38 protein-coding genes and 1 other RNA gene are annotated in these 49,231 nt (G+C 59.2%); 33 read left to right on the plus strand and 6 right to left on the minus strand.

Annotation, left to right across the window (positions count from 1 at the left end; translation table 11 throughout):
- Nucleotides 1–178: 178 nt before the first annotated feature.
- The 6 genes from aspS to dnaK all read left to right on the plus strand — a co-directional run bounded on the left by aspS (nucleotide 179) and on the right by dnaK (nucleotide 7,818).
- Entirely contained in the window at nucleotides 179–1,966 is a 1,788-nt protein-coding gene (aspS, locus tag Q0G85_RS03950) for an aspartate--tRNA ligase (RefSeq protein ID WP_297154930.1), read from the plus strand.
- Between the two features lie 353 nt (nucleotides 1,967–2,319).
- A complete protein-coding gene (locus tag Q0G85_RS03955) occupies nucleotides 2,320–3,612 on the plus strand; it encodes a class I SAM-dependent rRNA methyltransferase (protein WP_297154931.1) in 1,293 nt (430 codons plus the stop codon).
- 208 nt (nucleotides 3,613–3,820) lie between these two features.
- Nucleotides 3,821–4,237, plus strand: a complete 417-nt coding sequence (locus tag Q0G85_RS03960; RefSeq protein WP_297154933.1) for a hypothetical protein — start codon at nucleotides 3,821–3,823, stop codon at nucleotides 4,235–4,237.
- Between the two features lie 5 nt (nucleotides 4,238–4,242).
- Complete coding sequence (locus tag Q0G85_RS03965) at nucleotides 4,243–5,112, plus strand: DUF5685 family protein (protein WP_297154935.1); 870 nt, start codon at nucleotides 4,243–4,245, stop codon at nucleotides 5,110–5,112.
- A 14-nt stretch (nucleotides 5,113–5,126) separates the two neighbouring features.
- A complete protein-coding gene (locus Q0G85_RS03970) occupies nucleotides 5,127–5,981 on the plus strand; it encodes a DnaJ domain-containing protein (RefSeq protein WP_297154937.1) in 855 nt (284 codons plus the stop codon).
- Between the two features lie 79 nt (nucleotides 5,982–6,060).
- The gene (dnaK, locus tag Q0G85_RS03975; protein ID WP_297154939.1) at nucleotides 6,061–7,818 is read left to right on the plus strand and encodes a molecular chaperone DnaK; all 1,758 of its coding nucleotides are present in this window, start codon (nucleotides 6,061–6,063) and stop codon (nucleotides 7,816–7,818) included.
- A 255-nt stretch (nucleotides 7,819–8,073) separates the two neighbouring features.
- Here the strand turns inward: dnaK and Q0G85_RS03980 are convergent, their stop codons facing one another.
- Entirely contained in the window at nucleotides 8,074–9,573 is a 1,500-nt protein-coding gene (locus Q0G85_RS03980) for a radical SAM protein (protein ID WP_297154941.1), read from the minus strand.
- Between the two features lie 159 nt (nucleotides 9,574–9,732).
- Here Q0G85_RS03980 and Q0G85_RS03985 point away from each other — a divergent pair, with 159 nt between their 5' ends.
- From Q0G85_RS03985 to dxr, 17 genes are all read left to right on the plus strand, one after another.
- Entirely contained in the window at nucleotides 9,733–10,419 is a 687-nt protein-coding gene (locus tag Q0G85_RS03985) for a TetR/AcrR family transcriptional regulator (RefSeq protein ID WP_297154943.1), read from the plus strand.
- Nucleotides 10,420–10,547: 128 nt separating this feature from the next.
- An RNA gene (ffs, locus tag Q0G85_RS03990) (signal recognition particle sRNA small type) lies at nucleotides 10,548–10,643 on the plus strand.
- A 66-nt stretch (nucleotides 10,644–10,709) separates the two neighbouring features.
- Nucleotides 10,710–11,393: a VTT domain-containing protein gene (locus Q0G85_RS03995; RefSeq protein WP_297154945.1), complete on the plus strand. Its 684-nt coding sequence runs from the start codon at nucleotides 10,710–10,712 to the stop codon at nucleotides 11,391–11,393.
- Nucleotides 11,394–11,565: 172 nt separating this feature from the next.
- The gene (dnaX, locus tag Q0G85_RS04000; RefSeq protein WP_297154947.1) at nucleotides 11,566–14,112 is read left to right on the plus strand and encodes a DNA polymerase III subunit gamma/tau; all 2,547 of its coding nucleotides are present in this window, start codon (nucleotides 11,566–11,568) and stop codon (nucleotides 14,110–14,112) included.
- Nucleotides 14,113–14,194: 82 nt separating this feature from the next.
- On the plus strand, nucleotides 14,195–14,539 hold the full coding sequence (locus tag Q0G85_RS04005) for a YbaB/EbfC family nucleoid-associated protein (RefSeq protein WP_297154949.1): 345 nt from the start codon (nucleotides 14,195–14,197) through the stop codon (nucleotides 14,537–14,539).
- 9 nt (nucleotides 14,540–14,548) lie between these two features.
- A complete protein-coding gene (gene recR / locus Q0G85_RS04010) occupies nucleotides 14,549–15,145 on the plus strand; it encodes a recombination mediator RecR (protein ID WP_297154951.1) in 597 nt (198 codons plus the stop codon).
- A 1,233-nt stretch (nucleotides 15,146–16,378) separates the two neighbouring features.
- The gene (gene mobB / locus Q0G85_RS04015) at nucleotides 16,379–17,761 is read left to right on the plus strand and encodes a molybdopterin-guanine dinucleotide biosynthesis protein B (protein WP_297154953.1); all 1,383 of its coding nucleotides are present in this window, start codon (nucleotides 16,379–16,381) and stop codon (nucleotides 17,759–17,761) included.
- A 66-nt stretch (nucleotides 17,762–17,827) separates the two neighbouring features.
- Nucleotides 17,828–19,000: a 4Fe-4S binding protein gene (locus tag Q0G85_RS04020; RefSeq protein WP_297154955.1), complete on the plus strand. Its 1,173-nt coding sequence runs from the start codon at nucleotides 17,828–17,830 to the stop codon at nucleotides 18,998–19,000.
- Between the two features lie 315 nt (nucleotides 19,001–19,315).
- Nucleotides 19,316–20,158 carry an amino acid ABC transporter substrate-binding protein gene (locus tag Q0G85_RS04025; RefSeq protein WP_297154957.1) on the plus strand — a complete coding sequence of 281 codons (843 nt, stop codon included), beginning with the start codon at nucleotides 19,316–19,318 and terminating at the stop codon, nucleotides 20,156–20,158.
- Nucleotides 20,159–20,265: 107 nt separating this feature from the next.
- Nucleotides 20,266–20,919 (plus strand): amino acid ABC transporter permease, encoded by a 654-nt coding sequence (locus Q0G85_RS04030; RefSeq protein WP_296060149.1) that lies wholly within the window; start codon nucleotides 20,266–20,268, stop codon nucleotides 20,917–20,919.
- Nucleotides 20,920–20,943: 24 nt separating this feature from the next.
- Nucleotides 20,944–21,720, plus strand: a complete 777-nt coding sequence (locus Q0G85_RS04035; RefSeq protein WP_297154960.1) for an amino acid ABC transporter ATP-binding protein — start codon at nucleotides 20,944–20,946, stop codon at nucleotides 21,718–21,720.
- A 283-nt stretch (nucleotides 21,721–22,003) separates the two neighbouring features.
- Complete coding sequence (locus tag Q0G85_RS04040) at nucleotides 22,004–23,554, plus strand: S1C family serine protease (RefSeq protein WP_297154962.1); 1,551 nt, start codon at nucleotides 22,004–22,006, stop codon at nucleotides 23,552–23,554.
- 175 nt (nucleotides 23,555–23,729) lie between these two features.
- Nucleotides 23,730–24,446: a UMP kinase gene (gene pyrH / locus Q0G85_RS04045; RefSeq protein ID WP_158049653.1), complete on the plus strand. Its 717-nt coding sequence runs from the start codon at nucleotides 23,730–23,732 to the stop codon at nucleotides 24,444–24,446.
- A gap of 82 nt (nucleotides 24,447–24,528) precedes the next feature.
- Nucleotides 24,529–25,089, plus strand: coding sequence for a ribosome recycling factor (gene frr, locus Q0G85_RS04050; protein WP_297154964.1), 561 nt, complete (start codon nucleotides 24,529–24,531; stop codon nucleotides 25,087–25,089).
- 21 nt (nucleotides 25,090–25,110) lie between these two features.
- Nucleotides 25,111–25,890, plus strand: a complete 780-nt coding sequence (locus Q0G85_RS04055; RefSeq protein WP_297154966.1) for an isoprenyl transferase — start codon at nucleotides 25,111–25,113, stop codon at nucleotides 25,888–25,890.
- A gap of 73 nt (nucleotides 25,891–25,963) precedes the next feature.
- Nucleotides 25,964–26,884: a phosphatidate cytidylyltransferase gene (locus tag Q0G85_RS04060; RefSeq protein ID WP_297154991.1), complete on the plus strand. Its 921-nt coding sequence runs from the start codon at nucleotides 25,964–25,966 to the stop codon at nucleotides 26,882–26,884.
- A gap of 27 nt (nucleotides 26,885–26,911) precedes the next feature.
- The gene (dxr, locus tag Q0G85_RS04065) at nucleotides 26,912–28,135 is read left to right on the plus strand and encodes a 1-deoxy-D-xylulose-5-phosphate reductoisomerase (protein WP_297154967.1); all 1,224 of its coding nucleotides are present in this window, start codon (nucleotides 26,912–26,914) and stop codon (nucleotides 28,133–28,135) included.
- A 68-nt stretch (nucleotides 28,136–28,203) separates the two neighbouring features.
- Here the strand turns inward: dxr and Q0G85_RS04070 are convergent, their stop codons facing one another.
- Nucleotides 28,204–32,844 carry an isopeptide-forming domain-containing fimbrial protein gene (locus tag Q0G85_RS04070; protein WP_297154969.1) on the minus strand — a complete coding sequence of 1,547 codons (4,641 nt, stop codon included), beginning with the start codon at nucleotides 32,842–32,844 and terminating at the stop codon, nucleotides 28,204–28,206.
- Between the two features lie 495 nt (nucleotides 32,845–33,339).
- Between Q0G85_RS04070 and Q0G85_RS04075 the strand changes: the two genes are divergently transcribed.
- The 3 genes from Q0G85_RS04075 (at nucleotide 33,340) to Q0G85_RS04085 (ending at nucleotide 36,564) form a co-directional block, all read left to right on the plus strand.
- Nucleotides 33,340–34,452, plus strand: a complete 1,113-nt coding sequence (locus tag Q0G85_RS04075; RefSeq protein ID WP_297154971.1) for a site-2 protease family protein — start codon at nucleotides 33,340–33,342, stop codon at nucleotides 34,450–34,452.
- A 103-nt stretch (nucleotides 34,453–34,555) separates the two neighbouring features.
- On the plus strand, nucleotides 34,556–35,245 hold the full coding sequence (locus Q0G85_RS04080; RefSeq protein WP_297154973.1) for an HAD family phosphatase: 690 nt from the start codon (nucleotides 34,556–34,558) through the stop codon (nucleotides 35,243–35,245).
- A gap of 98 nt (nucleotides 35,246–35,343) precedes the next feature.
- Nucleotides 35,344–36,564, plus strand: coding sequence for a putative ABC transporter permease (locus Q0G85_RS04085; protein ID WP_297154993.1), 1,221 nt, complete (start codon nucleotides 35,344–35,346; stop codon nucleotides 36,562–36,564).
- A 147-nt stretch (nucleotides 36,565–36,711) separates the two neighbouring features.
- On the opposite strand, the gene Q0G85_RS04090 is transcribed toward Q0G85_RS04085, so the two are convergent.
- Nucleotides 36,712–36,912: a hypothetical protein gene (locus tag Q0G85_RS04090; RefSeq protein ID WP_297154975.1), complete on the minus strand. Its 201-nt coding sequence runs from the start codon at nucleotides 36,910–36,912 to the stop codon at nucleotides 36,712–36,714.
- Nucleotides 36,902–37,843, minus strand: a complete 942-nt coding sequence (metA, locus tag Q0G85_RS04095) for a homoserine O-succinyltransferase (RefSeq protein ID WP_297154977.1) — start codon at nucleotides 37,841–37,843, stop codon at nucleotides 36,902–36,904. The genes Q0G85_RS04090 and metA overlap by 11 nt, the downstream gene beginning before the upstream one ends.
- A gap of 430 nt (nucleotides 37,844–38,273) precedes the next feature.
- Here metA and rplM point away from each other — a divergent pair, with 430 nt between their 5' ends.
- Together rplM and rpsI are read left to right on the plus strand one after the other, a co-directional pair.
- Nucleotides 38,274–38,708, plus strand: a complete 435-nt coding sequence (gene rplM / locus Q0G85_RS04100; protein ID WP_158049677.1) for a 50S ribosomal protein L13 — start codon at nucleotides 38,274–38,276, stop codon at nucleotides 38,706–38,708.
- A 2-nt stretch (nucleotides 38,709–38,710) separates the two neighbouring features.
- A complete protein-coding gene (rpsI, locus tag Q0G85_RS04105; RefSeq protein ID WP_158049679.1) occupies nucleotides 38,711–39,103 on the plus strand; it encodes a 30S ribosomal protein S9 in 393 nt (130 codons plus the stop codon).
- Nucleotides 39,104–39,265: 162 nt separating this feature from the next.
- Here rpsI and Q0G85_RS04110 read toward each other — a convergent pair whose 3' ends face one another.
- A complete protein-coding gene (locus Q0G85_RS04110) occupies nucleotides 39,266–40,702 on the minus strand; it encodes a LuxR C-terminal-related transcriptional regulator (RefSeq protein ID WP_297154979.1) in 1,437 nt (478 codons plus the stop codon).
- Between the two features lie 261 nt (nucleotides 40,703–40,963).
- Between Q0G85_RS04110 and Q0G85_RS04115 the strand changes: the two genes are divergently transcribed.
- The gene (locus Q0G85_RS04115) at nucleotides 40,964–42,955 is read left to right on the plus strand and encodes an alpha/beta hydrolase (RefSeq protein ID WP_297154981.1); all 1,992 of its coding nucleotides are present in this window, start codon (nucleotides 40,964–40,966) and stop codon (nucleotides 42,953–42,955) included.
- Nucleotides 42,956–43,086: 131 nt separating this feature from the next.
- On the opposite strand, the gene Q0G85_RS04120 is transcribed toward Q0G85_RS04115, so the two are convergent.
- Nucleotides 43,087–43,752, minus strand: a complete 666-nt coding sequence (locus Q0G85_RS04120) for a TetR/AcrR family transcriptional regulator (protein ID WP_297154983.1) — start codon at nucleotides 43,750–43,752, stop codon at nucleotides 43,087–43,089.
- Nucleotides 43,753–44,261: 509 nt separating this feature from the next.
- On the opposite strand from Q0G85_RS04120, the gene Q0G85_RS04125 reads away from it, so the two are divergent.
- Genes Q0G85_RS04125 through Q0G85_RS04140 form a run of 4 tightly spaced genes read left to right on the plus strand, consistent with a single transcriptional unit; the run spans nucleotide 44,262 to nucleotide 49,086 of the window.
- Entirely contained in the window at nucleotides 44,262–45,506 is a 1,245-nt protein-coding gene (locus Q0G85_RS04125) for a CaiB/BaiF CoA-transferase family protein (RefSeq protein ID WP_297154985.1), read from the plus strand.
- Nucleotides 45,507–45,516: 10 nt separating this feature from the next.
- A complete protein-coding gene (locus Q0G85_RS04130) occupies nucleotides 45,517–46,749 on the plus strand; it encodes a 2-hydroxyacyl-CoA dehydratase subunit D (protein ID WP_297154987.1) in 1,233 nt (410 codons plus the stop codon).
- Entirely contained in the window at nucleotides 46,749–47,879 is a 1,131-nt protein-coding gene (locus Q0G85_RS04135) for a 2-hydroxyacyl-CoA dehydratase subunit D (protein ID WP_297154989.1), read from the plus strand. Before Q0G85_RS04130 ends, Q0G85_RS04135 begins: the two co-directional genes overlap by 1 nt.
- Nucleotides 47,880–47,928: 49 nt before the next feature.
- Complete coding sequence (locus Q0G85_RS04140) at nucleotides 47,929–49,086, plus strand: acyl-CoA dehydrogenase family protein (protein ID WP_297154990.1); 1,158 nt, start codon at nucleotides 47,929–47,931, stop codon at nucleotides 49,084–49,086.
- Nucleotides 49,087–49,231 lie beyond the last annotated feature (145 nt).

The following is a 49,231-nucleotide window of genomic DNA, read 5'->3' on the forward strand; positions in this document are numbered from 1 at the left end:
GCGAGGGGGCGCCCGCCCGCGCCCGGCCGCTCGCGCGCCCTTCCCGCCCGCTGTCGGGCATTTACGGTGGAGACGCCGTCTCTTTCTCTCGCTTCTTCTTTTCGTGAAGTACAATAATCCAGTTTGAGTCACATTCCCATTTTGTGGGTTTGATAGCACGTATCGAGGAGCTTTTTCAATGACGGACTTCAAGAACGAATTTTGCATGCACACCGCAACGTGCGGCGAGCTGCGCAAGGGCGACGTGGGTCGTGAGGTTGTGCTTACTGGCTGGGCCTGGCATAATCGCGATCACGGCGGACTGATTTTCTGCGACCTTCGTGACCGCGAGGGCTACACTCAGGTCGTGGTCGATCCTGACTGTGTGACCGAGGAAGAATTCCATATCGCGGAGCATCTTGGCCGCGAGTATGTCCTTAAGATCTCTGGTCGCGTGCGCGCTCGTGGCGAGGGCGCCGAGAACCCGAACATGGCTACTGGCGAAATCGAGGTTCTTGCAAATTCCGTTAAGGTCCTCAATACTTCTGTCACTCCTCCTTTTTCTATCGAAGACGGCATCGAAACAGACGAAACCACCCGTATGAAGTGGCGTTATCTCGATCTTCGCCGTCCTGAGATGTATGCGAACCTCTTGCTTCGCCATAAGGTTGCGCAGGCGATGCGCCAGGCGCTCAACGAACGTGGCTTCCTTGAGGTCGAAACCCCGATTCTTGCGAACTCTACGCCCGAGGGCGCGCGCGACTATCTCGTGCCTTCTCGTCCGAACCCGGGCAAGTTCTATGCTTTGCCGCAGTCTCCGCAGCAGTTCAAGCAGATGCTCATGGTTGGCGGCATCGAGCGTTATTACCAGATTGCCCGTTGTTTCCGCGACGAGGACTTGCGCGCCGATCGCCAGCCTGAGTTCACGCAGGTCGACATCGAGATGTCGTTTGTTGAGGAAAACGATGTGATGGATCTTATGGAGGGTGTTTTCCAGGAGGTTCTCGGTGCTGCTGGCGTCGAGCATGAGTTCCCTCTTCAGCGTATGCCCTGGAAAGAGGCGATGGACCGCTTCGGATGCGATCGCCCCGACGTCCGTTTCGGCATGGAGCTCGTCGACCTTACCGACCTCGTCAAGGGCTGTAACTTCAAGGTGTTCACCGGCGCTGCTGCCAACGGTGGTGTGGTGAAGTGCATTAATGCGAAGTCTGCTGGCAACTGGTCGCGCGGTGAGATCGAGAAGCTTGCTGATATTGCTGCGGCAAACGGTGCAAAGGGTATGGCTTGGATTGCCTATACCGATGCCGACACCGACCTTGTGGGCAAGAGCCCCATCATCAAGTTCCTCGGCGAGGAAACTCACAACGCCATCAAGGAAGCTGCGGGCGTTGAGCCGGGCGACCTGCTTTTGTTTGCGGCGGACACCTTCGACACGGCGGGTGCTGTGCTCTCCGCGCTGCGCCTGCATATGGCTGAAGCGTTGGGTATCGAGCGCAACGGTCACGCGCTTTTGTGGATCGTCGACTTTCCGATGTTCCGCTACGATGCGGAGGAGAAGAAATACGCTGCCGAGCATCATCCGTTCACGATGATTCCTGAACAGGATTGGGACAAGATTGAAACTGATCCGCTTGCGTGCTCGAGCTATAGCTATGACATCGTCATGGATGGCTTCGAGATGGGCGGCGGCTCTATCCGTATTCACAATGCTGAACTGCAGAAGCGCGTTCTTCGCCGCCTTGGTGTGGAAGACGAGCAGATGGAAGAGAAGTTCGGCCACTTGATCCACGCGCTCGAGCTTGGCGCTCCGCCCCATGGCGGCATTGCCCTCGGCCTTGATCGCCTGGTCATGCTGCTGGCTGGCAAGCAGTCCATCCGTGACGTTATCGCCTTCCCGAAGACTTCGAGTGCATCCGATCCGATGACGGGCGCGCCGAACGAGGTTACTGGACGTCAGCTCAAGGAAGTCAACCTGCGACTTCTTTAGGTTCGGATTTGCCTGACGGCAAACCCGACCTGTCGACGCTGCGGGCCCGTCGGGCGGTCCAGCTGGCGCTCCAAGGTTTCGTCGCGTACCAAAGTACGCTTCCTCAACCTTTCGCGCCATCTGAACTCGCCTGGCGGGCCCTCGCTGACTTGTGTTTCACCTGGGATTTTCATTTGCCCCTTGTGCTCGACTCGGCGCGTAACCGTTATACGCTTGGTCGAGGGGTGGGGCAATTCCGGGCACGAGAGCGGTCCTCGCTGACTTTGGCGGTTTCCCTGCATCGATATAATTGCTGATTGGCGATTTCTCCTCATCTCATCTCGATTCGCACTTTCACTCTCGAAAGGACCCTTATGAAAACTCCGAGGCCATATCCGCGTGCAACGATCACGCCGAAGGGCGAGCATGCTTTGGAGAAGGGGCATCCTTGGGTGTACGAGGCTGAGGTCGTCTCGCTTGAGCCGGCGCCAGGCAAAGCTGAGGTTCCTAACGGCTCGATCGTCGACGTTGTGAGCCGCAAAGGGTCGTACCTGGGCTCGGGCTTGCTGTCCGAGAAGAGCAAGATCCGTATTCGCCTCATCACCCGCAATGCGAACGATCGCTTCGACCGTGCGTTTTGGAAGCGGAAGGCGCAGTGGGCTTGGGATTACCGGAAAACGGTGATGGGCGCTGATGCGGGCGCGTGTCGCGTCTTGTTCTCCGAAGCTGACGGGTTCCCTGGCCTTGTTGTCGACCGCTTCGACGATGTCCTCGTTGCTGAAACGCTTTCGGTGGGGATGGAGCGTCTGAAGCCGATGATTTTCCCCGCGCTGCTTGAAGTGCTCGCGGAAGACGGCATCATGATTCGCGGCCTCTACGAGCGCAATGACGCCTCGACCCGTGCACTCGAGGGGCTTGCCCAAACTGCGGGTTGGTTTGAGGGTGCCGCAGAAGGCGAGGAGCGCTCGCTTGATCCGATCGACCCGAGCCGACCCGAGGCGGAGGCGTTCGGCCCCACGACGACGCAAATCGTGGAGAATGGCGTTCGATACGAGGTCGATTTCGAGAACGGACAGAAGACGGGCTTCTTCCTCGATCAGAAGTACAACCGGCGCGCAGTCGCGCAGCTTGCAGCGGGAAGGCGCGTTCTCGATTGTTTCACGCATACGGGCAGCTTTGCCTTGAATGCTGCCCATGGTGGGGCCGAGTACGTGAATGCGGTTGACATCTCCGAGCTCGCCGTTGGGCAAGCACGCAAGAATGCCCAGCTCAATGGGCTTGACGGAAAGATGGACTTCACGGCGGCGAACGTCTTCGACCTGCTTCCACAGCTTGAGGCGGCGCATGATCGCACCTATGACTTCATCGTGCTCGATCCGCCGGCGTTCACGAAAAGCCGCAAGACCATCGATTCGGCGGCGCGTGGCTACAAGGAAATCAATTATCGCGCGATGAAGCTGCTGCCGCGCGGCGGTTATCTTGCCACGTGCAGCTGCAGCCATTTCATGGACACGGAGCGGTTCCGCCGTGTTGTGTCCTACGCCGCGCAGGACGCTGGCGTGCAGCTGCGCCAGATCGAGGAGCGTCAGCAGGCGCCTGACCACCCGATCCTGTGGGGCGCTCCTGAAACGGACTATCTGAAGTTCTTCCTGTTCCAGGTGGTGTAGAGAGGCCGCCATCTGATGGAATGCTCGCGCATCCTTCGTGACAGTTTGTTGACAGCCTTGCGCCTTCGCGGCATCTGCACAACTCTTTCGTATCATTAAGCCTGTTCAACAAGTTCGAGGCGTTCTAACTCGCGTCCCGAGCACATGTGGAGCCCGTGCATCTCGCGCGGGCTTCGTCTATTCAGGCAAAGGTGGGTGCATATTTCAGATGAAGGGTTTTCTCGAGCGGATGCAATGGAAGCTGGCGGGCGCCATGCAGGGAAGGCGCGGCGCGGACTCACTGTCGAACACGCTGGTTGTGGCGGGTATCGTCTGCCTGGTCCTGTCGGTGCTTCCCCATATGGGCCTTTTCACCTGGCCTGCGATGGCATTTCTGGCCTATGCGCTCTTCCGTACTTACTCGAAGAACATCGCCGCGCGCGATCGTGAGAACGAGGCGTTCCTCCACGCTACCGAGAAGCCTCGTCGGGCGCTTTCGCTTGGGCGGAAGAAATGGGAGAACCGCGAGACCACGCTGTACTTCAAGTGCAAGGGCTGTGGGCAAGAGCTTTCGGTTCCGCGCGGTAAGGGTACGCTTCGCGTGGTGTGCCCGAAGTGCAAAACCGAGACGATGAAGAAATCCTAGCGCGCATGTTCGGCTACATCATGGCAGACGAGAAGCAGCTTTCGACCGAGGAGGTTGCCCGTTACCGCAGGGTGTACTGCGGCGTCTGCCATTCGCTGAAAGATCAAAACGGCCAGCTGTGCCGCCTTGCGCTCACCTACGATATGACGTTTCTGGCGCTTCTGCTGAATTCGCTGTACGAGCCACCAGAGCAGGAGGATTCGTCGCGATGCGGGGCGCATCCAACCAAGGCGCAGCCGTTTGCGACGAGCGAATGCACGGAATACGCCGCCGATATGACGGTGCTGCTCGCCTATCACAAGCTGATGGACGACTGGCACGATGATCGCAAGGTTTCCCGACGCGCGATGGCGCAGGCGCTTTCGTCGGCGTATCGCGCTGCTTCGGCAAGGCGCCCCGAGGTTGCCTGGGCCATCGAGTCGGGGATGGGGGAAATTCGCGAAATCGAGCAGCGCGGAGAGGATTCCCTTGATGCCGCAGCGAATCGATTCGGCGTGATTTTAGGGTGCGCGTTCTCGTATCGAGATGACTTTTGGGCGGATGAGCTGCGTCGGATGGGTGCATGGCTTGGCAAGTTCGTGTACCTCATGGATGCGGTCATGGATTTCGACGAGGACGAGAAGACGGGCAGCTATAATCCGCTTATTGCGGCGGGTGTGACTCCCGAAGACGTTTCGGAAGGGCTTCGCTCGATTGCCGCTCAAGTGGCGCAATCGTTCGAACGTCTGCCGCTTGAGCAGGACATTCACATCCTTCGCAACGTGATATACGCAGGAATTTGGGGGCAGTATTGCGGCAAATTCGGTGATGCTGCCCATGATAGTGAAACGACGCCATCGGCATCGAAGGCTGCCGAAGGCGATGACGGCGAATAAGGAACGCAATGGCAATGGACCCGTATAGCGTGCTCGGCGTATCGCGAGATGCCTCGCAAGACGAGGTGAAGAAGGCGTATCGCAGAAAGGCGCGCGAGAACCACCCCGACCTCAACCCCGATGACCCGAACGCCGCCGAGCGGATGAACGAGATCAACGAGGCGTATGATCGCATCATGAATCCCGAGAAGTACGCTGCGGCGGATCGTCGGGCCTCGGCGGCTTCGGGCGGGGCTGCTGGCGGCGCTTCGTCGCAAGGCGCATCGGGTTATGCGGGGTACGGGGGAGCAAACCCCTTCGGCGGTGCGTCTGGCGGCGGCTCGTATGGCGGCGGCTCGTATGGCGGTGGGCAGCAGGGGAATCCCTATACCTCCGGCGGCCCGTACGGCTGGGCGGGCGGCTTCGGTTTCGATTTCGACGACCTTTTCGGCTATGGTGCCTCTGCGGCGTCAGGGTCGATTCATCCCGAGGCGAATGCGGGCGACCCGGCGGAATTCCGCGCGGCAATCGACCTGATCAACTCAGGGGACGCGGCGCAGTGCAAGCGCGCGGCGGACATCCTGGCCACGGTTACAAGCGGCGGTCGCAACGCTCGGTGGTACTATCTCTCGGCGCTCGCGAACAACGGCGCGGGCAACACGGTGATGGCGCTTGACCAGATACGCCGCGCCGTTCGTATGGACCCGAACAATGTTGACTACCGGCGCGCATACCGCACGTTCCAAAGCGCAGGGCAGTCCTACACGCAGGAGCAACAGACGCGCGGGTTCACCATCTCCTCGATCGACCCTACGACATTGTGTTGTGGTTGCTGCATGCTCCAGCTGTGCCTGCAGCAGTTCATGCGCTTCGGGTTCATGGGATTTTAAGTTGCACTCATCGGGTCCTCGTTTTTTAACCCTGCCGTGACCTGCAACTTTCAACTGGTTCTCTCGGAAGGAGACTGATATGGCAACTATCGGGATTGACTTGGGCACGACGAACAGTTGTGCCGCGGTGGTCGAGGGCGGCAAGCCGGCCATCATCCACAACGCCGAGGGCTCTCGCACAACGCCGAGCGTCGTCGCCTTCACGAAAGATGGCGAGCGCCTCGTCGGTGCGACGGCTTGTCGACAGGCGGCTATCAACCCCGATCGCACCATTGCTTCGGTGAAGCGCCATATGGGTACCGACTGGCGTGCGAATATCGACGGCAAGCACTTCACGCCGCAGGAGATTTCCGCCATGATCCTGCGCAAACTGCGCAGCGATGCCGAGGCGTTCCTCGGTCAGGAGGTCACGCAGGCGGTCATCACCGTCCCCGCTTACTTCAACGACATGCAGCGCCAGGCAACGAAGGATGCGGGTCGCATTGCGGGGCTCGACGTGCTGCGTATTATCAACGAGCCGACGAGCGCGGCGCTCGCGTATGGCCTCGATAACGGTGAGCCGCAGAAGGTGATGGTTTACGACCTGGGCGGCGGCACTTTCGACGTGTCGATCATCGAGATCGGCGAGGGCGTGATCGAGGTGCTTGCGACCGCGGGCGATAACCATCTGGGCGGCGACGATTTCGACGAGCGCGTCGCCGATTACCTGTTCGGCGTTTTCAAGCGCGAGACGGGCGTTGACGCGGGCCGCGATTCCGCTGCGGCTCAGCGCGTGCGTGAGGCGGCGCGTCAGGCGAAAGAGGAGCTCTCTTCCATGGAGACGGCGCGCGTGAACCTGCCGTTTTTGGCGCAAGGCGCATCTGGCCCGCTTCACCTGGAGGCGCAAATCACGCGCTCGGAATTCAATCGCATGACTGCCGACTTGGTCGAGCGAACCGAAGGCCCCGTGTCCCAAGCGCTCAACGATGCGGGCATCGCCGCCTCCGAGCTGGGAAGCGTGCTGCTCGTTGGCGGTTCGACGCGCATCCCCGCCGTTCAGGAGAAAGTTCGTGCCCTTACGGGGAAGGAGCCCTCGTCCTCGATCAACCCTGATGAGTGCGTCGCTGTGGGTGCGGCCATCCAGGGAGCAACGCTTGCCGGGTCATCGACGGGGCTTGTGAAGGCGAATTCCATCCTGTTGCTCGACGTGACGCCGCTTTCCCTCTCCCTTGAAACCGTCGGCGGCGTGGCGACGCGCATCGTGGAGCGCAACACGACGCTTCCCGTGCATTACTCGCAGATCTTCACGACGGCGGCGGCATTCCAAACGAGCGTGGAAATCAACGTGCTTCAGGGCGAGCGCCCGATGGCGCGCGACAACAAGTCGATCGGCAAGTTCCGCCTGAAGGGCATCAAGCGCGCCCCTGCGGGAGTTCCCCAGATCGAGGTCACGTTCGACATCGACGCGAACGGCATCCTCACGGTTTCCGCGAAGGACAAGGGAACGGGCAAGGAGCAGTCGATCACGATCGATGAGTCAGGCCGCATGTCCGACGAGGAAATCGATCGCGCCATTCGCGATGCGGAGACCTATGCTGCGCAGGATGCGACGCGTCGCGATGCGATGGAGGTGCACGCCGAGGCGGCGCGCTTGGTCCAAGAGGTTGACGCGGCGCTCGCAAAGTCTGGCAAGCAGCTGGAAAAGGAAGAGAAGAAGCAGGTCAAGGCCGATTCGAATGCGCTTCGCAAGCTGCTTGCGAAGAAAACCGAAAAGCTGGAAGAAGCGGATATCGCGGCAATCCGCTCCGCCAAAGAGCAGCTCGAACGCTCAAGCGACCACCTAAGGTCCCTCGCGTAGACCTCGGTAGGCGCCCGCTCGGAACGTGAAGCGGGCGGGTGCGCTCGACGGTTCGCTCGAGGGGTGGCGTCAAGTGCGCCTGGCGGCTTGCCTGGGGAGCAGCGTCGAGCGCGTATTCCGCAACGATGGGGCAAGGGGTTGCGGAACGCCTCACGCGCAGCGCGGCGTTTTGCATGCCGCGCTGCGCGTGAGCACTTGCCGGGGCGGCTTTCAAGGGGAATTGGAAAGCCGCCCTACGCGCGGACCCTCGCGGTATTAAGCGACATTTGCCGTGCCTTCGTTCTGCTTGCGATATTCCCGGCGCTCCCGCTTCGTCATGAGTGATTCGGGCAGCTCGCGGCGGCCTTGCTCTGCGAGCTTACGCATGTCGGTGTCGGCCATGCCCTGCGTGGGGTCGTTTTTGCGTTTGTCGTAGAGCGGGTCGCCCTCGTCGTTCCAAAGGCGATCGGCGACAGGCGTCCACTCCGCGATGGAGTCGTGGCATTTCGCGCAGAGGCTCTCCGCGCTTTCCTTCTCCTGAAGGTCGGTGGAATGCGCGTCGGCGCGTTTGACCATGTCGGCGAGCAATCCCTCGTTTTCCAAAATCGGGCAGGGTTTGAGCAGGTTGTCATTGAAGGGCTGGCCCTCGTAATACTGCATGAACAAGGGGGAGCGCAGTGCTTCGAGCAGGCTCGTTTCCCTGATATTGACGTTGGCGTAGTGGGCGAACACGCACGGTTCCACGTCGCCCGCGGCATTGATGTGCAAGTAGCGCCGCCCGCCTGCGATGCATCCGCCGACGAATTCGCCGTCATTCTGGAAGTCAAGCGTGAACAGGGGCTTCTTGTTGCGCATCTCGCGAACGAAGTGGTAGAGGTGCTCGCGCTGGTCGGCATGAACCATAAGCGAGGTGGGCGATCCGACGCCGACGGGCATGTACGTGAAGATCCACGCGAAAAGCGCCCCCTTCTCGATGAGCCAGTCGAAGAACTCCTCGCTGGCGATGGAGCTTGCATTGGCGCTTGTGTAGCAGCACGACACGCCGAAGGGCAGGCCGTTTTGGCGCAAAAGCTCCATGGCATGGGACACCTTGGCGTACGTTCCTTCGCCGCGGCGGGCGTCGGTTGCCTCCTCGAAGCCCTCCACGCTGATAGCGGGCACGAAATTCGCCACGCGGATCATGTCGGCCACAAACTCCTCGTCGATGAGCGTCGCGTTGGTGAACGACAGGAACGCGCAGTCGGGATGGGCCTCGCACAGGTTGATGAGGTCGTGCTTGCGTACGAGTGGTTCGCCGCCGGTGTAGATGAAAACGTGGGTGCCCAGCTTGACGCCCTGGTTGATGATGGAATCGATTTCCTCGTAGGTGAGGTTCTGCTTATGGCCGTATTCCGCCGCCCAGCATCCGGTGCAGCGCAGATTGCAGGCGCTCGTCGGATCGAGCAGGATGGCCCAGGGGATGTTGCAGTGGTACTGCTCGCGCATTGCCTCTTGCTTTGGCCAGGCAAGCATGTTCGCATCCACGATAAATGTTTTCAGAAGGCGATCTCTGACCTGGGGATTCGTGTCGATGAGAATCTTCATGATGAGCTGATACCAGTTCGATTCGTCATCGATGGCGCCATGGAAGGCCGCGCGCTGGGTGGGGAACACGTCGTCGGGTGCGACTTTGTCGATCATGTCCATGATCTTCTCGACGTTTCGTGCGGGGTCCTCGAGCAGATAATCGATGGTTTTGTTGAGGGCGGCTCGTTTGATTTGGTCGGTTGCTTTCATGATTTCATACCTCCCGTAAAATTATTCAACAAGTGTGGAATAACTCTATTAGGGCGATTATAATGCGGTAAAGACGAAATACAAGTGACAAATATGCAACGTTTGTGGTAAAAACTGCAGAAGTGAAACAGATGTCCAGTTGTATGAGGGGGATTCGCCATGGGTAACGCGGGGAAGAAGAAGGCGAGCGACATTCAGGCTGCTGAAGAGGGCGGATCTTGCCAAGAGCCCACCGAGGGTGAGGGACGCACGACGCCCGATCGCCGCGTTGTTCGCACGCGAAAGGCGATTCGCACGGCGTTTTTGCACCTTATGCAGGAGACGGAATACCGCAAGATCACGATTACCGCGATCGCGCGCGAGGCGGACATCGATCGCAAGACGTTCTATCTGCACTACCAATCGGTCGAGGACTTGATCGACGAGATCGTGCAGGAGGAGGCCGACCGCATTGTGCGCACGTGCCTGGATTCTCTCGAGAACAGCGATGATGGCGAGAACGTGGTCGCATTGTTCGAGCAGCTTTCGCTGGGATTGGCGCCCGACCTGAAAAGCGCGAAACGCGTGGCTTCGCATGCACCCTACGATTTGGTTTTGAAGAAGCTGGATTCGTCGCTTACCGCGTCGCTCATCGAGCAGGACACGCTCGGTTTGAAGAAGATGGGCCCCTACCTGGATTTCTGCGTGTCGTACTTCGCCGCGGGGCTTGTGGCGGTGATTCGCCGCTGGATTATGGATGATTCCGAGATTCCCCTTGAGGATATTGCTCAGATAACCCACTCGCTCGTCCACAGCGGTCTGGATGGTGTCGTGCGGGCCGTGGCGCAGGAGGGTTCGAAGGAGTAGGCGTTTTCGGGCCTTTCGATTCGCGCGCTTTTGCCGCGCCCATCGCCAGTCGTATGTGCATTTAGTTTATGGCCTGCTCGTGATGGGCAAACTCGCGTATACTGTGGAACAATTTAAGCTGAGCATTCTGAATGGGGCGGGGCGGCGACATGTTCCGAACCTGGTCAGGTCCGGGAGGAAGCAGCCATAAGGGGCCTCTGACGAGCGCCCTGTCCTATTCAGAATGCTCTATCTTGCAGGCGGCCGTGAGCCGCTTGCTTGCTGCATGGGCCTCTTCGCGTAAGGACGCTATGGATATCATCAACTTCTTCGTCAGCCTGCTCTCGGATCCACGCTCGGCGATTGCGGGGTGGATCGTGACGCTGGGTGCTGCATGGGTGTACACGCCGTTGTTCCTGATTGTGTTCGTGGAGACGGGTCTCGTGTTCTTCCCGTTTTTGCCGGGCGACTCGCTTCTGTTTGCGGCAGGCGTCTTCTCGGCAGACGGGGGCGGCTTGCACCTGTGGGCGACGCTTATCGTGTTCTACGTTGCCGCCATCTTGGGAAACACATCCAACTACTGGATCGCCCGCTTCTTCGGCAAGCGCATCATCGATTCGGGGAAGATCAAAGCGCTCACGCCCGAGCGCATGGCGAAGCTCGATCACTTCTTTGCTCGTTACGGCGGGCTGACCATCGTGATCACGCGTTTCATGCCGTTCTTCCGCACGTTCGCGCCGTTCATTGCCGGCACTGGCCACATGAATTTCGGCAAGTTCACCTTGTTCAACGCGGTCGGCGGCATCTCGTGGGTGAGTTTGTTCGTGCTTGTGGGATACTTCTTCGGCGGCATCCCGCTTGTTCAAGATCACTTCGAGGTCATCGTTTTGGGCATTGTTGCGGTGTCGGTGGCCCCCGCGGTCATCGGCGCGGTCAAGGCGGCGGTGAGCTCGAAGAAGGGCAACAAGGAGAAGAGCGCCCGGCACGCGAAGTAGTGTCGCTCGGCTATCCGCGCAATGTCGGCTCGATGAAAAGCTAGCGAGCGAGCTTCTATCAATACGGCGAACTCTTTCAGAAGCGTCCGGCAACCCCGGGCGCTTCTTCTATAATAGGGCGGAATGCACAAGGCGCCGCGAGCGCCGCACACGAATGCGAAGGACCTACGCGATGTCGGAAGCCTTATACCGCAAATACCGCCCGCAAACGTTTGAAGACGTGGTGGGCCAAGAGCATATCGAGCGCACCATCAAAAACGCCATTGAGCAGGACAAAGTCAGTCATGCATACCTGTTTTGCGGTCCGCGCGGCACGGGTAAGACAACGACTGCCCGCCTGCTCGCGAAGGCGCTTTTATGCGAGAAGGGCCCGACGGCCGATCCCGATGGTACCTGCGAGGACTGTGAGCTCATCGCGGCGGGCGAGCATCCTGATGTCTACGAGCTCGACGCGGCAAGCCGCACTGGCGTTGACAACGTTCGCGAGGAGATCATCAATCGCGTGCAGTTCGCGCCGACGCGTGGGCGCTACAAGGTCTACATCATCGACGAGGTCCATATGCTTTCGGTGGCGGCGTTTAATGCGTTGCTGAAGACGCTCGAGGAACCGCCGAGCCACGTCGTGTTCATCCTGGCGACGACCGACCCTCAGAAGGTTCCCGAGACCATTCATTCCCGCTGCCAGCGGTTCGATTTCCGCCGCATCTCCGCGGAGGCTATGGTCGCTCGCCTGGGCGCCGTGTGCGTGTCCGAAGGGGTCGAGTTCGAGGGCGAGGCGCTGGATCTGATCGCGCATCGTGCGGAGGGCGGGCTTCGCAACGCGCTCACCTCGCTGGAGCAGATTATCGCGTTCGGCGAGGGGAAGGTGACGCTCGCGGGCGCTGAATCGATGCTCGGGTCGCTCGACTCGAGCGAGATGTCAGAGATTATGCACGCGGTTGGCACTCGCGATGCCGCTGCGTGCTTCAATTGGACGGCGCAATATGTCGAAACGGGCGCTGATCTGGCTCGATTTGTTTCCGACATGGCTGAGCACGTACGCAACCTGTACGTGCTTTCGCTTGCGGGGGCCGATGTGGCACTCGAAGTGTCGGAATCCGAGCGGCGCGAGCTCACGGGTGAGCTGCCGCTTTTCGGCCCCGACCGCCTGGCTCGTCTGCTCGGAGTGCTGGGCGATTTGTCCGCCGAGTTGAAGACGTCCACCAACCCTCGCCTTTCGTTTGAGATTGCGCTTACGCGTATGGTGCGGCCCGACAGCGACTTGACGCTTGAGGCGCTCGCCGAGCGCATCGAAGCGCTCGATTCGGGATATTCTGCCTGTTCGCATGTGGTTGGCGCTCCGTCTGCTTCCGCTGCATCCGCCGCGCCGTCGAATGGGACGATGCGCGCGTCGGGCGTTGGCGAGCGCGAGGGTGCTGCTGCCCGCGGGGGGATGATCGCTCACGAGGGCGCGGCTGCTCGTGAGAATGTATCTGCTCGCGAGGGCGCTGCCGCTCGCGGAGGCGCGGCCGGCGTCTCGCCCGATTTCGGTAACGCACGAGGTCAGGCGGCTGAAACGCCGGCTTCGAGCGAGATGGCTTCTGCGCGTCGGGATGCTCGATCGTCGGCCGATCGCGCGTCATCGGGTAGTTCCTCCCTGCCGACAACCGGGTCGCAGCCTCGAGGAGATGTCGACTCGGCGACGATTGCAACTTCCGATGCGGCCGCCGTGGGCAATGCGGCTTTCGGCGGGGCTGCAACGGGCGGCGCGCTTTCCGGGAATCTCGTGGACACGCTTCGCAACGAGGCGGCGCTGCAGCGCATCTGGAGTTCCGCCATCGCGTCACTCAAGAAGAGCAAGGCGGCTTACGGCGTGTTGTTCCTGAACACCAAGGCTGTGCTCGATGAGGGGCGCGGCATGCTCGTCATCGAGTTCCCAGCGGAGAATTCCTTTGCGTTCAACGCCGTGCAGAAGCCCGATGTGCAAGATGCCGTGTCCGCGGCGCTCGCGCAGTCGTGCGGCTCGGTGATTCCCTTCGCGTTCTCGAAGGGCCCTTCGCAAGGGGTGAGCTCCTCGTCTTCCCAGGTCGCAGCGGCGGCTCGGGCGACTTCGGCGCAGCAGGCCCAGCAGATGCAACCCCAGGCGTCGCGGGACCAACGGCCAAGCGCTGCTCGCGAGAACGCCGCTGCTGCCTTGCGCGCCGTCCGCGAGCGCGAAGCCGCGGCGGCCTCTGCAAGAGGCGCGGGCGCTTCCGCGCAGCAGCCTGATCGGCGGGCGGGCGCGCGCCAAGCGAGGGCGACGACTCGCGAACCGCAGATGCGGGGTGGGGGAAATACGGGAGCGTTCGTTCCCGAGCCTGACCCCGTTCCGCTCGATGCATACGGCGATGCCCCCTACGACGAGCCGGTTCCCTATGACGATGCGGACGCCTTTGTCGGCGATGCCCCTGCATCCTTCGAGGCACCCGCTTCTCCTTCCGCGAAGCGGGAGGCGTCCCGTTCGTCCCGGCAGGCTTCTTCTACGCCTGATTTCAACCAAATGGCGCGCGAGGCGGCGGCGCGGACCTCGGCGGCAGGACTGCCCCCCGAGCCGACCGATGCGAACACGTCGGCTTCGATCGACGCGACCGGACCGAACGGCGAACCTGTGTCAGACGGATTCGAGTCTTCCGATGACCTGGCGGCTTTGCTCGCCGCAGGAGGTTTCGAGGGCGCTCGCGTCGAAGAAATGAGAGAATAACCCGGCGCGTAAGGCGGGTTTTCACCCCGCGGAGCGTAGCTTTGCGCGGGTATCGATATGAAAGACAAGACCAGGAGGAAAAATGGCGAAACGAGGCGGATTCCCCGGCGGTGGCATGGGCAACATGGGTGCCATGATGAAGCAAGCGCAGAAGATGCAGGCCGAGCTTGCAAAAGCCCAGGAAGAAGTAAAGACGATGTCGTTCGAGGCCACGGCTGGCGGTGGCATGGTGAAGGTTACGGCTCTCGGTGACAACACGATCAAATCCATCGCGATCGACCCTGAAGCCGTCGATCCCGAAGATGTCGAGATGCTTGAAGACATGGTGATCGCTGCGGTCAACGAGGCGCTTCGCGGCGTTTCCGATATGGCGGCGGCACGCATGAACGCTGCCACCGGCGGCATCAACATCCCGGGTTTGATGTAGGCGCTTTTCGTGAATTCCGCACCAGCGATTCAAAAACTCCTCGATGAGCTCGAGCGCCTTCCCGGTGTCGGGCCGAAATCAGCGCAGCGCATGGCGTATTGGATCTTGAACACCGATCGCGCCACGGCGCTGCGTTTGGCGCAGTCGATAATCGAGGTGAAAGACACCGTGCATTTTTGCGCGCGGTGCTTCAACTACGCCGAGGGCGATGTCTGCGAGATTTGCGCGTCGACTAAGCGCGATGGCGGCGTCATCTGCGTGGTGAGCGAGCCGCGCGACATTCCGCCCATCGAGCGCACAGGCGTTTTCAGCGGCGTGTACCACGTGCTTGGGGGCGCGCTTTCGCCTCTCGAGGGCGTAGGTCCTGATGATCTGCATGTCGCGGAGCTGATGGCGCGCTTGGGCAGCGAGGACGTGCGGGAAGTGGTGCTCGCGACGAACCCCAATGTCGAGGGGGAGACAACGGCGTCGTATCTTGCGCGCCTGATCAAGCCTTTGGGCGTGAAGGTGACGCGCTTGGCTAGCGGTTTGCCCGTTGGCGGTGACCTGGAATTTGCCGACGAGGTGACGCTCGGTCGCGCACTCGAGGCGCGCCGCGAGCTTTAGTATTTAGGTTTGCGGCATTCGCCGGGCAAGGGTGGCAGGCGGCTCTGGCGATGGCCCTTGATGCATCACAAATCGGGCATACACTCTGCTCTGCGGATTAAGTCTCAGCCTGCAAAATGGCAAAAAATAAAGGCCCGCTTTTGCGAGCCTTTATTTGCTTCGTCCAATAGTGAGGAACCTGTCCCCTCCAAAAACAGGATTCTCGCTGTTGGCGAAGTCCGAAAAGCGTAGTAGATCGTTCCGTAGTATAGCATCAAATAGTCCAATGCGCACGATTCTTTTCAACCCTGTTGGATGACTCTGCTTTTCCCAGTCTGGAGTCTCTATAGTGTAGTCCTGGCTCTGGGGCCGCACGGGGTCTCGTGAAGAATTCGAGCTGCGCCGATCGCGCTTGTGCCAGCTGGCGGGCGTAAACAAACGAGGAGCTTTCCCATCTCTGGTTCCCGGGCTTTCGCGTTCGAAGTCCTGGCGTCCCAGCCTAGCCCCGGCGGCCGGCGACGTTCCGGCCCGGTTCCCGACAGCGCCCCGGCTTCGGCTTCCGGAGGCGCCCAGGCTTCGGCCTTTTGCTTCGGCTTTCGACAGCGCCTCCAACTCCGTTTCTCAGCTTCGAATCCTGATAGCGCACTGATCAGGAGAGGATGCGTGCAGAAAAAGCCCCCAACCTGCCGGAAATGGCCTTCGCGAATCGAGGTGCGCGGCGTCCCGGTTCGCGGTGCACCAAAATCGCTGCCGAAGCCGCGCACCCTTCGCCTCCGAAGCCGTGCTCCCCGCCGCGTGCTCTTCTTCACCACCCCTCTTCCTGCTCTTCTTCTCGAAAAAACGGGGTGCGGTGGACAAATATCGTCGATATGTGAGTCCTCGGGCCCAAAGACGGCTGCTCGCTTGCGCTTCTGCCGGCGTTTTCCCAGGTCAGATTATTCAAAATGAAGTTAGCCTATCGATACTCCTCACATATCGACGATTTTTGTCCACGACAACCAAACCAATTTCGGGCAAGAAGGCCCCCTCGCTACCACGCGCCACGTGCTGGCGGCAGTGCCGCCAAACCGAGCGGCCCCCCGCCACCCACGCTCCACGTGCCAGTGACGATGCCGCTAGATTGAGTGAACCTCCTCGCAGAAGGAAATCGCACGAATCGGCTGAGTCTGTTCGCTGCCCGTCGAGGCTGGCGTCATCGGTCTGCTTCGCAGTGCTATACTTTCGCCTTACGGATATAAGACGGGAGAATTACCAATGGTCAATGTGCCGAGTCCTGCGATTTCGATCGTTGGTCGCCACAATTCGGGGAAAACGACGCTCATCGTGAAGCTCATCGAAGAACTTGTTGCTCGGGGTCACGATGTGGGAAGCGTGAAGCACCACAGCCACAAGGGTTTCGATATCGACTATCCAGGCAAGGATTCGTATCGCCATCGCGAGGCGGGGGCTTCGGAGACGGTTATCTCCGCGCCGGGGCAAATCGCCCGCATGAAGACGTTCGAGGGCGAGGCGGAGTGCTCGGAAATCGTGCGTAGCATGCCTGGTCACGACATCATTGTGGTCGAAGGCTACCGCAAGAGCGGGCTGCCGACCATCGAGCTTATGCGCTCGGGGAATGAGGCGGATCAGCGCGTCGCCGAGGCATTCGCCTTGGGGGCGGAGCGTGGTTGGACGCTTGGGACCGATTTCACTCAGATTGCGAAAAGCCTTTTCACGTCCGAGGGCGAGCGCATCGAAGGCGCGGAAGAAGCGCTGGATGGAATCCTTTGCGGCGATGGGGGGCGCAGCGGGCAAGCGAGCGTAGGCGAGACCGGCGCACCGCAAACGGCCGAGGACGAGAAGGACGACATCCACCCCGACTTTGAGCACAAAATGCCCTGCGCGGGCACCGTCGCCATCGTGACCGACATCCCCCGCGCAATCGAGGCCGCGGCGGCGTACGGCATCCCGGCCATCGGCTTGAATGACACCGCCGCCCTCGCCGATTTCGTGGAAAAATATTTCGTGCGCCCGCGCGTGACGGTCGTTATCCAGGCGGGCGGCGAGAGCCGACGCATGGGTCGCAGCAAGGCGACAGTCCCGTTTTTGGGTCGCCCGCTTATCTGCCGCTTGATTGAGCGCCTGAGTCCCGTTGCCGATGATTTGGTCATCACGACCAACGAGCCCGACAACCTAACGTTTCTTCACCGCGAGTTCCCGCAGCTCAACATCCAGCTTGTGTGCGATATGTTCACGAGTCGCGGCGCGCTGCCAGGACTGTACACGGCTCTTCAGGCTGCGCGCAATCCCTATGTCGCCGTCGTGGCGTGCGACATGGTGTTCGCGTCGGGGTCGCTCGTGGTCGCCGAGGCGCTGTGCATGAACGAGACCGGCGCCGACGTGGTGGTTCCCGTGAACAAGCACGGATTCGAGCCCTTCCACGCGATGTATCGTCGCATGGAGTGCTTGCCTGCGGTGCGCCGCGCGCTCGATCGCGGCGAGAAGCGCGCTCAGTCGTTTTTCGGGGACGAATCCGTGGACGTTTACGAGTTCCCCCAGAGCAAGGTGCTCGAGGCGGAGCCGATGGGCGGCTGCTTCATCAACGCGAACACGCCCGACGAGCTGCATGCGCTTGAGGATATGGTGATGGAGGGGTAGGCCTCCGTCTGAAGGATGGCTTTTCGCCATGAGGGGCGGAAGGCGCGAAAGGCAGTTGATTTCAGGATGCCGAACCTTTCGGACATAGCCGATGTGGCCGAGGCGCTGGGAGGCAAGTCGGTCCTTGTGATCGAGAAACGTTGCGTGGCGGTGCGCAATCGCCATTCGGCGTGCCGCAAGTGCCTGGACGCATGCATCGCCGACGCAATCTCGGTCGGCGACAACAACGTGAAGATCGACGCCGAGGCATGCATATCTTGCGGTGCTTGCACGGTAGTCTGCCCGACCGAGGCGCTCGTTCCCATCGAGCCCGCCGATGTCGAGCTCTTCGACGCCACCGCCTCGGCGACCCGCGCGCTCGGCGGCGAGCTTTCCGTGTTTGCGTGTGCCCGCATGGCCGCGCGCCGAGAGGGTGATCCCGATAAGTATGTGTCCGTCCCCTGCCTTGCGCGTATGGAGGAAAGCCTTTTCTTGCAGCTTGCTTCCCATGGGGTGGGCGACGTGGTACTCGTCGACGGCACGTGTTCTACCTGCAAGTTCGGCGGTGTGAGCAAAGGCGTCACGGCAACGGTCGAGTCGGCGAATTCCCTGCTTGCGGCGCAAGGGTCGAGCGCTCGCGTCCGTCGCACCTCGGAGTTTCCGCCCGAGGCGATCGAGACGAGCGGGCGCAAGTCGTTCGCCGCGGCACGACGGGGTTTCTTCTCGCAGGCGGGCGGCATGGCGAAAGACGCCGTGAAGGTCGCGACGGAGAAGGCGCTCGACGAGACGCTTGGCAAGCAGAAGCCAAAGCAGGAGCTGAACCTTCGCGAGCTGCTCCGTGCCGACAAGGACGGAAGCCTTCCGCAATTCGAGCCTTCGCGGCGCATGAACACGCTTGATGCGATGGATGCGATCGGACAAAGCGTCGTTTTGGAAATCGAGACGCGTCTTTTCGGCAGCGTGTCGATCGACGAATCGAAGTGCCGCGCGTGCGGTATGTGCACCGTATTCTGCCCGACGGGGGCTCTTAAGAAAAGCGAGGAGAGACCCGCTTCGGGAGAGGGTAGCTTTCTGGAGTTTCAGCTGATGGAGTGCGTGCAATGCAATCTGTGCGCCGATACCTGCCTCCAGAAGTGCATCACGGTCTCAAATGCGGTCTCCACCTCCGAGCTCTTCGATTTCGAGCCGCGGCTTATCCATCTTCCCGATCCGCCTGCGCGGGGAAGCCTGCTTTCGCGCTTGAAGTCGACGAACCGTTAGCGAGCGCCGCCCAGCTTACGCATTTGCACCCAGAAGCGAGCGGGCGCGCGGGCTATGCGGCGGCGTGCAAGGTGGGTGCACGGACGGCTTGGCAGATGGGTGGAGGGCGGCGTGCCCGAGGCGCTTCTCGTGCGTCACGCATTTGCGTCCAGGTGCTCCTGTGGTCGCATTTTTTCGACCGTTTGCGCGACGGGAGGGCACCTGTGCTATACTAACAACACTTTAGCGCAGTAAAGTGCAGTAGCAGAGACAGAGATAGGGGAAACCGTCGCGCTTGCATGATGAGTGGGCGCGATGAGCGAAGGAAGGATTCTCATGAAGAAACTGAAGGTAATGGCAGCGGCGGTATGTGCTCTTGCTTTGGCGGCGTGCATGCTGGCCGGTTGCTCCTCCAACACCACTACGAGCGACAAGAAGGACGCGGCTGCCACCAGCACGGACAAGACGATGCTCATCGTCGGCTTCGATCAGTCCTACCCGCCGTACGGCTTCGTCGGCAACGACGGCAACTTCACCGGCTTCGACCTCGACCTTGCCGCCGAAGTCGCTAGCCGCAACGGCTGGGACATCCAGCTCGAGCCCATCGATTGGGATGCGAAGGACACGCTCTTGAACTCCGGTGCCATCACCTGCATCTGGAACGGATTCACCATGGAAGGCCGCGAGAATGATTACACCTTCTCCGATCCCTACATGCTGAATGCCCAGGTCATCGTTGTGAAGAAGGACAGTGGCATCGAAAGCCTCGCCGATCTTGCTGGCAAGAACGTCATCACGCAGACCGACTCTGCCGCCTACGACGTGCTCGCGGGCGACGAGGCGACCAAGGCCGACCTTGCGGCGACCTTCGCCTCGCTTGAGACCATCGGCGAGTACAACACCGCCTTCATGCAGCTCGAGTCCGGCGCCGTCGACGCCGTCGCGTGCGACCTTTCCATCGCGCAGTACCAGATGAGCGCGAAGCCCGATGCGTACAAGCAGCTCCCCGAGGACCTTTCCTCCGAGCACTATGCGGTCGGCGTGAAGAAGGGCAACACCGACCTTGCCGAGGCGATCACGAAGACGCTCAAGGAAATGAACGAGGACGGCACGATCGAGAAGCTGTGCGAGAAGTACGCCGAGTACGGTCTGTCCTATACGAACTGGATTCTCAAGTAGTCTTTCGATAAGATAGTTCGCTTGCGGGGCAAATCTCCGCAAGCAGGTGAAAATCGCGGACGGGGCGACCTGTCCGCGATTCGTGTTGCAATAAGAAAGAGGTTGCCGTGGAAATTGGAACCATGCTTTCCATGCTCGGGCAAGGCTTTGTCGTAACCTTGCAGATATTCTTCCTGACGCTGGTGGGCTCGCTGCCGCTAGGCGTGGTGGTGGCTCTTGCGCGCATGAGCCGCGTGAAGCCGATTGCCTGGATCATGAAGTTCTACATTTCCGTCATGCGCGGAACCCCGCTCATGTTGCAAATGTTCTTCATCTACTTCGCTCCCTACTATATTTTCGGGATTCCCCTGAGCATGGAGTCGAAGTTCTCCGCCACGATCGTCGCGTTCATCATCAACTACGCGGCCTACTTCGCGGAAATCTACCGCAGCGGCATCCAGTCCATCCCGCGCGGTCAATACGAGGCTGCCGAGGTCTTGGGCTATTCGCGCCTCCAGACGTTCATGAAAATCGTGTTGCCCCAGGTCATTAAGAGAATTCTTCCCGCTATGGGCAACGAGATCATCACGCTGGTGAAGGACACATCGCTCGCGTTCGCCATCGGTGTGGCGGAGATGTTCTCGACGGCGAAGGCGCTCGTTGCCTCGCAGGTGAGCATGCTGCCCTTCGTGTTCGCTGCCGTCTTCTACTGGGTTTTCAACTTCGTCGTGGAAGTGGTTCTCGGGCGCGTCGAAAAGAAAATGGGATACTACCACGATTAGCCGCTGTGAAGGTGAGGTTTGGCAATGCCTGAAGATAATGTGCTGGTAAAGCTTGAGCACGGCAAGAAGAGCTTCGGTGATGTCCCGGTGCTCAAAGACATCTCGCTTGAGGTTCGCGAAGGCGAGGTCGTCGCCATCATCGGCCCGTCGGGCGGCGGCAAGTCGACGCTTCTGCGCTGCATGACGCTGCTCGAGACGCTCGACGCCGGCTCGCTTTCCTATGGGGATTTGTCCGTCGCTGCCGACAACGGGGCGGGGCGCGCCGTCTATGGCGGCAAGGATGTTTTGAAGCAGGCGAAACTTCGCTTTGGCCTGGTGTTTCAGAATTTCAACCTGTTCCCGCACTACTCGGTGATCAAAAACGTCACCGATGCGCCGATCAGCGTGCAGAAGCGTCCGCGCGCCGAAGCTCTTGAACATGGGCGCGAGCTGCTCGCGAAGATGGGGCTCGCTGGCAAGGAGGACATGGTTCCTTGCGAGCTTTCCGGTGGCCAGCAACAGCGCGTCGCGATTGCCCGCGCGCTTGCGATGGATCCCGAGGTGCTCTTCTTCGATGAGCCGACGAGCGCGCTTGACCCGGAGCTCACGCGCGACGTGCTCAAAGTCATCCGTGATTTGGCGGCTGAGCGAATGACGATGGTCATCGTGACGCACGAGATGACCTTCGCGCGCGACGTGGCTGACCGCATCGTATTCATGGACGAGGGGCTTGTCGTTGAGGAGGGCCGTGCGGTGGACGTGATCAACAATCCGCAGCAGGAGCGCACGCGCGCCTTCTTGAGCCAGTACCAGCAGGGGTAAGGTCGCCCCGCACTCCCGCGAGTAGCGCTCGTCGCGCGGGTGGGGGGAAGGCGGACTTTGCCCCACGTCCCGAGGCCCGCGTCCCGAGGCCCGCGTCCCGAGGGCCGCATGCGACACGCGGCAAAGCGAGGGCCCGAATCTCCTTGCCCCTGCGCCCCGGGGAGTACACCCAGGGGTGTATCTGCGTGGTGCAACGATGACGATTGCTCCACGTTTCAGCAGCTCTTCAGGATGTCGTGCTATGGTTTGCCCAACAACCCGATAGGGCGAAGGAGCAAACGACATGAGCGATTTCAACGAGAACAACCAGGGCGGCTTTGGCTCTCAATCTTCCAACCAGGCATTCGGCCAGGGGACGGACGGCTCGCCGACCCCGCCGAATTCCTACTACCACTACCAGGGCGCAGGTCCGGGCGGCGCGGCGGGGACAAACGCCACGGCGCCGGTCAACCCTGCGTCTCCCTACGCGCAACCTGCGGGCGCCTATGCCGCGCAGCAACCTGCGAAACCCAAGAAGAGCCATTCGGGTGCGAAAACGTTCGGAACTGCGTTTGCGGGTGCGGCACTCGCGTGCGTGCTCGTGGTCGGCGGCGTCGGCGTTGCCAACACGATGACGAGCGGCTCCCCGTCGGGCTCGACCACGGTACTCGGCGGCACGTCTTCCGCATCCACGACCGGCAGCGCGGACGAGAGCGCGACGCTTGCGGAAAGCGTGTCGCAGAAATGCCTTCCCTCCGTGGTGGCAATCGATGTGTACACCAATCAGCAGAGCGGCTATTACGGCTACAGCACCCAGAATTCCCTTACCGAAACGTCCCTCGGCAGCGGCGTGGTGCTTTCCTCCGACGGGTACATCGTCACGAATTACCACGTCATCGAAGGCGCCGATGCCCTGAAGGTCACCATCGAGGGCGAGGAATACGATGCGGACATTATCGGGTCCGACCCTAGCTCCGACATCGCGGTTATCAAGGCGAAGGATGCTTCGGGGCTGACGGCCATGGAGCTCGGCGACTCGGATGATCTCACGGTGGGCGAGTGGGTCATGTCGATCGGCAGTCCCTTCGGCCTCGAACAGTCGGTGGCGACGGGTATCGTGTCGGCTACGAACCGCTCGCAGATCATGGACAACTCCTCTGATTCCTATCAATACGGCCAGCAGCAGTCGAGCACCACGACGGTCTATACCAACATGATCCAGACCGACGCGGCGATCAACCCTGGCAACTCCGGAGGTGCGCTCGTCGACAAGGACGGCAAGCTCATCGGCATCAACACGCTGATCACGTCCTATTCCGGCAACTACTCCGGCGTCGGATTCGCCATCCCGGTGAACTATGCGGTCAACCTGGCTCAGCAGATCATCGAGGGGAAGACCCCGACGCACGCGCAGCTGGGCGTGTCCCTGTCCACGATCAACGCACAGACTGCCAAGCGCTACGGCTTCTCGGTGGACGAAGGCGCCTACATTGCCGCGGTGAGCAGCGGTTCGGGTGCCGATTCCGCTGGACTTAAAGTGGGCGATATCGTGACCGCGTTCGACGGCAAGAAGGTGTCCTCCGCGAGCGACCTCATGCTCGCCGTTCGCTCGAAGAATCCAGGTGACACGGCCACCGTCACGATCAACCGCGACGGGCAAAGCCAGGACGTGCAGGTGACGCTGGGGTCGGATGAGAGCTCGCAGTCAAGCGCAAGCTCGGGGTCTAATAGCTCGAACGGCTACGGATCAAACAGCGGCTCGCTCGAGGACCTTCTGCGCCAGTACGGTTACGGCGGCGGTTCCAGCTCGAGCGGCACGAGTGCCAGTGCGGGATCGGGCGCTCAGGCTGCATAAGGAACCTTAGGAAATGCAGGCGCGATTTCGGCCGCGCGGGGTATGGGCCCCGCGCGGCTTTTTCATCTCGGGTGACGGAAAAGGCGTGCAGTTCCGCCTCTGAGGTTTTAGCTGGGGTTCGATTCGGGTAAGATAATTCGAAATGGAAAAGACCAACGCAGAAAAAGGGGTTTCGATGGCCAACGAGTACCAGTACAAGCGTGTGCTTCTGAAGCTTTCCGGCGAGGCGCTTGCCGGCGATTTGGGTTACGGAATCGATCCGAAGGTGGTTGACGACCTGGCCGACGAAATCGCGGAAATCGTGCATGACGGCGTGCAGCTTGCCGTCGTCGTGGGCGGCGGCAACATCTTCCGGGGCGTTTCGGGCGCAACTGAGGGCATGGATCGTGCGCAGGCTGACTATATCGGCATGCTCGCCACGGTCATGAACGCACTCGCCCTGCAGGATTCCTTCGAGCGCCATGGCGTGTTCTCCCGCGTGCAGAGCGCCATCAATATGCAGGAAGTTTCCGAGCCCTACATCAGGCGCCGCGCCATCCGCCATATGGAGAAGGGCCGCGTCGTCATCCTTGCTGCAGGCACGGGCAACCCGTACTTCACGACCGACACCACCGCGGCGCTGCGCGCGTGCGAGCTCGACGTCGACTGCCTCATGAAGGCGACGAAGGTCGACGGCGTTTACGATTCCGACCCCAAGGTCAACCCTGATGCGAAGCGCTTCGACTCCATTAGCTATATGGAGGTGCTCAACAAGGGCCTCCATGTGATGGATTCCACGGCGACCTCGCTTTGCATGGACAACAAGGTTCCCATGATTGTGTTCGACCTGACCGTGAAGGGGAACATTTCTCGCGCGCTCAAGGGCGAAGCGGTTGGAACCACGGTAGAATAACAGCAACGCTTCATGCGGGGTGGCTATCCCGCATGCATTTGGCGGGCGGCAACGCCGCTTGTAGGGGATGAAAGGAGCTCAGATGAGCATCGACGACATTAAGGCACAGGCTGAGGAGCGCATGGGCAAAGCCGTTTCGGCGCTGCATGACAACTTCTCGTCAGTGCGCACGGGGCGCGCGAACGCGATGGCCCTCGATCGCATCAAGGTGGACTATTACGGGGTTCCCACTCCCGTGAACCAGATGGCCGGCGTAAAGACGCCCGATGCCCACATGCTCGTCATCGAGCCGTGGGACAAAACGACGCTGAAGGCTATCGAGAAGGCCATTCTCGAGAGCGATCTGGGCGTGACGCCCTCCAACGACGGCACGGTCATCCGCCTGCCGTTCCCCGCGCTTACCGAGGAGCGTCGCCGCGAGCTCGTCAAGCAGTGCAAGGCGTATTCCGAGGAAGCGCGCGTCGCCATCCGCAACATTCGCCGCGATGCAAACTCCTCCGTCGAGAAGTGCATCAAGGAAGACGGCCTGCCCGAGGACGAGCAGCGTCGCGCTGAGGGTGCCATCCAGAAGATCACCGACAAGTTCATCGCCGAGGTCGACGAATCCTTCAAAAAGAAGGAAGCGGAGGTCATGGAAGTTTAGTCCCCTTTGATTCGAGGTCTTTTGAATAAACCGCTAGATATCGTTTTCCCCAACCCGCCTTCGGGGCTCGACCCCGAAGCGCTCGATGCTGCGCGCATTCCCGAGCACATTGCCGTCATCATGGACGGCAATGGCCGTTGGGCTAAGAAGCGCGCGCTCAATCGTCTGAAGGGCCATAAGGCGGGAATCGAGGCGGTGCGCGAGACTATCCGCTGCGCAAGCGACATCGGCGTTCGCTATCTGACGATCTATTCGTTCTCTACCGAGAACTGGAAGCGTCCGCAAGAGGAAGTCGTCGGGCTCATGGATCTGTTCGCGAAGACGATGCTTGCCGAGGTGGACGGCCTCCATGAAGAGCATGTTCGCGTGAAAACGATTGGGGATCTGACCCTTCTGCCCGAAGAGACGCGCGAGGCGTTCGAAGAGGCGTGGGAGAAGACGAAGAACAACACGGGCATGACCTTGGTCGTTGCCGTAAATTACGGCTCGCGGCAGGAAATCATGCGCGCGGTCAACCGCTGCGCGGAAGAGTCCGCCGCCCGCGTCGCCGATGGGCTTGCCCCGCAGGAAATCTCTGCTGAGGATTTCGAGCGCGGCCTCTACACGGCGGGCATGCCCGATCCCGATTTGGTGATCAGGACGAGTGGCGAGGTTCGCCTGTCGAACTTCCTGTTGTGGCAAGTTGCCTATTCGGAGTTCGTTGTGACCGACGTGCTCTGGCCCGACTTCGATCGCTATGAGCTTCTGCGCTGCCTGCTTGAATTCCAGGGGCGCGACCGCCGTTTCGGGGCGGTGAAGTAGCGTGGCCCGCAAGGATGCCGACACGCGCGATGCGGCGGAGGAGTGGAAGCGCTCCGCTGAACGCAAGGCGAGCTTGAAGGCGGCGCGAGCAACCGACGCGGACGATGCTAGCCCGACGCGCTCGACCCGCATTAAGGACTTCGCTTACAAAAAGACGCCGCAAAAGCTGAAAAATGCTACTGACCTGCAGGTTCGTTTTCGCACGGGCGCGATTTACGTAACCTTGTGCATCGTATGCATCTTGGTGAGCGACATTTCCACGCTCGTGTTCCTGTGCGCGACAGCTGGAATCTGCGCTGGTGAGTTTTATTATATGCTGCGCGCAGATGCAAAGCTTCCTAACGAAATGCTCGGCATCATCGCCGCGATGCTCTACCCGGTAAGCGTGTACTTCCTCGGCGTTGTCGGTGCGCTGTATGTCAGCATCATCTTCTTGCTTTCGCTTATCGTCTGGTATGTGTTTTGGCTCCGAGCCCGCGTGCCCGATGTGGGCGTCAGCTTTTTTGGAGCGGCGTACACGGGACTTCTTCTTTCGGGCATCGTGGTGGTTCGCACGGCGCTGCCCGATCCGTGGGGTGGGGTGCTCGTCATCGGCATCTTCCTGAGCATCTGGGCAAACGACTCCTTCGCTTATCTGGTTGGAAGCAAAATCGGCAAACACAAGATGGCTCCGCGCGTTAGCCCGAAGAAAAGCTGGGAAGGCTTTTTCGCGGGTATCGTCGGATCGATGCTTATCTGGAGCTTGTTCACGTTTATCCCCGGTTTGAATTTGAGCCTTCCCGAAGCGCTCGGATTTGGCTTTGTCTGCGGTTTGATGGGAGTGCTGGGCGATTTGGCCGAAAGCCGCATTAAACGCAACTCCGGCTTCAAGGACTCCGGCACCATCATGCCTGGCCATGGTGGTTTGCTTGATCGCTGTGACTCCCTGTTCCTCGTGGCTATATCGTCGGCTATTCTTCTCTCGGTTTCAGGGGCAATTCCCTTCAGCTTTTAGACGTCGCTTTCTAAGAAAGGTGATTTCATGAGGCGTATCGTTGTATTGGGGTCGACGGGATCGATCGGCTCGCAGACGCTCGATGTGGTTCGCCAGCATTCCGATAAGCTCGAAATTGTGGGCCTTGCCGTGAACTCGCGCGCACGGGAGATGCTTGCTCAGGCGAAAGAGTTCAACGTCGGGCATCTTGCCGTGGGGAGCGATGGCGTTGCTGTGAGCGATATCGCTTGGGACCTGAAGGCTTTCGCCCAGACTTTTGGGGAAGAGGGCTCGCTCGGTTTCGGGATGGATGCCGTGGTCGGTTTGACGCGCCTGCCCGAGGCTGACGTGGTGGTGAACGCGCTTGTCGGGGCGGCAGGTCTGCGGGCGAGCTACGAAACGCTTAAGGCCGGGAAGGTTTTGGCGCTTGCAAATAAGGAAAGCCTCGTCGTTGGTGGCGACTTGATCATGCCGCTCGCAGCCCAGGTCGATGCTGCGCGCAGGGCTTCGGGCGTCGCCCCGGCGGTTGGGCCTGCGGGCGCCCTCATGCCGATCGATTCGGAGCATGGTGCGATTTACCAGTGCCTCCTCGGCGAAAACGAGCAGGAGGTCGCAAAACTGTGGGTTACCGCATCGGGCGGGCCGTTCCGCGGTCGCACGCGCGATGATTTGCGGGGTATCACGCCAGCTCAGGCGCTGAAGCACCCGACGTGGCATATGGGTGCGAAGATATCGATCGACTCCTCTACACTGATGAACAAGGGTCTCGAGGTAATCGAGGCGCATCACTTGTTCAACATGCCCTACGACAAGATTGAAGTGGTCGTGCAGCCGCAGAGTGCCATCCATTCCATGGTCGAATACACCGATGGCAGCGTGAAGGCGCATTTGGGGACAACCGATATGCGTATTCCCATCCAGTTTGCGCTCTCGTATCCCGATCGGTGGGAAGCGCCGGTTGCTCCCCTCGATTTCCGGACGCTGGGATCGCTTGAGTTTGCCGCTCCTGATGAAGACACATTCCGCTGCCTGGCGCTTGCTCGGCATGCGGGTTCTGTAGGCGGCACCCTTCCCTGCGTGATGAACGCGGCGAACGAAGTTGCCGTTGCGGCTTTTCTTTCCGAGCGGGGAAGTTATTTGGGCATCGCGGAATGCGTCGAGGCTGTTATGGCCGAACATGAATCACGGGGCGTGCAGAGGGTGGAGAGCATCGAGCAGCTTCAGGCATTGGACGCGTGGGCGCGCGCCGAGGCTGAGAAAAACATACGCTAGAGTCTGGTTCCCGTCGTTTTCATCGGGGACCGATGGTTCTTCGCCATCGGCCCCCGATGCGTATATCCCTAGCGCCTCCTTACTCTCTTTCGGTATGCAAGCGTTCCTACGCCGAGTGCTGCTGCCGATGCCATGAGGAAGGGGAGCATCTTTAATGCGAAGCTCATAAGCTCATCGCCGGTCTTCCCGAGGCTTTTCCCCTTTGAGGTGCCGCCGTTTATGCCGTCGGTGGGGCTGTTGTTTTCGGCGACATTCACGATGGCGTGGGCGATGCGTGCATCTTCAAGGCTTGGAGAGATGAGCGTTGCCCTGTTGGAGAACTTCGTTCCCGCGAGAGCCTCGTCAACGATATCGGCATCGAAGGTTATCGTTGCAGTGCTTCCTTTTTCCAGCGTTCCGAGGAACACGGAGAAGGTGTTGCCGTCGCTTTCGAGAGCGGCGTCAATAGGCTTCCCGTCAACTGCGATTTGAATGCTGTCGAAATCAATGGGGGCGCCGCTGGGCATCTTCATGTCCGAGATCAGCACGTTTTCGACATCGTTGCCGATTGCCGTTGCCTCGATGGTGAAGGTTGCCCGCTCGCCAATGGCGACGGTTTCCCGGTCGATGCTCTTCACGAGCTCGGCATCGGTTTTCGAAGCTGGGTGTTCGATTGCGATGACGCTTGCCGAGCTGCGCAAGCTGTCTGGCAGCGTGGGCGAGGCGAGCGTTGCCGTGTTCTCGATCGTTGATCCGACAAGCGCCTCATCTTCGGCGGTCGCCTCGTATTCGACGGAAATCTTCATCCCCGCATCCACCTTGCCGAGTTTCAAGGCGAACGATTGGGCGTCTTTGCTCTCGAAAACGGGTTCAACCTGCCTGTCGTCGATTGTCACGATCAGCGTGGCGTAATCGATGGAGATGCCTTCGGGAAGTCCTTCGTCCAAAAGGATCGCATTCTCAAGGTCGGCCTCGCCAACTTCGATTGAGATGAGATAAGGGATCGATTCTCCGACAACAACGGATTCCTCCGATGTCGATTTCTCGATGGATGCTGACGGGATTGTCTCGCCGGCAGGTGCGGTGACCTCGATGATTGCCTGCGCTGTTCGGTCGCCATCGAGCGTCGACGAGGCGAGCGTCGCGCTGTTGGCGACCTTGCTGCCGACAAGACTTTCATCGGTTATTCTTGCTGTGAACGACACTTCTGCGGTGTCGCCCTTCTCGAGAGTGACAAGTGCTATCGAGAACGCATTTCCCTGCCGCTGCACGAGGGGATTGTCGAAGACCTCGCCGTTCACTTTTGCCTCGAAGCTGTTGAAGTCGACCTCGACACCTTTCGGCAGGCTCTCATCGGAGATGACCACGTCGCGAACGGTTCCGCTAAGCGCATGGACCCTGATGGTGTAGGTGAAATCCTCGTTTAGCCGAACGGTCTGGGTGCTCGCTGTCTTTTCGAGCGAGGCGTCTGGCTTCGCTTCGATCACTTCAACGTCGCATGCGGCGCTCGACCCCGCGGCATCCCTCGCCGCTCCTTGCGCGCGGTTTACGACATGCTCGGATGCGGTGCACATCGTCGCTGCGTATTCCACGGTCATCGTTTCCCCGGCGCGAAGGGCGACGCCCGTTTGGAGGGAGAATCCGCGAGCAGGCCCGTTCTCGTCGTTGTTCCAAGTGACATTAAGGTTGCTAACGGCAGATCCGTCCGGTCCGGTGACGATGATTGACGAAGGGTCGATTTCGGCGAGCTCGCCGTTTTGGAAGGCGTCTTCGATAGCGATGTCGTGCGCGGTCGTGCCTTCCTGCGTTTGTGTGACGCAAATCGAGTAGTGGGCCGCGTCTCCTGTCTCATAACGTGTCTTGTCGGCTGATTTCGAAACCTGGAGCTGGGCTTTTTTCACTGTGATTGATTCTTTGTCGCCTGTCTGCGTGTTGGGCTCGTCGGTTGTGGCAGTCGCTGTGTTTTCGATGGTTGACCCCGCGAGGGAATCGTCGGCGATGGCGACGGTGTAATCGACGAATATGGCCGTATCGCCTTTCTCGTCGAGCGGGTTTTGGCCTTGCTCGGTCTGCTCTCCGAAGCGATAGAACGTGCGATCGGACGCGGCGTTTACGAGATTGCGATTCGTCTCAATCGTGAAGGAGGGCTTATCGCGGTCGGTGTGGATGGTGCAGCTATCGGTGATGTCGTTGCCCTCGGAATCCCAAACCTTGATGCTATCCTGCTGCAATTCGACTCCTTCCGTTTGCAGGTCGTCCGATATGACCAGGTTGCGACCGAGTGTTCCCGGCGTGTCGTTGGTCACCTTGATGCGGTAGGCCGCCAAATCGCCCACGCTGTAACTTCCGGGTGAGGCGGTTTTCTCCACTTTCAGCTTCGGCTGGTTGAGCCAAACAAGGGCGCTGTCCCGTTTGGGGGAAGCGTTGTCCGCGCTCACCGTCGCCGTATTCTCGATTTCCCATCCCGCGATGGGGGTCTGCGGATAGCAGGTATACGTAATGGTGACGGGGACGCCTGCAGGGAGATGGCTGATGAGCGTTTTGAACCCCGTGCCCGCCGATTCGGTTGCGCAGGTGACCTCGCGTTGCTCGGTTTGCCCCTGGGCATCGTCTGCTGTCCCAGTTGGATACGCGATGCGATCGGGCACGCCGGTGATGTCGACCATCGGGTCGCCTTCGCTCGTCCGCTTAATCTTGAGCCCTTCGGGAAGGCTCTCATCGCTTACGATGACGTTGTTCGCGATAGTTCCTTCTTCTGTGTTCTTGACGACGATCGCGTAGGTTATCGCCCCGGAATCCTGGTCGGGCGCGCCCATAGAGTGCTCGTATCGGTCTGCGGTCTTCTCGATGGCCAAGCTCGCCGTATTCTCCCAAATCTCGGCGGAACCGGTAGCGTCCGCGCAGTTGTTCGCGCTGGCCGTAGCGATATTCGTCTGCTTGGTGCCGTTGCCCGACGAGGCCGCTATGGCGTCGAAGGCGACATTGAGCCTGTCTCCGTAATTGAGCTTGTCGAGCGAATAGCTCCAGTGGTTGCCCTCAACGCTCGGTGCGGGAATACCCTCAATTCCCGAAGCTCGAAGCGTTTCGGGTATAAGCTTGAGCCCTTCGGGGAGGTCATCGGAAAGTGCGACCTCGCGGCATTGGGCGTTTTTCTCGCTTTGGGTGAGCGAAACGCTGAAGTGGACCACATCGCCCACCTCATATTCGTAGGCGTCTGCGCTTTTCTCTACCTGGAGCTTTGGCGGGACCAGAGACGTCTCAACGTCGTTGCTCGGGTAGGTACCTTCATTGTTCACGTGGGCGTATGCGCTATTCGAAACCGCAAGCGATCCGTCGGCGGGGTATTCGGTGAGCACCGCCTTGAAGACGAAGCGATACGTTTCGCCCTGCATGCGCATGGAGTCTTTCAGGTAGCTTTGCGAGAACTTGAACTTCACGGTGTTGCCAGGGTTGCCTCCATCGTCAGGTCCCTCATAAACGACCTCGCCCGCGTTTTCGATGAGATTCCCTTCCTCATCCGCAAGATATCCGCTGCCCTCGACGTAGTGCATCTCGTGGGGAAGTGCATCGACGATTTCGAAATCGGTGTACGAATAGCCATTTCGGCAGGTCACGCCGCGCTCGTGCACGGGGGCGCTGACGGTGTAGGTCACCGCGTCGCCAAGCGAGACCCCATCGGTCTCATCAGCGGTCTTTGTCACTTCGAGCTTGCCCTCTTCGGTGATGTCGTTGCTCGGGTTTGGCACGGTGAGAAACTCGTTCGTCATGGCGAAAAACGACTGGGCAGTCGAATGGCTTCCCGTCCAAGTCGACGTGAACGAAAGCTCGATAGGAACTCCCTTGTTCGACTCGGTCGTGTCGAAATAGGCTCCCACCAGGCCAAGCTTGTAGAGGGGGTCGCTCGGGTCGGTGCTGATGGCGCCGTGCTCGTCCCCGACGCCGCCGCACGCGTAGTCGGGCGACGAGACAATGCTTTGCTCTTGGTCGATGGAAAGGAAGTCGTTGTTGGCGACGACCTGCGCGAGCGAGACGGCGCCTCCGAAGCCGAATTTCTGTCCGACATCCAAATCGATGCAGGTCATATGGCCTTTTATCTCGTAGGGATCGTCGGTTCCCGCATGGAAGAACGCAACGCTTACCTTAAGGTCGGTCAAGCCCACGGTATAGAAATTCAGGTTTTCGATGAGCGAGCCTGTGCGTTGATAGTCGCAGTTCACGAACACGCCAGGCTGGAAGGTGTCGTAATCGGCACCTTCTTCGTATTCGCCCCAGCCTGACTCGCCGTTCGACATGACGGGCTCGACGTAATTCCAGTCGGAAAGCGTGACGACGGCGTCGACCTTGTCGTTTTGGTAGCTTGCGCCGGTGTAGCGGAGCGCGAAGCTGCCTTTAGGTGTCGCGCTGTCGATGCGCGCAGCAAACCCTGAGTCGTCAGGCGAGGCTAGCTCGTCGTAGTCCCGCGGGTAGAATTGCTTGATATTCGCTTCGTTTGTGAAGCCGCGCACAATCTCGACGTCGGTAAACCCGATGCCCCAGTTGTACCCCTCTGGCGTGAAGGACTCCTCTGGGATGTATTCGATAGGGACCTTGCTTGCCGCCTGCGCGATCTTGGGTGCGCAAAGCGCGGTTGCCGGGGCAAGTCCTACGATGAGGACGATTGCCAGGATGATGCGAATAGCCTTTTGCTTTGTGTGGCTGGGTGGCGAGGGAAGCGCTCTTGAGCTAGCCATAAGAGCCTCCTCGCACATCGAGTTCAAAGAATGGGCTGTTCATAATGCTCCTTTCTCGCGAAGTGCGCTCAGTGCGCCGGGGAGATTGAGCATAGCGTCGCGTTCTGGCAGGCAGATTGCGCGAACCTTGTCGTTTTGCCACGCGTTATCTGCACGCAGGAAGCCGCAAATACCTTAAGGACGCTCAAAGATTAGGCGCCAAATGCCTCGGGGTGCCCAAAGATTAGGCGGCGATTCTGCATCCATTCGAATTTCTTGGGCAGGATTTCGGCGCGCATTCCCGAAACTCTGTCGAAAACCTGGCAGAAACTCGGCAACGGTTCGGCAACAAAAGCCGTGCATGGGTGTAGGTTTTCTGCGCTGGGCGCCTCGCGCGTCGCGGCTTTCCTATAATGAGCGCTGAACGTGTTAATTGGCGACTCGCCTTTTCACCCTTTCTGGATGCGAGAAGCTTGTTGTTCCCTACCCCTTCAAGCCTTCCGAGGAGCCGCTTGCATGGATGTCGTCCTTATGATTCTGTACGTCTCGATTTTGCTCGGATTTCTCGTGTTCATCCACGAAGGCGGGCATTATCTGGCTTCGCGCGCGTTCGGCGTGCGCGTGACCGAATTCATGATCGGGTTCCCCGGGCCTGGCATCGGCTTCACCAAATGGGGCACGAAGTTCGGCGTGACCTGCGTTCCCCTCGGCGGTTACGCGAAGGTGTGCGGAATGGAACCGGGTGAGATGAGCCCCCATTTGGAAAGCGTGCTTGCGGCGGTATACCGTCGCGGGACGGCCAACATGGAGGACATTGCGCAAGATTGCGGTATCTCCAACGACGATGCCTCGGCCGCCCTCGATGAGTTGGTGGAGTGGGGAAGCATTCAGGGACCTACCAAAAAAGACAAATTCAACACCTACCGTGCCATGGCGATTCGTCCCACCAAAAAGCAGATCAAGCGTGCCGAAGAGGCGGGACAGCCGGTGCCTCTTGCCTACGAGCTGGGGCAACCGCGACTGGTCGACGATCCTCATGCTCTTTTCGAAAGCGAATACAATCAGCAGTACCGAAGCCTTCCCTTCTGGAAGCGCACGGTCATCCTTCTTGCGGGAATTGCCGTAAACCTGCTGTTCGCCGTCCTCGTTTTCGTGGTGGTGTACTCCATCGTGGGCGTCGATATGACGAACTCGCAGACGGGCGAGGTGGCGCACATCACCGTGTCCCCCCTGCGCTCGCTTGAAATCGGCTTCACTTATATCGGTACGGTTGTCCAAATGGTGGCAAGCCTGTTCAACCCGCAAACGGCGGCCGATGTCGTGTCGAACTCGACGTCGGTGGTCGGCATTGCCGTCATGTCGAAAACCTATGCCGAAGCGGGCTTCCTCGAGTTCGTCTTCTTCATGGCGATGCTGTCGGTGTCGCTTGGCATCATGAACCTGCTGCCGATTCCTCCCCTTGACGGGGGCCGTTTCGTTGTGGAAATCTTCCAGAAGCTTACGCGAAAGAACGTCTCGATGCGCGCCCTAAGCTATATGAGCGCGGCGGGAATGATTCTCTTCCTGGGATTTTTCGCCATCATGGTCAATCAGGACGTCCAGCGTTTCATCTTCGGCAACTGGGGCTAGTCCGCACGCCGCTCGCCCAAATGCTTGCGTTCGCGCCGCAGGGTGACCCCCTTTCTTGCTAGGCTCTTTGGGAAAAGTGAGGCAACGGGCGAGAGGACGCAGGGTGCTCAACAAAGCTCCAATCGGCGTGATATTCGACTGCGACGGCACGCTTCTTGACAGCATGGGCGTGTGGCGCGAGATGGAAAGCGAGTTCGCGCATCGGGCGGGCGGCGAGCTGTCGCCGACCGACAAAGACCGGCTGACAACGATGACCACGCCCGAGGCGGGCGAGTTCTTCCACACGAAATTCGGGCTGGGCTCATCCCCCCAAGAGGTCGTGCGCATGGTGGGCGAGTGCATGATGGAGTTCTACTCGACCCATGCGACGGCGCGCCCGGGTGCGCTCGCGTTCGTTCGCGCCCTGTTCGAGCGCGGCATCAGGCTGTCGGTGGCCTCTTCCTCCCCGATGCCGTATTTGCTGGCGGGGCTTTCCCATACAGGGTTCCTTCCGATGCTCGACGCGGTGGTTTCAGTCGATGACGTGGGGAAACCGAAGCGCGAACCCGCGGTATACGACCGCGCGCGCTCGCTTATGGGCACTGAACTTTCCCATACCTGGGGTGTGGAAGATGCGCTGTACGCGATCGGCACGCTCAAGCGGGCGGGGTACCATACGCTAGCGGTGTACGACTGCGATATGTCAGGAACCTACGCAGCGCTTTCCGCCTCAGCCGAGCGCGCGGTGCGCGATTTCCGCGAGCTTAACCCCGACGAGTTCATCGAATTTGCCCGAATGGTTGCCATGCCGTAGGAAAACACGCGACTCCATTCCCTATAATGGACGGCAGTGTTCATAAGGCGGGCAGCGTTCGAAAAGGGAGCATCATGGCGCATGGGGAAAGGGAAGAGATGGTCGTGGCCGAGGGTGGCGCGATCGATGCCGCATGCGAGCCGAAGCCGAAGATGCCCCTGCTGCTGAAGGTGTTCGGCGTGCTGTGCATCGTGGGCGGGGCGGCCTCCATCCCGAGCGGTGCGCTTGCGGTCGTCGTCATCGTGCAGTTTTTGCGGTCGGGCGGCCTTGCCGAGGAGGCGCTCACGCCCCTTGCCGTGACGGTCGTTCTCGTTGTTGCCCAGGCGGCTATGTTGGTGCTGTTCATCCTGCTGGGCGTGCGTCTTCTCCGTAACAAGCGCCGTTATGCCGCGCTCACTGCCGAGGTCCTCATGGCGCTCGCGGCAGTGGCCTTCGTCTGCAATATTATGCTCAACGGCACCGATGTCCATATCGTGCCGACGCTGGTCATCCTCGTGCTTTTGTTCTTCGTGTCGGGTTATGTCGACCCGTCGCTTTCCGAGGAGCGCGAGCTGCAGCGCAAGCTCCGCGACATGGAGACGCGCGACCAGGCGGAAGAGGGAACGCTCGGCCTGGACTCAACGGGGCGCGGCTATATCGCGCTCAACTTCTTCAACGTGTTCTGGATTTTCGTGGTCTGCAGCGTGTTGGGCCTGGTCATCGAGGTGGTGTACCACTTCGTCATCGTCGTTCCCGGCGAGTATCAAGATCGCGCGGGCATGCTGTTCGGGCCGTTCTCGCCCATCTACGGCGTGGGCGCGGTGCTTATGACCATGGCGCTCAACCGCTTCCACGACAAGCCGGTGCCCGTGATCTTTTTGGTGAGCGCTGTGATCGGCGGCGCGTTCGAGTTCTTCGTCAGCTGGTTCATGGAAACCGCATTCGGCGCTGTGGCCTGGGATTATACGGGCACGTTCCTCTCGATCGATGGACGCACGAACGGCATGTTCATGGCGATGTGGGGCATGCTGGGCGTGCTGTGGATCAAGGCACTCCTGCCGAAGATGCTCGACGTGGTGAACTTGATTCCCTGGAAGCTGCGCTATACCGTGACCGCAGTCGCTACGGCGCTCATGCTCGTGAACGCCATCATGACGCTGCAATCGCTCGACTGCTGGTACGGGCGGTTGTCGGGGCATGTTCCCGAAACGCCCATCGAACAGTTCTACGCCACGTATTTCGACAACGACTTCATGGCGAACCGGTTCGAGAGCATGACTATCAATCCCGACAGCGCGACGCGCGGGTCAGGGGCGCCGCCGGACAGCGCTCTCGGCTAGGGGCTATTCGGTCGCGCGCTGAGACGGCGCGGCTTCGGGTCGGTCCAGTTGTCTTTGCAGGAAAAAAGGCCGCTGCGGCGCGGGAGTGCTGCAGCGGCCTTTTAATGATGCGGCCCATGAATGGGAGCGGTTTGCGATCGGGAATTTCTACGCCCAAGGGTCGCGCTCGAACAGGGGGTTTGTCTCCCGTCGGTCGGAATAGGGGTCGTAGCCGTCGTCGTCTTCGCTCTCGGCGCGGATGCAGGGATCGCGATGCGCAGGGGCATGCTTGCGCGCTGCCTCGGCAAGAAGCTCCTCGGCGGTTTTTCGCGTCTTGCCCTGCTCGTCTTCCGAAACGCTATTCGCCATCTGCTGCCCCCTCGTGTCCAATCGCGTCGATTTCATACGGCGTCGTTTGGTACACATAGTAGTTCAGCCAGTTGGTGTAGAGCAACTGCGCGTGCGCGCGCCAGGTCGATTCCGCAGGCTGCGCGGGGTCGTCGTTGGGGTAGTAGTGCTTGGGCAGCGGCGCGTTCGGGTGGGTCTTCGAGTCGCGCTCGTATTCCACATTCAGGGTTTCGCGGTCGTATTCGGGGTGGCCGAACACGAAGAAATTGCGGCTGTCCGTGCTTTTCGCCATGTAGACGCCGGCCTCGTCCGACTCGGCGATGATTTCCAGGTTGGGGTTCGCCTCGATGTCCTCGGCTCGCACGTTGGTGTAGCGCGAATGGGGCGCTCGGAAGCGGTCGTCGAACCCGCGCACCCAGGGGGAAGACGGCTTCACGACGCGGTGCTCGAACACGCCGGTCGTCTTCTCGTCGAGCTCGTACTTCTCGACGCCGTAGCGATAGTAGATGCCCGCCTGGGCTCCCCAGCAGATATGCAGGGTGGAGTGGACGTTCGTCTTCGACCAGTCCATGATGCGCGTGAGTTCTTCCCAGTAATCGACGTCGTGGAAATCGAGCAGCTCAACGGGCGCGCCCGTGATGATAAGGCCGTCGAAGTGCTCGTCTTTCACGTCGTCGAAGGAGACGTAGAACGTTTCCAGATGCTCTTCGGAGACGTTTTTCGCGACGTGGCTCTTCGTACGGAGGAGCTCCACCTCGATCTGCAGCGGCGTGTTCGAGAGCTTTCGCAGGATCTGCGTCTCGGTGGTGATCTTGGTGGGCATAAGGTTTAGGAGCAGCACGCGCAAAGGGCGGATATCCTGGTGCAGCGCGCGGTGCTCGGTCATGACGAAGATGTTCTCTTTTTCGAGTTGCGCGGTTGCCGGCAGCGAATCGGGAATCTTGATAGGCATGGCGCATCCTTTCGTCTGATAGAAACTTCCTCGCTATCCTAGCAAAATATCAGTTCACCCAATTATATGAAGCAGTGATAACACATTATCGAGCAAACAGGGAAAGCAGGCGGCACGAGTCGATCTCTGCATTCCCGATTTCCGAAGACTTTCTGCAGATGGCCATGAATAAGACGATTCCGACTTGACTTCCCCTCGCCAAGCCAGGTAGACTGCAAAAGTTCGCTTTCAAAAGCCCCGTGAAAGCAGTAAAGGCAGAAGCGTTGTGCCAACGGAGTCCAGGCCTGAGGTATGCGCGTCGGCGTAGGAAACTGGCATCTGGCTGACCTGCACTTTTGAAAACAAACACCCGCTTGCGGTAACGCGCAAGCGCCCCTTGGAAGGGCCCTTCGGCTCGTTCAAGGAACAGAGTATCTATTGGAGGAAGCAAGTGAAGACGTATCATGCGAAGCCCGGCGAAGTCGAGCGCGAATGGCTTCTGATCGACGCAACCGATCAGGTTCTCGGCCGCGTGGCCACCAAGGCCGCACAGATTCTCAAGGGCAAGCACAAGCCGCAGTACACCCCGCATGTTGATACGGGCGACTTCGTGATCATCATCAACGCGGACAAGATTCGCGTTACCGGCACGAAGGCTGCAGCGAAAGAGTATTACCGCCACAGTGGTTTTCCCGGTGGTCTCAAGTCCGAAACCTTCACCGAAGCCATGGAGAAGCATCCTGAGCGCGTGATCGAGCATGCTGTTAAGGGCATGCTGCCGAAGAACACGCTGGGTCGTGCCCAGGGCATGAAGTTGAAGGTGTACGCTGGCCCTGAGCATCCCCATATGGCTCAGAAGCCCCGCGAGATCAAGATGGAGGGTTAATCATGGCAGGTGAAGCTCTGTATTACGGCACTGGCCGTCGTAAGAACGCCGTTGCTCGCGTGCGCCTCGTCCCGGGCACGGGCAAGGTGACCATCAATGGTCGCGAGGGTGCTGAGTACTTTGGCCGCGAGGCTCTTCTCGATTACGCGAAGACCCCGTTCAAGGTAACCGACACCATGGATCACTTCGACGTGATCGCTCGCATCAACGGTGGCGGCATCTCGGGTCAGGCCGGCGCTCTGCGTCACGGCATCTCCCGCGCTCTGCTCGACGCCGGCGACTATCGCGCCGAGCTCAAGAAGGCCGGTTACCTCACCCGCGACTCTCGTGTGGTCGAGCGTAAGAAGTACGGCCTGAAGAAGGCTCGTAAGCGTCCGCAGTTCTCGAAGCGCTAGTTTCTTCTGGAACATACACGGTTGCAAACCCCGTCGTTCATCCGAGCGGCGGGGTTTCTTTTTTTTTTCTGAGGGGAAGGGTGCGGGCAAGTTGCAGGCATGCTCGACGCGGACGCGCCTGCTGGTGGTGCAACGGGTCGGTTTTGTTCCAGTCGGTCTAAATTAATTGTCTTTTTCGACCAGGGAGAACAGCTCTTTCCTGCTTGATATTCCGAACTTCTGATATATGTGGTGGAGATGGGCCTTCACCGTACCCTCGGAAATGAACATGTCGTTGGCAATCTGTAGATTCGTCTTCCCTTGCATAACAAGGTGGAATAACTCCGTTTCCCGATCGGTGAGACCATGGGCGGCGCTTAAGCTGTTCAAGCGAATCAGGGTGTAGGTTCCGTCGTTGAGGCGGTCCGCTTTCGCCCCATCCTCCTTGATCATATCGCTTTCGAGCTTCCAGAAGGCAAAGAGGCTTTTCTCGGATATGAGACTCAAGGTGGTCATGACGATAAGGACAAGGGAGATGGTTCCGAGGATTGCGGTCGCTGTGGGGTTGTCCAGCTGGTAAACGATGGTGCTCACCTGGATTCCAAGTACTCGCATGCTGAATTGGGTGCCGGCGAGAAGCGAGAATAGCCATATGGCAGAAGCGCGCATACCGTATGAAATTGTGCATACCAGCAGGATAAGTAATATCTCCATGGCAGAGTATCCGGCATTGAGAACTAGCGCTGCGATGACGCCATTGCGGCCTGGAATCACGGCGACGAGGAGAAATCCTCCAATCATCAAAGGGAGCGCGATACGGAAAAGGAGCGAAGCGTCGAATCGCTTGCTGTTAATCAGTATCAACAAGATAACAATGACGCTGGGGATTACTGCAGCGTAGCGGGCGAAAACTGCGTTTGCCATGGGGGAGGCAACGCCGTATGCAAAGGAGTATACGGCGATGAACAGCAGAGCTTTGTAGGGAATGGGGAAATACTCCTTTTCGCGGTTGCCTGTCGTGCCGGAATCCGCAGAGGCATCTGCTTTAGGAAGCGTTAGGCTGCTGTCCGCTTTGTTGCAGGCTAAATGATAGCTTGCAGCGGAGGCGAGAATCGATACCGTCAGCATGAAGAGAATACGCGGGATGGGATTGAGCTCTGTAAGGAGCACAATGCATTGCGCCATTATGATGGCGCAGCAATTGGCGAATATAGCGCGATTCGGGCTAAGCTTGGCATAGAGGTCGACCCAGAGGGCTGACAGGATTATTGTTCCGACGGATTGCAGCAAGGCGCAAGCTAATGATAGGGCAGAAATTAGACTGCTCGGCAAGCTAAAGAATGTTACTGCCATTGCGAGAAGTGCCGCAAGGTAGCATAGCAAGCCGACTTGAAGCCCTGTTTTCCTAATTGCTCTAGACCCCAATCGGTAAACGATAGCCGCGAGCGCAAAAGCAACTACTGCGTTTGCGATAGAGCGGAAATTCGGAAAGAGAGCGGCGCCAAACAGTTCGCCATAGGGGATCCCCGAAGTTGATGTGCAGGCTTTAAGCAGTGCGTAGCCATAGTATGTGACGGGGATGGCGGCTATCGAACCGACAACGATTCCTATTCTGCCCATGCATTCCCCTTCCTTGAGCTATTCCTGTCGATGATCTGAGCGACCCCTCAATTGTTTTTCGAGTTCATACTGCAGTTTACGGGAAGTTTATTTTCAGGGGTTTAGCCATTTACACGAATTGTCTAGCGTTCGGTTGATGCGCCCGAGAAGGGTCTCTGAAATCATCCAGCTTGCAAGAAAAGGAGGGTGCGAGCTTCGAGGAGGGGGTGCCGTTTAGAAGCGACCGGCCCGATTAGCGACTATCGAAAAAAGGGGACCTTAATGGCAAAGAAGGAAAAAGCTCTTGTCCAGGTGGAGCGGGACCGAGCGATGGATGAAAAGCTGAGCGAGGAGTTCGGCAATCAAGAAAAACGGGCTAGGCGAAAGAAGAACGTCCGCAGAGGTTGGTGCATCACTCTCGTTATCCTGCTGCTTTCCAGCTTGATTAATTGGGGAATCGTTACCGGAATGGGGAACGTCTCCATCGATCGCATCAAGCTGTCGGGAAACGATGGTGCCGAATTCAGCGGGTTGGTGTATCGTCCGCAAAATGCAACCGACGCCACCCCAGCTCCTGCTGTGCTCATGTATCACGGCAATGCGGGTAATGCTCGCAACCACGAATCGTGGGCGATGGAGTTTGCGCGTCGTGGCTTCGTGGTGATTTCGATTGATCAATTCGGAGCCGGGAACTCGCAAGGGTATTTTGACGGCTCGAAAGAAGGCCCGCTCACGATGCGCTCGCTCGTGGATGAGGCGGAGCAGTTCTACGAGTACGCGCTTACCGTGCCCTATATCGACAAGGACAACATCATTGCTTCGGGCCACTCCATGGGCTGCACGTCTGCTGCAGGGGTGGGCGCTCTCAACAATGCAAAGGCAATCCTGCTCGCCTCTCCTGTGATTATGCTCGAGAAGGGAACCGCCTATTCTGACGCATGGAACAGCTACACGGGCGATGTTGCTGCGCTGATGGGCGCGGTTGAGCTTAAGGGCGACACTTACGACGAGAAAGCTGAGGCAGCGCAGAAATCTGCTCTTCCCATGTTGCAGAAGTATCCTGGTCAGGAGAATGCTGAGCGTATCGTGCCCGATCAGGTGTACGGGTCTTTTGCCGAGGGGAATGGTTTTATCTACCAGATCGAATACAACCGCATCCATGAGGCCGCATTCGTTAGCGATCAGACGATCGGAAATCTCCTCAAATATGGCCAGGAAGCCATTGGTGATGCTGTTCCCAATTATATCGATTCCTCTGATCAAATTTGGATGTATAAGGATTACAGCGGTTTGCTCGGAATCTTCGCATGGGCTGCGTTTGTTTTCGCGACTGCGCTGCTTTTAATTGAGGAAGTGCCCGCTTTCGCTTCGGTGCGCCGCCCGCTCGCCCGCAATGTCGGCTTCCGCGGCAAGGGCTTGGTTATTGCGACGCTGGTTGGACTCCTTGTTCCGTATCTGGTGATTAAGACGGACGCATTCGGCATCGTCGGTGGTCGTTTCTACGACAACCTTCGCGCAGCTGGTTTCAATTTGGGTTATTCCAACATGGGCTTCGGCGTCGTTGTCGGGCTGGCAATTGTGTGCACTATCGGCTGCCTTGTCTATATCCTCACCGAGCGTAAGAAGAAGGCACTGAAACCGTGCGATTTCGGAATCACACCTGCCGACTGGGGCGAGAAGGAAACTACGGGCGAAAAGGCGAAGGCTATCGCTGGCATGATCGGCAAAAGCGCGCTGGTTGCCGCCCTCACGCTGCTAATCGGATTCCTCTACTTGCAGCTGCAGTCGACGATTCTGGGCACCGACTTCTATGCGTGGTTCTTCGGCGTCAAAGATCTTCCAGTGGTCAAGGTTCCTAACTACCTTAACTATTGGATCGTGTTCATCCTGTGCTTCGTTGTGCTGTCTATCGATATGAACGTTATCCGTCGTCTGCCGACTACGGGAAACGAGACCAAAGACCTTATCATCGCAATGGCTGTAAACGTGGTCGTTGGCGTGACGATGGTGATTGTCATTGTGGCCGTGAAGTGGTTCCTGCAGACCATCGGCAGCCCCGCTGACACCAATTGGCTCTGGAACATGGGGCTCGATACCCAGCGTATTTGGGGTCTGCCTGTGGGTATGACCGTTGCCACTGCTGGTGCAACTTTCATTTACAAGAAGACTGGCAACCTGTGGCTGTGCGCCCTGCTCGTGGGTTCGGTCGCGTGCCTTATGGGCTTGCTTTACGGCGGTACCCGCTTCCACTACCTGACCTTCTTCTATGGGTAGTATCCGAGCGTAGCTAGTCTCGCTCTTTGCTCTCCCTCCCATGCGCCCGTGCGGTTATTGCGCGGGCGCATTTTATTTGAAGTGGTAACCCGAGTTGAAACCCTGCGGTTTCGACAGCGTGGCGGTTGTCGCTATTTCTTACGCAGGCGATTGACGGGGTGCATCTGGAGCCCGTGGACAAGCGCTTCGTAGGGCATGTTCCAAAATGGGTTCACCCTGTCGTCGAGAAGGTTGTCGGCGTCGCCTGGATGAGCTAGGGCGTATCGCAGGATGCTTGACAGATGCCCCACAAGCATCGTCGCCATAAAATCGAAAGTTGGCGCAGGGAGGTAGCGTCCACCCAGGATAAACCGAATATCGGCTTCGATTGCCGGCCTGTAGAGCTCGCTGAAAAGCGTTTCGAACTCGGGCTCGCCGACAGCGAAGACCTTGCGGTAGAACGGCTCATCTTTGAGGACGCATTCCACGAGTGCTCGGTAGAATGCTGAGAAGTCGAGCGTTCTTGCGCCGATCTCGACGTGGGTATAGTAAGGGAGCATCTCGGTCGGTGCGGTCGCATTAAGTGGAGCGGATATCAGGTCGCACTTGTCGATGCGCGATGCAAGCACAAAAGCCAAATCGACGCGGAATTTGTAGAGTGCAACCTCGTATTTGTTCGCAAAGTGATAATAGAACGTGTTGCGATTGATGCCGAGCTTGTCGATGAGCGTTGCGACGCGAACTTTGCGCAAGGAATCGCTTCTCACCATATCGGCGAATGCGTCGACAATTTCTTGCTTGGTGTCCGGTGCGGCCATGCCCGATCTCCTTTCATGCTGCCTAAAGTCTATCAGGAAAAACACGCGGAAACGACGGTTGCCCTCATGAATCGATGGACAGTTCGGCAGTTTGCCTATTTTCGATGATGACATGAGACTCGATAATAAAAACGAGAGGGGGATGGAGTGCACATCTGTCCGAATGCTGCACTTAGGCGCGTTCAACCTCTTCTCTCCTTGCGGCCTCAATGCGCCGCCTTTCCCTTCGAGTCCGCTTCGATTTTAGTGGCGTGCGGAGTGGTCATCGAGGGCCCTCAAGGAATTCCCTTCGTCTTCTTGTTGGGGAGTTATCCCGAATTCTACGCCACCAGGGTTGCGCCCGCGAAATGCATCGCGGGCGCACTTGTCTTTGCGGGCTCTCGTTTCTAGTTTCTTGGTATATGGACAAAAACCAATATTGTCTATTAATAAATGAGCGAAATCTTCGGACAATAAATCTGTATTAAGCGCGACCCTATCGTGCTGCGCACGACCGACAAGGAGGAAACATGGAAGACGCCAAGCGTCCGCTCGAAGGAATAAAGGTTCTCGAGATGGCAACGTTCATCGCGGTTCCGGCTGTTGGCCGCATCTTGGCCGACTTGGGTGCCGAAGTCGTGAAAATCGAGTCTGCGAAGGGTGATAACCTTCGCTTCACCGCTCCTAACGAGGGCCGCCCGTCAGACCCGCACGAGGACATCAACTTCGATTTGGAAAACTCCGGCAAAAAGGGCATCGTCGTCGACTTGCGCACCGACAAGGGGCGCGAGGTTCTCTTCAAGTTGCTCGACGAAGCCGATGTCTTTCTCACCAATTGGCGTCCTCAGGCGCTTGCTCGCAAGAATCTCACCTACGAAGATCTTAAAGGTCGCTACCCGAGCCTCGTTTACGCCAGCCTTACCGGCTATGGCGAGAAGGGTCCCGATAAGGACCTTCCCGGATTCGACTACACGGCGTTCTTTGCGCGTAGCGGCTGGTCGGGCTCTCTTTATCAGAAGGGCACCGTGCCGTCTAACCTCATCCCCGCAATCGGCGACCATCAGGGCGCACTTGCTTTGACCGTCGGCGTGCTCGCGGCGCTCTTCCGCGCCAAGATGACCGGCAAAGGCGAGAAGGTCACCACGAATCTTCTGCATACCGCTGTGTGGGTGCAGTCCTTCCAGATTCAGGGTGCGCAGTACGGCAGCGAGTTCGGCGGTGTCAGCTATCCGTTCGACCGTCGCGATAACCAGCTGCCCTATCAGCCTGCCGTTCAGACGAAAGACGATCGATTCCTGCAGGTCATGGGGCCGAATTTCGACATCTATTACCCGCTCATCCTGAAGGCGATTGATCGCGAGGACGTGCTTTCCGACCCGGTTTTGAGCGACCAGAAGGAAATGATCCGCACGGGCCGCGTCGGCGAGGCTTACGACATCATCCAAGCCGGCTTCAAGGCGAAGACCGCCAAGGAGTGGGAGCCGATCCTCACCGAGCTGGACATCCCGTTTGCGCTTTGCCAAACCTACGACGAAGTCATCAACGATGAGCAGGCGTGGGCGAACGACGTATTCTGCAAAGTTGACTATCCGCGTGGCGAGAAGGCCATGGTTCGTCCTCCGATCGACTTTGAGGAAACGCCTCTTCCGCCGTACGAAAAGGCGCCCCTGCTTGGTGCTGACACCGTAGCCGTTCTGTCCGATCTTGGCTACACCGACGAGGAAATCAAGTCGATGGTCGACGACAAGACCGTTGGCGTGTGGGAAGAGAAATAGGGGGGATCTCATGGTTCAGTTGGAGCCGGCGAAAAGCCTGGCCGGGCGAGTGTTGGCCGAAGTTGCCAACGACGTGTATGAAAATGCTATCAAGGCGAAGGAGCGGGGCGAGAAGGTCGGCTGGATCTCCTCGAACTTCCCTCAGGAGATTCCGACCACGTTGGGCATCCCTTGCGTCTACCCGGAAAGCCAGGCGGCTGCGATTTCCGCGAAGGGCGCTGGTCAGGAGATGTGCGAGCATGCGGAAGGTGAACTCGGCTTTTCCAACGACATCTGCGCGTACTCGCGTATCAGCATGGCGTACGCCGACCTTGCCAAATGCCCTAACGGCGAGCGCGAGATGCCGCTTCCCGATTTCGTTTTGTGCTGCAACAACATCTGCGACTGCATGCTCAAATGGTACGAGAACCTCGGCAAGATGCTCGATGTCCCCGTCATTGTGATTGACGTTCCCTTCAACAACAAGTACGACGTTGACCGCAAGCGCATCGACTACATCGGTGCTCAGTTCCGCGATGCCATCGCGCAGCTCGAGGAGATCACGAACAAGAAGTGGGACGAGGAGAAGTTCGAGGAGGTCTGCAGGGTATCCGGCCGAATCGGCGAGGAGTGGCTTAAGGCGACCAAGCATCTCAACTACAAGCCGGCCCCCTACAAGGGCTTCGACTTGTTCAACCACATGGCGGTGGCGACCATGGCGCGAGGCCAGCAGCGCTCGCTCGACGCGTTCATCGAGTTCAACAAGGAGTGCGAGCAATTCATCCGCGAGCACAAGTCCACGTTTAAGGGCGAGGAGAAGCATCGTGTCATGTTCGAGGGCATCGCGTGCTGGCCGTATCTGCGCGTGACGTTCTCCACGATGAAGGACCTTGGCATCAACGTGACCTCCTGCGTGTACGGACCGTCTTTCGCTTTCCAGTACAGCAACTTCGATGAATTGATGGAAGCCTACGCCTCTGTTCCCAACTCCATCAATCTTGAGCGCTCGACCGAGCTTCGCGAGCGTCTTTGCCTCGAGGGCAAAGTCGATGGGGGCCTTGTCCACATCAACCGCTCTTGCAAGATGTGGTCCGCCACGATGCCGGAGATGGCTCGTCGCATCAGCAACGACTTGAACATCCCCGTCGTCACCTTCGACGGCGACCAGTCCGACCCGCGCAACTTCAGTGAGGAGCAATACATCACGCGCGTCCAGGGTCTCGCCGAGATTATGGAAGCGAATGCGAAGAAGGGTGAGCAATAATGGCTACGATCAGTGAAATCATCTCCCAGCTTTCCGAGGTTGCAGCCCATCCCGAAGCTGAGCTTAACCGTCATCTGGCTGCTGATAAGAAGGTCATCGGTGTTGGCCCGTACTATGTGCCCGAAGAGCTCGTCTATGCGGCGGGGGCCATTCCGTTCGGCGTGTGGGGCCGCATGGGCACAGCGACTGAGGCCCGCAAGTACTTTCCGCCGTTCTACTGCTCCATTTGCCAGATGACGCTGGAGATGGGCTTGAACCACGAGCTCGATAAGCTCTCGGGTTTCATGACCGCGGCGCTGTGCGACACACAGCGCGGTTTCTCGCAGAACTTCCGCGTCGGCGTTACTCAGGTTCCGATGATTTTCGTCTCGCAGCCCCAGAACCGCGCGACGAAGGCTGGTTTCGACTATGCGGTAAGCTCTTATCGCGAGCTTAAGACCCAAGTGGGCGAGGCGTGCGATGCCATCATCGACGACGCCGACCTTACTGAGGCGATCAAGCTCTACAACGAATGGCGCGCTGCCATGCGCACGTTCGTGAAGCTTGCGGGCGAGCGTCCTGCTCTCGTTAGCGTTTCCGCTCGCAACGACGTTGTGAACGCGGGCTACTACATGGACAAGGCGGAGCATCTTGCGAAGGTCAACGAGCTGAACGGCCTTCTTGCGGCAGAGGCTGCAAATACTGACGGATTCTCGAAGATCGTCCTTTCCGGCATCTTCTACGATATTCCTGCCATCAAAGAGATGCTCGACGAGAACAAATACGCCATCGTGGCCGACGACATCGCGAAGGAGTCGCGAGCCTTCTCGCTGCAGGTTCCCGAGGACGGCGACCCCATCGAGGGGCTTGCGCTTGGCTACTGCGAGCTGAAGAACGACTCGATTCTCTACGACGCTGAGAAATCTCATATTTCGCACGTGGTCGACATCGCTAAGGAAAGCGGCGCGCAGGGCGTTGTGCTCTTGCTGGCAAAGTTCTGCGACCCTGAGGAATTCGACGCGCCCCTGCTGGCCAAGGAGTGCCGCAATGCGGGCCTGCCGATCGTCCAAATCGAGGTGGACCAGTCGGCTGAAAGCTACGAGCAGGCGCGTACCCAACTCGAAACGTTCAAGGAGCTTCTCGGCGCCTAAAGAGGGCTTATGGTCGGTTCGCCGATGCATTTGAAGAAAGGAAACGACAATGGATTTTAGCTACACCGACGAGCAGGAGCTCTTAGTCGATAGCATCAAAGAATTCTGCGAGCGCTTCTTCACTGAAGCGAAGATTCGCGACATGTACGAGAAGGAGTCGATGAGCGACGAACTTATCCAGGAGTATCTCGAGGCGGGCTTCGGCCTGATGGGCATCCCCGAGGAGCTGGGCGGCATTCCCTGCGACATGCAGACGCTCGGGCTGCTCACCGAGGAGTTCGCGCACTATTCCGGCGTTATCACGCCGCTTCTCAACAACACGCTCGCCATGCGCGACCTTATCGATTTCGGTTCCGAAGAGCAAGTCGCCGAGGCGATGGAGGCTTACTGCGAGACGGGCAAGCCGACGTTCTCGCTTGGTTTCTCCGAGCCTGCGGCCGGATCCGACAACATGAACATGTCCTGCGTCACCAAGAAGCAGGCTGATGGGACGTACCTTCTGAACGGGCAGAAAACGTGGGTTACCCAGGGGGCTGCTTTCCCGAACATCCTCGTTGTCTCCAAGGACGAGGACCCGTCCCGCGAGAACAAGGGCATGTCGATGTGGCTTGTTCCCCTCGAGACGAAGGGCCTGACCACAGCGCCGCTTCACAAGATCGGCCAGCAGATCATGCCGTTCTGCGAGGTCTACTTCGACGACGTTGTCCTGACCGAGGACATGCGCGTCGGCGAAGAGGGGCAGGGCTTCTACAACCTTATGAAAAACTTCGAGACGGAGCGCTGCCTGATCGTCGCACAGGCCATCGGCGTCGCGCAGGCTGCGATGGACGACGCTGCCGCGTACGTGTCCGAGCGCATGACCTTTGGCAAGCCGCTCGCCAACTATCAGCTCATCCAACTCAAGCTGGTCGAGATGGAAACGGCGATCCAGAACTCCCGCAACATGCTCTACAAGACGTTATGGAAGATGGACAACGGAGAGTCCGTCCGCATCGACTCGGCGCTGCTCAAGCGCTATGCGTGCCAGGAGGCGACTAAGGTCGCGTCCGAGGCGATGCAGATTTACGGCGGGCTTGGCTTTACCACGGAGACGCGCCTTGGACGCCTGTGGGCCGACCTTCGAGGGTTCCAAATCGCAGGCGGAACCGACGAGATCATGGTCTACATCGCCGGTCGTCAGCTTGCCAAGCAATACGCCCGCAAGTAGCCTAAGGGGGACGGTCATGGCGGGAGAGCTTTTCTTGGGAATAGATGTCGGGTCGACGGCTTCGAAATGCGTCGTCATTGACGTTGACGGCGCGGTTCGCGGTAGGGGAATCTTTCCGTCCGGCGCCGGGACGCGGGGTCCGCAG

It is taken from the genome of uncultured Ellagibacter sp. (genome assembly GCF_934617235.1).
In the GTDB taxonomy this organism is placed as follows: domain Bacteria; phylum Actinomycetota; class Coriobacteriia; order Coriobacteriales; family Eggerthellaceae; genus Ellagibacter.

Bases quoted from the DNA above. Each gene is read 5' to 3' on its own strand.
- aspS (WP_297154930.1), top strand. From the start codon at position 179: ATGACGGACTTCAAGAACGAATTTTGCATGCACACCGCAACGTGCGGC.
- Q0G85_RS03955 (WP_297154931.1), top strand. From the start codon at position 2,320: ATGAAAACTCCGAGGCCATATCCGCGTGCAACGATCACGCCGAAGGGC.
- Q0G85_RS03960 (WP_297154933.1), top strand. From the start codon at position 3,821: ATGAAGGGTTTTCTCGAGCGGATGCAATGGAAGCTGGCGGGCGCCATG.
- Q0G85_RS03965 (WP_297154935.1), top strand. From the start codon at position 4,243: ATGTTCGGCTACATCATGGCAGACGAGAAGCAGCTTTCGACCGAGGAG.
- Q0G85_RS03970 (WP_297154937.1), top strand. From the start codon at position 5,127: ATGGACCCGTATAGCGTGCTCGGCGTATCGCGAGATGCCTCGCAAGAC.
- dnaK (WP_297154939.1), top strand. From the start codon at position 6,061: ATGGCAACTATCGGGATTGACTTGGGCACGACGAACAGTTGTGCCGCG.
- Q0G85_RS03980 (WP_297154941.1), bottom strand. From the start codon at position 9,573: ATGAAAGCAACCGACCAAATCAAACGAGCCGCCCTCAACAAAACCATC.
- Q0G85_RS03985 (WP_297154943.1), top strand. From the start codon at position 9,733: ATGGGTAACGCGGGGAAGAAGAAGGCGAGCGACATTCAGGCTGCTGAA.
- Q0G85_RS03995 (WP_297154945.1), top strand. From the start codon at position 10,710: ATGGATATCATCAACTTCTTCGTCAGCCTGCTCTCGGATCCACGCTCG.
- dnaX (WP_297154947.1), top strand. From the start codon at position 11,566: ATGTCGGAAGCCTTATACCGCAAATACCGCCCGCAAACGTTTGAAGAC.
- Q0G85_RS04005 (WP_297154949.1), top strand. From the start codon at position 14,195: ATGGCGAAACGAGGCGGATTCCCCGGCGGTGGCATGGGCAACATGGGT.
- mobB (WP_297154953.1), top strand. From the start codon at position 16,379: ATGGTCAATGTGCCGAGTCCTGCGATTTCGATCGTTGGTCGCCACAAT.
- Q0G85_RS04020 (WP_297154955.1), top strand. From the start codon at position 17,828: ATGCCGAACCTTTCGGACATAGCCGATGTGGCCGAGGCGCTGGGAGGC.
- Q0G85_RS04025 (WP_297154957.1), top strand. From the start codon at position 19,316: ATGAAGAAACTGAAGGTAATGGCAGCGGCGGTATGTGCTCTTGCTTTG.
- Q0G85_RS04035 (WP_297154960.1), top strand. From the start codon at position 20,944: ATGCCTGAAGATAATGTGCTGGTAAAGCTTGAGCACGGCAAGAAGAGC.
- Q0G85_RS04040 (WP_297154962.1), top strand. From the start codon at position 22,004: ATGAGCGATTTCAACGAGAACAACCAGGGCGGCTTTGGCTCTCAATCT.
- pyrH (WP_158049653.1), top strand. From the start codon at position 23,730: ATGGCCAACGAGTACCAGTACAAGCGTGTGCTTCTGAAGCTTTCCGGC.
- frr (WP_297154964.1), top strand. From the start codon at position 24,529: ATGAGCATCGACGACATTAAGGCACAGGCTGAGGAGCGCATGGGCAAA.
- dxr (WP_297154967.1), top strand. From the start codon at position 26,912: ATGAGGCGTATCGTTGTATTGGGGTCGACGGGATCGATCGGCTCGCAG.
- Q0G85_RS04070 (WP_297154969.1), bottom strand. From the start codon at position 32,844: ATGGCTAGCTCAAGAGCGCTTCCCTCGCCACCCAGCCACACAAAGCAA.
- Q0G85_RS04075 (WP_297154971.1), top strand. From the start codon at position 33,340: ATGGATGTCGTCCTTATGATTCTGTACGTCTCGATTTTGCTCGGATTT.
- Q0G85_RS04085 (WP_297154993.1), top strand. From the start codon at position 35,344: ATGGTCGTGGCCGAGGGTGGCGCGATCGATGCCGCATGCGAGCCGAAG.
- Q0G85_RS04090 (WP_297154975.1), bottom strand. From the start codon at position 36,912: ATGGCGAATAGCGTTTCGGAAGACGAGCAGGGCAAGACGCGAAAAACC.
- metA (WP_297154977.1), bottom strand. From the start codon at position 37,843: ATGCCTATCAAGATTCCCGATTCGCTGCCGGCAACCGCGCAACTCGAA.
- rpsI (WP_158049679.1), top strand. From the start codon at position 38,711: ATGGCAGGTGAAGCTCTGTATTACGGCACTGGCCGTCGTAAGAACGCC.
- Q0G85_RS04110 (WP_297154979.1), bottom strand. From the start codon at position 40,702: ATGGGCAGAATAGGAATCGTTGTCGGTTCGATAGCCGCCATCCCCGTC.
- Q0G85_RS04115 (WP_297154981.1), top strand. From the start codon at position 40,964: ATGGCAAAGAAGGAAAAAGCTCTTGTCCAGGTGGAGCGGGACCGAGCG.
- Q0G85_RS04120 (WP_297154983.1), bottom strand. From the start codon at position 43,752: ATGGCCGCACCGGACACCAAGCAAGAAATTGTCGACGCATTCGCCGAT.
- Q0G85_RS04125 (WP_297154985.1), top strand. From the start codon at position 44,262: ATGGAAGACGCCAAGCGTCCGCTCGAAGGAATAAAGGTTCTCGAGATG.
- Q0G85_RS04130 (WP_297154987.1), top strand. From the start codon at position 45,517: ATGGTTCAGTTGGAGCCGGCGAAAAGCCTGGCCGGGCGAGTGTTGGCC.
- Q0G85_RS04135 (WP_297154989.1), top strand. From the start codon at position 46,749: ATGGCTACGATCAGTGAAATCATCTCCCAGCTTTCCGAGGTTGCAGCC.
- Q0G85_RS04140 (WP_297154990.1), top strand. From the start codon at position 47,929: ATGGATTTTAGCTACACCGACGAGCAGGAGCTCTTAGTCGATAGCATC.